56 protein-coding genes and 1 pseudogene (2 of these 57 cut by a window edge) are annotated in these 55117 nt (G+C 60.5%); 23 read left to right on the plus strand and 34 right to left on the minus strand.

All coding sequences use genetic code 11. From position 1 onward, the window contains the following. Together trxA and LJX92_RS25840 are read right to left on the minus strand one after the other, a co-directional pair. Window positions 1-263, minus strand: the 5' portion of a protein-coding gene (gene trxA, locus LJX92_RS25835) for a thioredoxin TrxA (RefSeq protein ID WP_032881181.1). 67 nt of this gene lie to the left of the window's left edge; only the first 263 of its 330 coding nucleotides appear in the window; it begins with the start codon at window positions 261-263; its stop codon lies beyond the left edge, outside the window. Window positions 264-383: 120 nt separating this feature from the next. Further along, window positions 384-1079, minus strand: coding sequence for a FadR/GntR family transcriptional regulator (locus LJX92_RS25840; protein WP_032878811.1), 696 nt, complete (start codon window positions 1077-1079; stop codon window positions 384-386). 255 nt (window positions 1080-1334) lie between these two features. Here LJX92_RS25840 and LJX92_RS25845 point away from each other — a divergent pair, with 255 nt between their 5' ends. The 4 genes from LJX92_RS25845 to LJX92_RS25860 are packed head-to-tail and all read left to right on the plus strand — an operon-like array spanning window position 1335 to window position 4174. Further along, on the plus strand, window positions 1335-2120 hold the full coding sequence (locus tag LJX92_RS25845; protein WP_032878810.1) for a transporter substrate-binding domain-containing protein: 786 nt from the start codon (window positions 1335-1337) through the stop codon (window positions 2118-2120). A 14-nt stretch (window positions 2121-2134) separates the two neighbouring features. Beyond that, the gene (locus LJX92_RS25850; protein WP_005792409.1) at window positions 2135-2803 is read left to right on the plus strand and encodes an amino acid ABC transporter permease; all 669 of its coding nucleotides are present in this window, start codon (window positions 2135-2137) and stop codon (window positions 2801-2803) included. Next, window positions 2800-3450 (plus strand): amino acid ABC transporter permease, encoded by a 651-nt coding sequence (locus LJX92_RS25855; RefSeq protein ID WP_228309109.1) that lies wholly within the window; start codon window positions 2800-2802, stop codon window positions 3448-3450. The genes LJX92_RS25850 and LJX92_RS25855 overlap by 4 nt, the downstream gene beginning before the upstream one ends. Continuing rightward, window positions 3437-4174, plus strand: a complete 738-nt coding sequence (locus LJX92_RS25860; protein WP_032878805.1) for an amino acid ABC transporter ATP-binding protein — start codon at window positions 3437-3439, stop codon at window positions 4172-4174. The genes LJX92_RS25855 and LJX92_RS25860 overlap by 14 nt, the downstream gene beginning before the upstream one ends. Here LJX92_RS25860 and LJX92_RS25865 read toward each other — a convergent pair. The 4 genes from LJX92_RS25865 to LJX92_RS25880 form a co-directional block, all read right to left on the minus strand. Continuing rightward, a complete protein-coding gene (locus LJX92_RS25865) occupies window positions 4146-4724 on the minus strand; it encodes a hypothetical protein (protein ID WP_228309110.1) in 579 nt (192 codons plus the stop codon). The genes LJX92_RS25860 and LJX92_RS25865 overlap by 29 nt on opposite strands. Further along, window positions 4690-7191, minus strand: coding sequence for a fimbria/pilus outer membrane usher protein (locus tag LJX92_RS25870; RefSeq protein WP_416309126.1), 2502 nt, complete (start codon window positions 7189-7191; stop codon window positions 4690-4692). The genes LJX92_RS25865 and LJX92_RS25870 overlap by 35 nt, the downstream gene beginning before the upstream one ends. Before the next feature lie 7 nt (window positions 7192-7198). Further along, window positions 7199-7828: a fimbria/pilus chaperone family protein gene (locus LJX92_RS25875; RefSeq protein WP_416309127.1), complete on the minus strand. Its 630-nt coding sequence runs from the start codon at window positions 7826-7828 to the stop codon at window positions 7199-7201. Window positions 7829-8006: 178 nt separating this feature from the next. Continuing rightward, window positions 8007-8654: a DUF1120 domain-containing protein gene (locus tag LJX92_RS25880; RefSeq protein ID WP_228309113.1), complete on the minus strand. Its 648-nt coding sequence runs from the start codon at window positions 8652-8654 to the stop codon at window positions 8007-8009. Window positions 8655-9133: 479 nt separating this feature from the next. Here LJX92_RS25880 and ppx point away from each other — a divergent pair, with 479 nt between their 5' ends. Next, window positions 9134-10636 carry an exopolyphosphatase gene (gene ppx, locus LJX92_RS25885; protein WP_005792416.1) on the plus strand — a complete coding sequence of 501 codons (1503 nt, stop codon included), beginning with the start codon at window positions 9134-9136 and terminating at the stop codon, window positions 10634-10636. A gap of 72 nt (window positions 10637-10708) precedes the next feature. Here the strand turns inward: ppx and ppk1 are convergent, their stop codons facing one another. Further along, window positions 10709-12931, minus strand: coding sequence for a polyphosphate kinase 1 (gene ppk1 / locus LJX92_RS25890; protein ID WP_005792418.1), 2223 nt, complete (start codon window positions 12929-12931; stop codon window positions 10709-10711). Between the two features lie 18 nt (window positions 12932-12949). Beyond that, the gene (gene hemB, locus LJX92_RS25895) at window positions 12950-13963 is read right to left on the minus strand and encodes a porphobilinogen synthase (protein WP_228309114.1); all 1014 of its coding nucleotides are present in this window, start codon (window positions 13961-13963) and stop codon (window positions 12950-12952) included. A gap of 208 nt (window positions 13964-14171) precedes the next feature. Between hemB and LJX92_RS25900 the strand changes: the two genes are divergently transcribed. After that, a complete protein-coding gene (locus LJX92_RS25900) occupies window positions 14172-14807 on the plus strand; it encodes a DedA family protein (RefSeq protein WP_032881179.1) in 636 nt (211 codons plus the stop codon). On the opposite strand, the gene LJX92_RS25905 is transcribed toward LJX92_RS25900, so the two are convergent. Further along, the gene (locus LJX92_RS25905) at window positions 14788-16023 is read right to left on the minus strand and encodes a sterol desaturase family protein (protein WP_228309115.1); all 1236 of its coding nucleotides are present in this window, start codon (window positions 16021-16023) and stop codon (window positions 14788-14790) included. The two genes, LJX92_RS25900 and LJX92_RS25905, sit on opposite strands and share 20 nt — an antisense overlap. Window positions 16024-16138: 115 nt before the next feature. Between LJX92_RS25905 and elbB the strand changes: the two genes are divergently transcribed. Further along, window positions 16139-16804, plus strand: a complete 666-nt coding sequence (gene elbB, locus LJX92_RS25910; protein ID WP_005792422.1) for an isoprenoid biosynthesis glyoxalase ElbB — start codon at window positions 16139-16141, stop codon at window positions 16802-16804. A 44-nt stretch (window positions 16805-16848) separates the two neighbouring features. Here elbB and LJX92_RS25915 read toward each other — a convergent pair whose 3' ends face one another. The 5 genes from LJX92_RS25915 to LJX92_RS25935 form a co-directional block, all read right to left on the minus strand. After that, window positions 16849-17304, minus strand: coding sequence for a YaiI/YqxD family protein (locus LJX92_RS25915; RefSeq protein ID WP_078822610.1), 456 nt, complete (start codon window positions 17302-17304; stop codon window positions 16849-16851). 1 nt (window position 17305) lies between these two features. Continuing rightward, entirely contained in the window at window positions 17306-19201 is a 1896-nt protein-coding gene (locus tag LJX92_RS25920; protein WP_223017770.1) for an FTR1 family protein, read from the minus strand. Between the two features lie 140 nt (window positions 19202-19341). Further along, on the minus strand, window positions 19342-19974 hold the full coding sequence (locus LJX92_RS25925) for a LysE family transporter (RefSeq protein ID WP_005792425.1): 633 nt from the start codon (window positions 19972-19974) through the stop codon (window positions 19342-19344). Window positions 19975-20063: 89 nt separating this feature from the next. Further along, entirely contained in the window at window positions 20064-20636 is a 573-nt protein-coding gene (locus LJX92_RS25930; protein WP_005792426.1) for a mechanosensitive ion channel family protein, read from the minus strand. After that, complete coding sequence (locus LJX92_RS25935; protein WP_078822612.1) at window positions 20636-22546, minus strand: ATP-binding cassette domain-containing protein; 1911 nt, start codon at window positions 22544-22546, stop codon at window positions 20636-20638. Before LJX92_RS25935 ends, LJX92_RS25930 begins: the two co-directional genes overlap by 1 nt. Window positions 22547-22596: 50 nt before the next feature. Here LJX92_RS25935 and LJX92_RS25940 point away from each other — a divergent pair, with 50 nt between their 5' ends. After that, a complete protein-coding gene (locus tag LJX92_RS25940) occupies window positions 22597-23061 on the plus strand; it encodes a TIGR02444 family protein (protein ID WP_032878795.1) in 465 nt (154 codons plus the stop codon). Here LJX92_RS25940 and LJX92_RS25945 read toward each other — a convergent pair. Then, the gene (locus LJX92_RS25945) at window positions 23058-24215 is read right to left on the minus strand and encodes an AlgP family protein (protein ID WP_228309116.1); all 1158 of its coding nucleotides are present in this window, start codon (window positions 24213-24215) and stop codon (window positions 23058-23060) included. The genes LJX92_RS25940 and LJX92_RS25945 overlap by 4 nt on opposite strands. Window positions 24216-24407: 192 nt before the next feature. On the opposite strand from LJX92_RS25945, the gene LJX92_RS25950 reads away from it, so the two are divergent. Then, the gene (locus LJX92_RS25950; protein WP_103734174.1) at window positions 24408-25085 is read left to right on the plus strand and encodes an FKBP-type peptidyl-prolyl cis-trans isomerase; all 678 of its coding nucleotides are present in this window, start codon (window positions 24408-24410) and stop codon (window positions 25083-25085) included. Window positions 25086-25137: 52 nt separating this feature from the next. Here LJX92_RS25950 and LJX92_RS25955 read toward each other — a convergent pair whose 3' ends face one another. The 7 genes from LJX92_RS25955 to LJX92_RS25985 form a co-directional block, all read right to left on the minus strand. Then, on the minus strand, window positions 25138-25596 hold the full coding sequence (locus LJX92_RS25955; protein WP_032878791.1) for an Rsd/AlgQ family anti-sigma factor: 459 nt from the start codon (window positions 25594-25596) through the stop codon (window positions 25138-25140). 208 nt (window positions 25597-25804) lie between these two features. Continuing rightward, complete coding sequence (locus LJX92_RS25960; RefSeq protein ID WP_078822616.1) at window positions 25805-26326, minus strand: disulfide bond formation protein B; 522 nt, start codon at window positions 26324-26326, stop codon at window positions 25805-25807. Between the two features lie 237 nt (window positions 26327-26563). Then, window positions 26564-27805 carry a heme biosynthesis protein HemY gene (locus tag LJX92_RS25965; protein ID WP_005792433.1) on the minus strand — a complete coding sequence of 414 codons (1242 nt, stop codon included), beginning with the start codon at window positions 27803-27805 and terminating at the stop codon, window positions 26564-26566. 5 nt (window positions 27806-27810) lie between these two features. After that, the gene (locus tag LJX92_RS25970; protein WP_032878787.1) at window positions 27811-28926 is read right to left on the minus strand and encodes a uroporphyrinogen-III C-methyltransferase; all 1116 of its coding nucleotides are present in this window, start codon (window positions 28924-28926) and stop codon (window positions 27811-27813) included. Between the two features lie 18 nt (window positions 28927-28944). Then, window positions 28945-29703: a uroporphyrinogen-III synthase gene (locus LJX92_RS25975; protein ID WP_032878785.1), complete on the minus strand. Its 759-nt coding sequence runs from the start codon at window positions 29701-29703 to the stop codon at window positions 28945-28947. Continuing rightward, window positions 29700-30641: a hydroxymethylbilane synthase gene (gene hemC / locus LJX92_RS25980; protein ID WP_228309117.1), complete on the minus strand. Its 942-nt coding sequence runs from the start codon at window positions 30639-30641 to the stop codon at window positions 29700-29702. The genes LJX92_RS25975 and hemC overlap by 4 nt, the downstream gene beginning before the upstream one ends. Before the next feature lie 138 nt (window positions 30642-30779). Next, the gene (locus tag LJX92_RS25985; protein WP_005792437.1) at window positions 30780-31526 is read right to left on the minus strand and encodes a LytR/AlgR family response regulator transcription factor; all 747 of its coding nucleotides are present in this window, start codon (window positions 31524-31526) and stop codon (window positions 30780-30782) included. Window positions 31527-32027: 501 nt separating this feature from the next. Here LJX92_RS25985 and argH point away from each other — a divergent pair. Next, window positions 32028-33422, plus strand: a complete 1395-nt coding sequence (argH, locus tag LJX92_RS25990) for an argininosuccinate lyase (RefSeq protein ID WP_003195396.1) — start codon at window positions 32028-32030, stop codon at window positions 33420-33422. A 97-nt stretch (window positions 33423-33519) separates the two neighbouring features. On the opposite strand, the gene LJX92_RS25995 is transcribed toward argH, so the two are convergent. Continuing rightward, window positions 33520-34179 carry a glutathione S-transferase family protein gene (locus LJX92_RS25995; protein WP_228309118.1) on the minus strand — a complete coding sequence of 220 codons (660 nt, stop codon included), beginning with the start codon at window positions 34177-34179 and terminating at the stop codon, window positions 33520-33522. Between the two features lie 126 nt (window positions 34180-34305). Here LJX92_RS25995 and LJX92_RS26000 point away from each other — a divergent pair, with 126 nt between their 5' ends. The 3 genes from LJX92_RS26000 (at window position 34306) to LJX92_RS26010 (ending at window position 37946) form a co-directional block, all read left to right on the plus strand. Continuing rightward, a complete protein-coding gene (locus LJX92_RS26000) occupies window positions 34306-34590 on the plus strand; it encodes a hypothetical protein (protein ID WP_032878776.1) in 285 nt (94 codons plus the stop codon). A gap of 95 nt (window positions 34591-34685) precedes the next feature. Further along, a complete protein-coding gene (locus LJX92_RS26005) occupies window positions 34686-34937 on the plus strand; it encodes a TIGR02647 family protein (RefSeq protein ID WP_032878774.1) in 252 nt (83 codons plus the stop codon). A 168-nt stretch (window positions 34938-35105) separates the two neighbouring features. Next, window positions 35106-37946, plus strand: a complete 2841-nt coding sequence (locus tag LJX92_RS26010) for a class I adenylate cyclase (protein WP_228309119.1) — start codon at window positions 35106-35108, stop codon at window positions 37944-37946. On the opposite strand, the gene rnk is transcribed toward LJX92_RS26010, so the two are convergent. The 3 genes from rnk to cyaY form a co-directional block, all read right to left on the minus strand. After that, complete coding sequence (rnk, locus tag LJX92_RS26015) at window positions 37943-38353, minus strand: nucleoside diphosphate kinase regulator (protein ID WP_005792442.1); 411 nt, start codon at window positions 38351-38353, stop codon at window positions 37943-37945. The genes LJX92_RS26010 and rnk overlap by 4 nt on opposite strands. Window positions 38354-38484: 131 nt before the next feature. Further along, window positions 38485-38703 (minus strand): DUF1289 domain-containing protein, encoded by a 219-nt coding sequence (locus tag LJX92_RS26020; protein WP_078822619.1) that lies wholly within the window; start codon window positions 38701-38703, stop codon window positions 38485-38487. 2 nt (window positions 38704-38705) lie between these two features. After that, entirely contained in the window at window positions 38706-39038 is a 333-nt protein-coding gene (gene cyaY, locus LJX92_RS26025; RefSeq protein ID WP_032878767.1) for an iron donor protein CyaY, read from the minus strand. Between the two features lie 238 nt (window positions 39039-39276). Between cyaY and lptM the strand changes: the two genes are divergently transcribed. From lptM to LJX92_RS26055, 6 genes are read left to right on the plus strand one after another with little or no spacing between them, the layout of a single operon-like run. Further along, the gene (gene lptM, locus LJX92_RS26030) at window positions 39277-39444 is read left to right on the plus strand and encodes an LPS translocon maturation chaperone LptM (RefSeq protein WP_003195417.1); all 168 of its coding nucleotides are present in this window, start codon (window positions 39277-39279) and stop codon (window positions 39442-39444) included. 9 nt (window positions 39445-39453) lie between these two features. Then, window positions 39454-40701, plus strand: coding sequence for a diaminopimelate decarboxylase (lysA, locus tag LJX92_RS26035; protein ID WP_228309120.1), 1248 nt, complete (start codon window positions 39454-39456; stop codon window positions 40699-40701). 3 nt (window positions 40702-40704) lie between these two features. Further along, the gene (dapF, locus tag LJX92_RS26040) at window positions 40705-41535 is read left to right on the plus strand and encodes a diaminopimelate epimerase (protein WP_078822621.1); all 831 of its coding nucleotides are present in this window, start codon (window positions 40705-40707) and stop codon (window positions 41533-41535) included. A 13-nt stretch (window positions 41536-41548) separates the two neighbouring features. Continuing rightward, window positions 41549-42265, plus strand: coding sequence for a DUF484 family protein (locus LJX92_RS26045; protein ID WP_005792447.1), 717 nt, complete (start codon window positions 41549-41551; stop codon window positions 42263-42265). Window positions 42266-42267: 2 nt separating this feature from the next. Beyond that, a complete protein-coding gene (gene xerC, locus LJX92_RS26050; RefSeq protein WP_103734170.1) occupies window positions 42268-43167 on the plus strand; it encodes a tyrosine recombinase XerC in 900 nt (299 codons plus the stop codon). Then, window positions 43164-43859 carry an HAD family hydrolase gene (locus LJX92_RS26055; protein ID WP_228309121.1) on the plus strand — a complete coding sequence of 232 codons (696 nt, stop codon included), beginning with the start codon at window positions 43164-43166 and terminating at the stop codon, window positions 43857-43859. The genes xerC and LJX92_RS26055 overlap by 4 nt, the downstream gene beginning before the upstream one ends. Window positions 43860-44047: 188 nt before the next feature. On the opposite strand, the gene sutA is transcribed toward LJX92_RS26055, so the two are convergent. From sutA to glnK, 4 genes are all read right to left on the minus strand, one after another. Beyond that, on the minus strand, window positions 44048-44380 hold the full coding sequence (gene sutA / locus LJX92_RS26060) for a transcriptional regulator SutA (RefSeq protein WP_032878753.1): 333 nt from the start codon (window positions 44378-44380) through the stop codon (window positions 44048-44050). Between the two features lie 102 nt (window positions 44381-44482). Continuing rightward, window positions 44483-44908 carry a secondary thiamine-phosphate synthase enzyme YjbQ gene (locus LJX92_RS26065; RefSeq protein ID WP_005792453.1) on the minus strand — a complete coding sequence of 142 codons (426 nt, stop codon included), beginning with the start codon at window positions 44906-44908 and terminating at the stop codon, window positions 44483-44485. Window positions 44909-45117: 209 nt separating this feature from the next. Next, complete coding sequence (locus LJX92_RS26070; protein WP_032878752.1) at window positions 45118-46455, minus strand: ammonium transporter; 1338 nt, start codon at window positions 46453-46455, stop codon at window positions 45118-45120. Window positions 46456-46489: 34 nt separating this feature from the next. After that, window positions 46490-46828 (minus strand): P-II family nitrogen regulator, encoded by a 339-nt coding sequence (gene glnK / locus LJX92_RS26075; RefSeq protein ID WP_002555808.1) that lies wholly within the window; start codon window positions 46826-46828, stop codon window positions 46490-46492. A gap of 422 nt (window positions 46829-47250) precedes the next feature. Between glnK and LJX92_RS26080 the strand changes: the two genes are divergently transcribed. After that, entirely contained in the window at window positions 47251-47514 is a 264-nt protein-coding gene (locus LJX92_RS26080; protein WP_005792456.1) for an accessory factor UbiK family protein, read from the plus strand. Between the two features lie 215 nt (window positions 47515-47729). Then, window positions 47730-49226 (plus strand): YifB family Mg chelatase-like AAA ATPase, encoded by a 1497-nt coding sequence (locus LJX92_RS26085; protein WP_005792457.1) that lies wholly within the window; start codon window positions 47730-47732, stop codon window positions 49224-49226. Between the two features lie 6 nt (window positions 49227-49232). On the opposite strand, the gene LJX92_RS26090 is transcribed toward LJX92_RS26085, so the two are convergent. Then, entirely contained in the window at window positions 49233-49808 is a 576-nt protein-coding gene (locus tag LJX92_RS26090; protein ID WP_032878749.1) for a TetR/AcrR family transcriptional regulator, read from the minus strand. 112 nt (window positions 49809-49920) lie between these two features. Between LJX92_RS26090 and LJX92_RS26095 the strand changes: the two genes are divergently transcribed. Further along, the gene (locus tag LJX92_RS26095) at window positions 49921-50835 is read left to right on the plus strand and encodes an ABC transporter six-transmembrane domain-containing protein (RefSeq protein ID WP_228309122.1); all 915 of its coding nucleotides are present in this window, start codon (window positions 49921-49923) and stop codon (window positions 50833-50835) included. A gap of 3 nt (window positions 50836-50838) precedes the next feature. Here LJX92_RS26095 and LJX92_RS27180 read toward each other — a convergent pair whose 3' ends face one another. From LJX92_RS27180 to LJX92_RS26105, 3 genes and pseudogenes are all read right to left on the minus strand, one after another. Continuing rightward, window positions 50839-51699, minus strand: a complete 861-nt coding sequence (locus tag LJX92_RS27180; RefSeq protein WP_372804228.1) for a methyl-accepting chemotaxis protein — start codon at window positions 51697-51699, stop codon at window positions 50839-50841. A 42-nt stretch (window positions 51700-51741) separates the two neighbouring features. After that, window positions 51742-52815: pseudogene (locus tag LJX92_RS27185) on the minus strand (Cache 3/Cache 2 fusion domain-containing protein); the annotation flags it as partial. A gap of 177 nt (window positions 52816-52992) precedes the next feature. After that, entirely contained in the window at window positions 52993-53913 is a 921-nt protein-coding gene (locus LJX92_RS26105; protein WP_078822626.1) for a LysR substrate-binding domain-containing protein, read from the minus strand. A gap of 151 nt (window positions 53914-54064) precedes the next feature. Here LJX92_RS26105 and LJX92_RS26110 point away from each other — a divergent pair, with 151 nt between their 5' ends. Beyond that, window positions 54065-55117 carry the 5' portion of a NorM family multidrug efflux MATE transporter gene (locus LJX92_RS26110; protein WP_005792462.1) on the plus strand. 351 nt of this gene lie beyond the right edge of the window, so the window shows 1053 of its 1404 coding nt (coding positions 1-1053); the start codon lies at window positions 54065-54067; the stop codon falls past the right edge of the window.

A 55117-nucleotide genomic window follows, 5' to 3' on the forward strand; every position in this document is an offset into this window, starting at 1 on the left:
ACGTTGCCGTTCTTGAACAGCATCAGGGTCGGAATACCACGCACGCCGTGCTTGGCCGGGGTTTCCTGGTTTTCGTCGATGTTTAGTTTGGCAATGGTCAGTTTGCCTTCGTAGGTGGTTGCAATGTCGTCCAGAACCGGAGCGATCATTTTGCAAGGGCCGCACCATTCAGCCCAGTAGTCAACCAGCACCGGGCCAGCAGCCTTGAGTACTTCGGCCTCAAAGGTCGCGTCGGTGACGTGCTTGATAAGATCGTTGCTCATGGATGTCTCCGGATTGTAAGCAAAAAAAACGTTGCCCATCATAGCTGCCCTTCCCTCGTTCAGGAAGCCGCCTCTGATTGAGTCTTGCTATGGTGTTGCATGAGTGGGGATATAGCCAACTCATGGCGTCACGGCAGTCACAAACACGATGCCTGTTCGCAACGCCGCATTGCGAACGTGTTCCTGCATGGTTTTCTGCGCTGCCGCACTGCTGCGCCGGGCCAGGGCGCGCAGGATTTTGCGATGCTCCTGCCAGGTCTCCATGGCTCGCTCCGGCCGGATGAACGGTAGTTTCTGGCTCTCCAGAAACACCTCGGCGCTGGCACTGAGAATACTCACCATGGCCTGGTTGCCGCTGGCCAACAGGATGCGCTGGTGAAATTCAAAGTCCAGCCGGGCGGCGGCTTCGAAGTCACCCGCTTTGAGGACCTTGCGCATCGCCTCGACATTGTCTTCCAGGCTGTCGAGCTCGTTCGTGGTCAATGTGACTGCCGCCAAACCCGCAGCGAACCCTTCAAGCGCGTAACGCAGCTGGAAGATGTCCAGCGGTGTGGCCTGCGCCGCAAACGGCCAGGCGAGCTCGGATGGCGGGTCCGGCGCCAGCACGAACACGCCCTTGCCCGGCTGTACACTGACCACACCCAATGCGCTCAAGGACGATAAGGCCTCGCGCAACGACGCCCGGCTCACGCCCAACCGCATCGCCAAATCGCGTTGCGAAGGCAATGCCTCGCCCGGCCCAAAGCCTTGCTCCTTGATCAGTTTGCGGATGGCTTGCAAGGCCGCTTCCGGTACGGCTTGGGCAATGGAATTCATAAAAAACTCAAGGTTCCCGTCAGCTGAAGAGCTAGTTGTAAAGCTATTGAAGTCTGTCGGCAAGCCACGCCCCAAAGGGGCCCGTGCGTTTTTTACGGCGCTCGAAAAGGGTGCGAAAAATCTCGCAACTGTTCAGACCAGTAAGACCATGACACTTCAACGAATCCGTGCCTTACAGACCATTCCGAGAGAGCTGGCATGGGCTGTGCACTGAGCAAACTCAGAAAATTCCTTCGCCTTTTTCGGAGAGTTGCCATGACCAAGCGCTACAGCGCCCTGCTCACTGCCCTGTTTGCCAGCCTGATGCTGAGCCAGGCACCCGCCCAGGCTAATGGTCTGGACGATATCGTCGCCCGTGGCACCCTCAAGGTCGCCGTGCCCCAGGACTTCCCGCCGTTTGGTTCGGTCGGCCCCAACATGCAGCCACGTGGCCTGGACATCGACACCGCCAAGCTGCTGGCCGACCAGCTCAAGGTCAAGCTGGAACTGACCCCGGTCAACAGCACCAACCGCATTCCGTTCCTTACCACCGGCAAGGTGGACCTTGTGATCTCCAGCCTGGGCAAAAACCCCGAACGCGAAAAGGTCATTGATTTCTCCAAGGCTTACGCGCCGTTCTACCTCGCGGTGTTCGGCCCACCCGAGGCGGCAATCAGCACCACCGACGACCTCAAGGGCAAGACTATCAGCGTGACCCGCGGCGCCATCGAGGATATCGAGCTGACCGCCGTGGCGCCCAAGGAAGCCACGATCAAGCGCTTTGAGGACAACAACTCAACCATCGCCGCTTACCTGGCCGGCCAGGTCGACCTGATCGCCAGCGGCAACGTGGTCATGGTCGCAATCAGCGAACGCAACCCCAAACGCGTCCCCGCGCTGAAGGTGAAGCTCAAGGATTCGCCGGTGTACGTAGGCGTGAACAAGAACGAGCCGGCGCTGCTGGAGAAGGTCAACCAGATCCTGGTTGCGGCCAAGGCGGACGGCAGCCTGGAAAAAAACGCGCTGCAGTGGCTCAAAGAACCGCTGCCTGCTGACCTCTGAAGCGGAGTTGAACGATGGCCTATCAATTCGACTTTGTGCCGGTGCTGGCCAATACCGACCTGCTGCTGCGCGGCGCGTTGTTTACCCTTGAACTGACGGCCATCGGCGCCCTCCTTGGGGTTGCACTGGGCACCGTCGGTGCAGTGGTGCGGGCCTGGAAGATCCAGCCGTTTGCATGGATCTTTGGTGTGTATGTCGAATTGATCCGCAACACGCCGTTTCTGGTGCAGTTGTTCTTTATTTTCTTCGGCCTGCCGTCCCTGGGGTTGAAAATCACCGAGTGGCAAGCCGCTGTGCTGGCAATGGTGATCAACCTGGGGGCGTACTCCACCGAGATCATCCGCGCCGGGATCCAGGCCATCCCGCGCGGGCAATTGGAAGCCGCCGCCGCGCTGGCGATGACGCGCTTCGAAGCGTTCCGTCACGTGGTACTGCTACCGGCGCTGGGCAAGGTGTGGCCGGCCCTGAGCAGCCAGATCATCATTGTGATGCTCGGTTCGGCGGTGTGTTCGCAGATCGCCACCGAAGAATTGAGCTTTGCCGCCAACTTTATCCAGTCGCGTAATTTCCGTGCCTTTGAAACCTATGCCCTGACCACCCTGGTGTACCTGTGCATGGCGCTGATGATTCGCCAACTGCTCAACTGGATCGGCCGGCGGTTTGTGATGAGGAACAGTCGATGAGTGAGTTCACCCTCTGGGACATCGTGCGCAACCTGCTCACTGGCCTGCAGTGGACCCTGCTGCTGTCACTGGTAGCATTTGTGGGCGGTGGCCTGATCGGCCTGCTGGTGATGACGATGCGCATCAGCCGCAAAGCTTTCCCACGCAATATTGCCCGCACCTATATCGAACTGTTCCAGGGCACGCCCTTGCTGATGCAGTTGTTCCTGGTGTTTTTCGGCGTTGCCCTGCTTGGCGTGGACATATCGCCCTGGCTGGCAGCTGCAACCGCATTGACCCTGTTCACCAGCGCTTACCTGGCCGAAATCTGGCGCGGTTGCGTGGACTCCATCGCCCATGGCCAATGGGAAGCCTCGGCCAGTCTGGCCCTGAACCCTTTTGAGCAACTGCGTTTTGTGATCCTGCCCCAAGCGCTGCGCATTGCCGTCGCGCCAACGGTGGGTTTCTCGGTGCAGGTGGTCAAAGGCACCGCCGTGACCTCGATCATCGGCTTCACCGAACTGACCAAGACCGGCGGCATGCTCGCCAACGCCACCTTCGAGCCGTTTATGGTCTACGGCTTGGTGGCCCTCGGTTATTTCCTGCTCTGCTACCCCTTGTCCCTCAGTGCGCGCTACCTGGAAAGGAGACTGCATGCCTCTGCTTAGAATTTCCGCCCTGCATAAGTATTACGGCGATCATCACGTCCTCAAGGGCATCGACCTGACGGTGGAAGAAGGCCAGGTTGTGGCGATCATCGGCCGCAGCGGCTCGGGCAAGTCCACCTTGCTGCGTACCCTCAATGGCCTGGAGTCGATCAATGACGGTGTGATCGAAGTCGATGGCGAATACCTTGATGCCGCCCGCGCCGACCTGCGCAGCCTGAGGCAGAAAGTCGGCATGGTGTTCCAGCAGTTCAACCTGTTCCCGCACCTGAGCGTCGGCGAAAACGTGATGCTGGCACCGCAAGTGGTGCAAAAAGTGCCCAAGGCCAAAGCGGTACAGTTGGCCAGGCAAATGCTCGAACGCGTTGGGCTGGGCGAGAAGTTCGACGCCTTCCCCGATCGGCTGTCCGGTGGTCAGCAGCAACGGGTCGCCATTGCCCGCGCGCTGGCCATGTCACCCAAGGTGCTGTTGTGCGATGAGATTACCTCGGCCCTGGACCCGGAGTTGGTCAATGAGGTGCTCAGCGTGGTGCGTCAACTGGCCCAGGACGGCATGACGCTGATCATGGTCACCCATGAAATGCGCTTTGCCCGGGAAGTTGGCGACAAAGTGGTGTTCATGCACCAAGGCAAAGTGCATGAAACCGGCGACCCGAAGGTGTTGTTTGCCAACCCTGGTACCGTAGAGCTCGCCAACTTCATTGGCTCGGTTGAACAGCCGGGCTGACCAGTTCAAAAATGCCCCGTGCCTCCAGGTGCGTCTCCCTGCGCACCGACAAGGCATCGAAGGGCAATTGGGTATCGATATCGACCTGGGCGGTGAGTCGCCGCCCTACCACCGGCATCCCTGCTGCTCGAGCCACCAAAACCTGGCCGGGCAACAACTGGCCTCCGTCCGCCTCACCTGGCACGTGGGCGGCCGACCACCCGACGGTACGCCCATCTACCTGGGCATGCTTGATACTCAGCCGCAAATGCCCCTCGCGACCGAACCGAAATCCCTGCCCATCGGCTGCCGCGCCAACAAAACGCAACGCCATGGCCGCAGGCTCGGCGCAGAGTACATTGACACTCAACGAGCGGGTTGCCAGTACCACGGAAGTGGTTTCAACCAGGCCATCCCTGCGTATCTGGCCATAGTCGATACGCGGCTGGCCCAGCGACAGGTGGCAGTTTTCAGCCATCGCATCAAGCGGCGCCAGCAGTGTGCAAAACAGCGCCAAGGGCGGGCTCAGGGCCTTTTTAATCACCTCGGCATACCGCCGACGCGGCTTCATAAAATTTGTCATTGTCAGGCTTGGCCTCAGAGTCAATGTGCAGTAGGCAAGTGGAAGAGTCCGGCAATGAAACCCGCAAGCTTTGCGACTCCGTAACGTCGTTGAGGAAAATCATGCCCTCACCTACTACGCTGGTGAGAAAGCGGTTGCCCTTGCCCAATACCGAAGCGCCCTGAGGTAACGGTCGGCCGTGCTGATCGCTCGCAGTCACCAGCATTCGGCGTACTTTCACTACGTCAAAATCCACGGTATTGAACGAACCTCGGCCCGCCGTAAGCACTTGGGTGCCGTTTTTCAGGTCCACTCGTTTGGGCAAGGATTGAGTCTGCACTTCGACTCGGCTGTTGGTGTAGGCCGGCAAGCCCGCGATCACCGCTTGGCCTTTGAAGTCGGTCCAGACAGGGCCTTGCGGCGTCTGGATTTTTGCGGAGCCGATATCGCCGACCGAGACGATGCCGAACGTGTCTTGCACGCTATAAGGCGACAAGGTCACCCCGCCTTCATGCGCCACTGCACCGCCCCGCAACTGCCCGGTATAGCTGGTGCCCAGGGAATCGCGGCTGACGCCCAGGCCCACTTGGGTATAGCGCGGCAACAGGTCCACCCGCCCGCGCACTGACTGCTCCCGGGCCCGCATGTCACGCTCGATGCCGACTTCGTAATTCACATACTCGTTGACCCTTTCGCTGAGCGCGGTACCCGCAGTGAAGTGGTCCCCACGGCGGCTCGTGAAGCTGCTCACACGCCGATCCCCGCCCAGCGGCACGCTGACCTGCAACCGCAAGGACAAGTCGTGATCCAAGGCACTGTCACGCCGGCTGCCATCCAGTGGGGCGTCTCGGCGGGCCCGCGTACCGCCCACTTGCGAGTCCGCGATAAATGCGACATCGACGCGACCGAACGACTTATTCCAGGAGGCGAATACGTGCTCGCTCGTCTGCCCGCCAAATTGAGCACTGCGAGTGTAGTTCAGCGAAAATATGCCCAGTGTGGGGTCGGCCCAGCTCATGCCCGCGGTGTATTGGTTCTTGAAGTGCGAGTTCAGCTCATCGCCCCTGAGCGACCGACCTGCCTCAGTGACCTCGCGATAACCGCGCGTCTGGGTGGTTGCACTTAAGTTGACATCTAGATCGGCAACCAGTGGGCTACTCACGGAGACGCTGCTGCGTGACCCGGACACCGCGTTGTGGCTGTCTCGGGACAGGTTATGTCGTGCGCTCACAGAGACCCGCTGGAAAAATACACTGCTCAGAGTGCCACCTGCGGCCCAATAGTCATCGGTACTCAACAACCCAAAACCCGCAGACGCATCGCGCCCCAGCCCCCAGGTGCCACTGCCCATGGCGACCACCGGTGATGGCCCCTCTTCACCTGCAGTTTTGCGCAGCTGGCCAATCGAAAAGTAATAGCCCGGCGCCGATGGGGCAGCACCCGCGAACGAAGCCGCCGGCACGACAAAACTGCGCCTGGCGCCACGCACGTCAATCACACTGACATCAAGGTCACTGGTGCCATTGAGCAGCGGTACCCCCGTCAACCGAAACGGCCCTTCGGGCACCAATGTACTGTGGATCAACACCCCGGACTGGCGCACTTCAACTCGCGACTGGCTTTGGGCCAAGCCTTCGACCACCGCATTATTGCCGCCCGCCGGGGCCCTGGACTGCCCATCAGGGGAGAACTGCAAGCCGGACAGCTGGATCCCGCCAAACAGCGGGTTATTACTGGAGAGCTGGCCCACCTGGAAGGTCGACTGCAACGCGGCGATATCCCGTTGGGCATAGGCATGCAGGTGCTCGGTACGGGTATGGCCGTTGTCGGACACATAGAACTGGCGACTGCGAACAATCCAGTCATCCAGGTTGAAGCCCGCTTCGGTATAGGCCGACACGAACCGGGTCGGGCCGCTACGCGAGTGGCTGTCATAACCCAGTACGTCATAGTTGAACAACGCGGCCGCGCCGCCCCGGGAAGAACGCCCGCTCTCCCATTCGGGTTCACGCAAAGCCTGGGTCGGCACCACCAGCGCCACTTCGTCAGTACCGGGGCGCAAGCGCACCATGGTCGCCGGGAACGCACCGAGGAAGTCATGACACGCCTGATCGGGCGTGGCGCCTTCTCGAATGATCTCCCGAGGCTTTACCAACCCCGCCTTCTCCAGCAACCCGGGAGTGAAACACAGCCCTCCCTGCGAATCGAACAGAGCATCGACCAGCCCAAGGGGGTTGCCATTGACGCGCAATCCCACCATTTGAATACCTTCACGAAAGCGCGCCGCACTGCGAAAGTAATCGGAGACCTGGGGGTCTATGCCGTGGGTCGTCAGCGCAGCCAGGTCAAATCCCTCACCAAGCTCCAGCGCAGCCGTCATGCCAGGCAAACCCCATAGCGCCGTGAGCCCAATGAACAATCTGGATTTGCAGGGCCGGAACGGGCCAGCAATACCGCGCGCCGAAGAAACGATCATGAACCGATCAACGCGCATCTGTGTTGACCGGTGCACGGTAGCTATCTACCGAAAATCCATAGACCGTGGCGGGTTGAATCTCAACCTGCGCCACATCGCTCAAAGCACCGTCAATCTTCAACGCCAATGCCTCACCCGGCAAGACATAGGTGCGCGGCAGTGTGGCTTGAACGCCTTGTGGAAGCAGCTGCACATCCGGCGCCAGGCGTACGACGTAAGCGCTGTCGTTGTGGACGGTGAGTCGCCCTGCGACCCGTTCCCACCTCAGCAGCTCCCACGGCGTTTGGTGGCGTGGCAAGTCTTTGGGATGCAGGATCAACGGCAGATTCTGCCGAAGAGTGATACCGATGGTCGCACCGTCCGCGGCACGCGCCTGGGGAATGCCCTCAAAAGATACGCGCTTGAGCCGTTGGGTCTTGAGCGGCTGCTTCAACGTGCTGATGAAACGCACCAGTTGCGTATCCCCCGCTTCCACACGGGTAATGGGAGGCGTGACAATCAGTAGCGGCTCCAGATCTTCAGGCACGTTTTCAATAACAGAATGAAGCAACGCCGGCCCTGCATCGGTGTTCTTGATATTGATCGAGGCTTCGCCAACTTCTTCGTAAAGCACGACCACAGTTGTTTCCGGCAACATCCCGTCCGCCGTAGCAACCACACTGAAAAACACACTCCATAGCCACGTAAGACTTATTAAAAAAACACGCACTCAATATTCCCCACAACTTATGAAGTTGACGTTTGGCCATCCAACGCCCAAAGAAAAACAGCCAACAAGAAAGGGTTGGCTTTCTTGATCGGCTGCTTTCGGTTGTTTAGATGTAACTCAATACAAGCGTGGCGCGCCCATCTATGGAGATGTCGCGGCTCAGGTCCAAGTCCTGGGCCTTGTTGATCACTGCTTTCACCGCCACCGTGGCGGTCAGCTGGCTAATAGCGGCAGGGGTGACGGTCACGCTATTACGCCAGAAGTACTGGCTGGGCGATTGGGCAACCCTGCCGTCGCTGTTCTGCCAGGCACCGAGCCCGGTGCGCATGATCGGAAACAACGTTGTTCCGGTAGAGCGGAGGTCCCTGAGGGTGACCGAATAGCCACCAGTGCGCCGGGACGCTGCCATCCCCAGACCGAAATTCTGCGCTTCGGAAAAGCCCGCCCCCAAGATGCCTGCCACCTTGCTCCCCGCTTGCAGATCGGTAAAGGTGAGCCCGAACCTGGCAGGCGTAGTGCCGCAGTTGATAACCAGAGACGTGGTCCTCTCTTCACGGGGGTTGAATGCCGTGCGAGACAATTCGCCGGAGCGAATAGTGCCGTAGTCGATGATGCCACTGCCCGCCAGGCTGAGGTTGCACGCCGCAGGCGTGATCGTCCCCCTGACGACTAACTGGGCGCTCGTGTTTGCCTGAACCTGCAGGGTCGCAGCCAGACATGCGATGCCGAAAGTCAATCCAATAATTTTTTTCATGTTCGTCCTGTCACTTGAAGTTAGCAGGCGCTCTTTATTTTGGTTTTGGCGACTCCGTCGCCCAACAGCTTATTGTCCCTGATACAAAAACTATAAATAAATAACACCCCGGCAGAATTGCCGAGTGACAGTCTGGCGCGTAGATGCCCGGATAAAAAATCAGACAGCACGGTATTTATTGTAGGCTCCAGCCAGCATAAAAATTACTTTAACCTATCGACCTTGTAGTCTTGAGCAAGATATAGAACAACATCTAGCCCCACTCACTGTAGGAGAAATTATCTAAATACTTACAACTGCATCCGGTTAAAACGTCTTACATCGTCGAAAAGTTTGTTTGCTGGAAACTTGCGAAGCAGCCCTGAACTTTCCAAAATTTTCCTACAGACCACATCGGGAAAATTACCGAAGCACAACGCGTTGGCTCCAGCGGTCGATCGTGGCACGATGGCAAGGTTATCGACCGAGATCCCCAAACCATGCCGCAATCCCAAGCCAAGAATCTGTCCTTGATCGCCGCCATCGACCTGGGCTCCAACAGCTTTCACATGGTCGTGGCCAAGGCCCAGAACGGTGAGATCCGCATCCTTGAGCGGCTCGGCGAAAAAGTGCAACTGGCCGCCGGGATCGACGACGAGCGCAAGCTCAATGAAGAATCCATGCAGCGCGGGCTCGACTGCCTCAAGCGATTTGCGCAATTGATCAATGGCATGCCGCCTGGCGCCGTACGCATCGTCGGCACCAACGCGTTGCGCGAAGCCCGAAACCGCAATGAGTTTATCCATCGTGCCGAGGAAATCCTCGGGCACCCGGTGGAAGTTATCTCTGGCCGTGAAGAGGCGCGCCTGATCTACCTCGGCGTTTCCCACACACTGGCCGACACGCCCGGCAAACGCCTGGTGGCGGACATTGGTGGCGGCAGTACCGAGTTCATCATCGGCCAGCGTTTCGAGCCACTGCTGCGTGAAAGCCTGCAAATGGGATGCGTGAGCTTCACTCAACGTTACTTCAAGGATGGCAAGATCACGCCGGCGCGCTATGCCCAGGCTTACACGGCGGCGCGGCTCGAGATCATGAGCATTGAACATGCCCTGCACCGCCTGACCTGGGATGAAGCCATCGGCTCGTCCGGCACCATCCGCGCCATCGGTCTGGCCTTGAAGGCTGGCGGCCATGGCACTGGCGAGGTGAATGCCGAAGGTCTGGCGTGGCTCAAGCGCAAGCTGTTCAAGCTGGGGGATGCGGAGAAAATCGACTTCGACGGCATCAAACCTGATCGACGCGCCATTTTCCCTGCGGGCCTGGCGATTCTCGAAGCCATCTTCGACGCCCTCGAACTGCAACGCATGGACCACTGTGACGGCGCCCTGCGCGAAGGCGTGCTCTATGACCTGCTGGGCCGTCATCACCACGAAGACGTGCGCGAGCGCACCCTCAGCTCGCTGATGGAGCGCTACCACGTCGATCTGGAACAAGCCGCCCGCGTGGAGCGTAAAGCCTTGCACGCTTTCGACCAGGTGGCCGCCGATTGGGACCTGGAAGACGGCGTCTGGCGCGAGCTGCTGGGCTGGGCTGCCAAGGTGCATGAAGTGGGCCTGGACATCGCCCACTACCATTACCACAAGCACGGTGCCTACCTGATCGAGCACTCGGACCTGGCTGGGTTCTCCCGCGAAGACCAACAGATGCTCGCGCTGCTGGTGCGCGGCCATCGCCGCAATATTCCCAAGGACAAATTTGCCGAATTCGGCAAAGACGGCATCAAGCTGATTCGCCTGTGCGCGCTGTTGCGCTTTGCAATCCTGTTCCACCACATTCGTGGCACCCAGGAAATGCCCCAAGTAAAACTGCGCGCTGCTGATGACAGCCTGGAAGTGATCTTCCCCAAGGGCTGGCTGGATGAAAACCAGCTGACCCAGGCGGACTTCGCCCAGGAAGCGGAATGGCTGACGCGGGTGGGGTTCAGCCTGAACCTGCGCTAAAGCACACTGCAAAACAAATGTGGGAGGGAGCAAGCCCCCTCCCACATTTTTAGACCTTGCTGGTGCTGGGTTTTAGTTCACCGCAAGAATCGGGCTACCCAACTTCTCCAGCAACGTCGCCTGCGCGCTGCGCGGGTTCTGGTTGCCGGTCGGGGTGTTGCGTACATAACGCCCGTCCGACTGCAGGCTCCAGCTGTGGGTGTTGTCGGTAAGGTAGCTTTCCAGCTCCTTCTTGACCCGCATGATCAGCTTCTTGCCTTCCACCGGGAAGCAGGTCTCCACACGCTTATCGAGGTTGCGTTCCATCCAGTCAGCGCTGGAGAGGAACATCTGCTCTTCACCACCGTTGAGGAAGTAGAACACACGGGTGTGCTCCAGGAAGCGGCCGATGATCGAGCGCACGTGGATGTTATGCGACACGCCGACAATACCCGGACGCAGGCAGCACATGCCACGCACCACCAGATCGATGCGCACGCCCGACTGGCTGGCCTTGTACAGCGCGCGGATGATCTTCGGATCGGTCAGCGAGTTGAACTTGGCGATGATGTGCGCCGGTTTGCCGTCGAGGGCAAACTGGGTCTCGCGGGCAATCATGTCGAGCATGCCCTTCTTGAGCGTGAATGGCGCGTGCAGCAGTTTCTTCATGCGCAGGGTCTTGCCCATGCCGATCAACTGGCTGAACAACTTACCGACGTCTTCGCACAGTGCGTCGTCGGATGTCAGCAGGCTGTAGTCGGTGTAGAGCTTGGCGTTGCCGGCGTGGTAGTTGCCGGTGCCCAAGTGGGCGTAGCGCACGATCTCCCCGGCCTCGCGGCGCAGGATCAACATCATCTTGGCATGGGTCTTGAAGCCGACCACGCCGTAGATCACCACCGCACCGGCGGCTTGCAGACGGCTGGCCAGTTGCAAGTTGGACTCTTCGTCAAAGCGCGCACGCAACTCGATCACCGCGGTGACTTCCTTGCCGTTACGCGCAGCATCCACCAACGCATCGACGATTTCCGAGTTGGCGCCACTGCGGTAGAGGGTCTGGCGCACGGCCAGAACATGCGGGTCCTTGGCCGCCTGGCGCAGCAGGTCGACCACTGGGGTGAACGACTCGAAGGGGTGCAGCAATAGAATGTCCTGCTTGCTCACAACACTGAAGATGTTCTCGCTGTTTTGCAGCAGTTTCGGGATCTGTGGCGTGAACGGCTTGTATTGCAGCTCCGGATGGCTGTCCAGGCCGGTAATGCTGAACAGGCGCGTCAGGTTCACCGGGCCGTTGACCTGATACAACTCGGATTCGGCGAGGTTGAACTGCTTGAGCAGGTAGTCCGACAGGTGTTTAGGGCAGGTATCCGCCACTTCCAGACGCACCGCATCGCCATAACGCCGCGAGAACAGCTCGCCACGCAGGGCGCGAGCCAAGTCTTCGACGTCTTCGGAATCCAGTGCCAGGTCGGCGTTACGGGTCAGGCGGAACTGGTAGCAGCCCTTGACCTTCATGCCCTGGAACAGGTCATCGGCGTGGGCGTGGATCATCGACGACAGGAATACATAGTTGTCGCCAGCGCCCCCTACCTCTTCCGGTACCTTGATGATGCGTGGCAACAGACGCGGGGCCGGGATAATCGCCAGACCCGAATCGCGACCGAAGGCATCGATACCTTCAAGCTCGACGATGAAGTTGAGGCTCTTGTTCACCAGCAGTGGGAACGGGTGCGTAGGGTCCAGGCCGATGGGGGTAATGATCGGCGAAATCTCGTCCCGGAAGTAACGGCGCACCCAGGTCTTGATCTTGGCGGTCCAGTGACGACGACGAATGAAGCGGACCTGATGCTTTTCCAGTTCCGGCAGCAGGATGTCGTTGAGGATTGCGTACTGGCGGTCCACATGACCATGTACCAGCTCACTGATGCGCGCCAACGCCTGGTGCGGTTGCAGGCCGTCGGCCCCGGCTTGTTCACGGGCGAAGGTGATCTGCTTCTTGAGGCCGGCAACGCGAATCTCGAAGAACTCATCCAGGTTGCTGGAGAAGATCAGCAGGAATTTCAGCCGCTCCAGCAACGGGTAGGACTCATCCAGCGCCTGCTCCAGCACGCGGATGTTGAATTGCAGTTGTGACAACTCGCGATGGATGTACAGGCTGCTGTCATCCAGGTTGGTGACCACGGCCACCGGTGCCGGCGCAGGTGCTTCGGCAACCACCGCTGGCGGGGCAGGCTCCAGCTCCGGCGGGGTCTGGGAAACTTGTTCAACCACCGGGTGAGCGTCTTTTACGGCAACTTCGGAGAGTCCTTCGGTATTCATCGAGTGTTCCTGTGAGGGCTATTGTTGCTCTCTAAGCAATTGGGCAGCGCGGGCGGCGAAGTAGGTCAGAATGCCATCAGCGCCGGCACGTTTAAAGGCAGTCAGGGATTCGAGGATCACCCCTTCACTCAACCAACCATTCTGGATCGCCGCCATATGCATGGCGTATTCACCGCTGACCTGATAGACAAAGGTCGGCACTTTGAATTCCTCTTTGACCCGATAAAGGATGTCCAGGTACGGCATCCCGGGCTTGACCATCACCATATCTGCGCCTTCGGCCAGGTCGGCCGCCACTTCGTGCAGCGCTTCCTGGCTATTGGCCGGGTCCATCTGGTACGAAGCCTTGTTGGCCTTGCCCAGGTTCAGCGCCGACCCCACCGCATCGCGAAAGGGGCCGTAATAGGCGCTGGCGTATTTGGCCGAGTAGGCCATGATTCGTACATTGACGTGACCGGCCAGCTCAAGGGCTTCGCGAATCGCCTGGATACGCCCGTCCATCATGTCCGACGGCGCAACCACCTGGGCGCCCGCCGCTGCGTGCGACAAAGCCTGCTTGACCAGTGCATCGACGGTGATGTCGTTCTGAACATAACCCTCTTCGTCAAGAATGCCATCCTGGCCGTGCGTGGTGAACGGGTCCAACGCCACGTCAGTGATCACCCCAAGCTCCGGGAAGCGCTCGCGCAGGGCACGGGTGGCGCGCTGCGCGATCCCTTGCGGGTTCCAGGCTTCGGCGGCGTCCAGAGACTTGAGCTGCGGTGGGGTCACCGGAAACAGCGCCAGTGCCGGGATCCCCAGTTCGACCCAACCGGCCGCCTCGATCAGCAACTGATCAATGCTCAAACGCTCCACACCCGGCATCGAGGCGACTGCTTCCCGACGATTTTCACCGTCGAGCACAAAGACCGGCAGGATGAGATCGTTCGTCGTCAGTACATTTTCACGTACCAGGCGGCGAGAAAAATCATCACGACGATTGCGACGCAGACGAGTGGCGGGGAACAGGCGATTGGCAGGGGTAAAGCTCACGACAGACTCCTGAGCCCGCGTTTACGGGCGAGCGTTGCAGTTATAAGCGGCCATTATGACGAAGGAATGACAGTTGTGCTTATCGATGCGACCTGTAGTCGCATTCGTCATTTATGTAGGAATTGTTCACTTCGTGACACATCTCGATACTTTCATGAATCTTCGTGAAGGCGTAGGCTGCGCGTTCATTTCGCCAGCACCCCAGACCATGCTTCAACAATTTCTGCATGACTTCGGCTACTTTGCCCTCTTTCTCGGCACGTTTTTCGAAGGCGAGACCATCCTCGTACTCGCAGGCTTCCTGGCGTTTCGTGGCTACATGGATATCAACCTGGTGGTGGTCGTTGCCTTTTTTGGCAGCTATGCCGGCGACCAGCTTTGGTACTACATGGGGCGCAAGCACGGCCGCAAGCTGCTGGCACGCAAGCCGCGGTGGCAGTTGATGGGCGACAAGGCACTGGAGCATATCCGCAAGCACCCGGATATCTGGGTACTGAGCTTTCGCTTTGTCTACGGGTTGCGCACGGTGATGCCCGTGGCGATAGGCCTGTCCGGTTACCCGCCGATGCGCTACCTGATCCTCAACGGTATTGGTGCGGCGATCTGGGCCGCTGCACTGGGGGCTGCGGCCTATCATTTCGGTGCGGTGCTGGAAGGTATGCTCGGCAGCGTCAAGAAGTACGAGCTATGGGTACTGGGCGCCTTGCTGGTGCTGGGTTTTGGCCTGTGGCTGCGACGTCGCTTCAAGAATGCTCGCATCGCCCGCCAAGCGTGTGCCGAGGCCAAGGCGCGACAGGCTGTCGAGCAAGCCTCGGTCGAAACGCCTAAGACGCCAACCGAGTAAAACGGCCTCTGCAACAGTAGAGACCAATCACGCTGAGCAGGCTGTAGCTCGCCAGGCCCAGCCAGGCGAGAGGGCTGGCAGGCCACAAGCCGACCAGCGGCGCCAGCCATACCAACGGCAGGTTCAGCGCCAGGCGCGCCAGCTCGGCCTTCAACGCCCATGGGCGATTCTCCAGTGCCACCCCCAACGTAAACAGGCCCAGGGCCATCGCGCCCCAGCCGAGCACCAACGCCGCCGCAGGCAAGCCCTCACCGAAATTCATCAGATAACTGCCAAAGCCCACATAAGCAGCAAATTGCAAGGCGATGTAGACCTGCTGCCGCGCATCCAAAGGCACTTCGAACTTGCGAAACTGGCTCAGGTCCGGCTTGGCTATCGGGTATTTGGCTTTGACGTCCGCCGGGCGCCAGCCGGTGCGCATGAACCAGATGCGCAACTTGTCCCACCAGCTCTCGGTGCGCCGGGCGTCACTCCATAACTGCGCATAAAACTGCAGGTTGGCCCACAGCGGGTTCCAACTGGCCAGGGGTGTGGTTACCCCAAAGATCACCGGCTCGTTGTCGTCTTCCTCTTGAAAAGTACCGAACAGCCGGTCCCAAATAATGAACACCCCGCCGTAGTTACGATCCATGTAGAGAGCATTCTGTGCGTGGTGGGCCCGATGATTGGACGGCGTCACGAAGAACCACTCAAACCAGCCCAGCTTGGGAACGTGGCGGGTATGGACCCAGAATTGATACAACAGGTTGAGCGAAGCCACGCTGATAAACACCACCAGCGGCACGCCGACCACAGCCAGAGGCAGGTAGAAGATCCAGCTCAGCAGAAAACCGGTGCTGGTCTGGCGCAAGGCGGTGGTGAGGTTGTAGTCCTCGCTCTGGTGATGCACCGAATGCGCGGCCCACAGGATATTGCGCTCATGGCCCATGCGATGCAGCCAGTAATAGCAGAAGTCATAGAACACAAAGGCGAACACCCAGGTCCAGGCACTCTGGGTCGACAGCTCGATGAGCGCCAGGTGCTTGAGGGCGAACGCGTAGGTCAACAGGCCCACGCCCTTGGTCAGCAAACCGGTCGTGGTGGACAGCACACCGGTGCTGAGGCTGTTGATGGCGTCCGCTACTCGGTAGTTGCGTGCACCGCGCCAACGGTCGGCCAGCAGCTCCACAACGATCAGGGCGATAAAAAACGGTACTGCGTAAGGCACAAAGTCCATGGGCTAGTCCGGTCTATTTTTGTTACATCAAGATTAGGTGCAGCGACGTGAGATCCCATTGGCAACAGGTTACAAATTAGTAGACATTTAACGCCATGAATCAGGAGAAATGCCCATGAGCAAAAAGATTGCAGTGATCCTTTCCGGCTGTGGCGTATACGACGGCGCAGAGATTCACGAGAGCGTGATCACGTTGCTGCGCCTGGACCAGCGCGGCGCTCAAGTGGAATGCTTTGCACCCGATATTGCGCAATTGCACGTGATCAACCATCTCACCGGCGAAGAAATGCCCGAGTCGCGCAATGTGCTGGTGGAGTCTGCGCGTATCGCCCGGGGCGCAGTGAAGGATATTGGCCAAGCCAATGCCGCCGACTTCGACGCCCTGATCGTGCCGGGCGGGTTTGGCGCAGCGAAGAACCTGTCGAACTTCGCCGTGGAGGGCGCCGGCTGCAGCGTCAACCCGCAGGTGCTGGAACTGGCTGAAGCGTTTGCCGAAGCAGGCAAGCCGGTGGGGTTGATCTGCATCTCTCCGGCCCTGGCCGCGAAGATCTACGGCCCTGGCGTGACCTGCACCATCGGTAACGATGCCGACACAGCGGCTGCCCTGGACAAGATGGGCGCCACGCACCACGAATGCACGGTGGAAGATATCGTCGAGGACAAGGCGCGCAAGCTGGTCAGTACGCCGGCGTATATGCTCGGCAAGAACATCAGTGAAGTGGCGTCAGGGATCAACAAGTTGGTGGATCGGGTGCTGGAGTTGACCCACGAGAACGACTGACGGGTAGGCGCCTGTGGCGAGGGAGCTTGCTCCCTCGCCACAGGTCAGGCTGGGCGCATAAGACGTGTAAGGATTCGGTCCAGGGCATTGGCAAACGCCTGCTTATCCTTCTCGCCATGGGGCGGTGGTCCGCCGCCCATCTGACCTTGCTCACGCAGGTCGGTGAACAGGTTGCGCACCGCCAGGCGCTCACTCATGTTCGCAGGGCTGAACTCCTTGCCTCGCGGATCGAGGGCCGTGACGCCCTTCTTCACCAGCCGATCGGCCAAGGGCACGTCACTGCAAATCACCAGTTCGCCGGGTACGGCGTGCTCAACCAGGTAATCATCGGCCGCGTCGGGGCCACTGGGCACCACGATCAGCTTCACACAGGAAAAGCTCGGCTTGATCTGGCTCTGCCCGGCCACCAGCACCACCTCGAACTGGCGCTTGAGGGCAAACTTCACTACCTGGTCCTTGGCCGCCCGAGGGCAGGCGTCGGCGTCGATCCATACCCGCATGCTACGCCGCCGCCCGGCGCTTCTCGGTCAGCCGGCTGCGGCCATACAGCACCACAATCGCCAGGATCGCCACAGCCTGCGCGCCCAACGAATACGCATCGGCATGGATGCCCAGCCAGTCGAAGTCAAAAAACGCCACCGGCCGCGTGCCGAAGATGCCCGCCTCCTGCAAGGCCTTGACACCGTGCCCGGCGAACACCACCGACAGTGCGCACAGCAACGCAGCGTTGATGCCGAAGAACAGCGCCAACGGCAACTTCGCCGAGCCACGCAGGATCACCCAGGCCAGGCCCACCAGCAGCACCAGCGCAGTGGCACCACCGGCCAGCACCGCGTTGTGCCCGGCAGGGCCGGCCTGCAGCCACAGGGTTTCGTAGAACAGGATCACTTCGAACAGCTCGCGATAAACCGAGAAGAACGCCAGCACGGCAAAACCGAAACGGCCGCCGCCGCCCACCAGGCTGCTCTTGATGTAATCCTGCCAGGCCGCCGCGTGACGCCGGTCGTGCATCCACACGCCGAGCCATAGCACCATCACGCTGGCGAACAGCGCCGTGCAGCCTTCGAGCAGTTCTCGCTGGGCCCCGCTGACGTCAATCACATACGCCGCCAAGGCCCACGTAGCCAAGCCTGCCAACAGCGCCAGGCCCCAACCGACGTTGACGCTGCGAACCGCCGACTGCTGGCCGGTGTTACGCAGGAAGGCGAGGATCGCCGCTAGCACCAGAATCGCTTCCAGGCCTTCGCGCAACAGGATCAGCAGGCCAGAGATATAGCTCAATGACCAGCTCAGGCCATCGCCGCCCAGCAAGCCGGCGGATTCAGTGAGTTTGCCTTTGGCAACGTCCAGACGCTGCTGCACCTGCTCCATAGGCAAACCATCCTGCAACGATTGCCGATAGGCCATCAGGGCCTTCTCGGTGTCTTTGCGCACATTGGCGTCGACGTTATCCAGGGAGCTTTCCACCAGCTCGAAGCCTTCCAGGTAGGCAGCGACGGACAAATCATAGGCCTGCTCGTGGTCGCCGTTGCGGAAGGCCGCAAGGCTCTTGTCCAGCGTGGCGGCCGTGTAGTCGAGCAACTGCGCGGGACCACGTTGAACCTGTGGCGGCTGAGCACGCTGGGCGCGGAACGTCGCCGCAGCGCCAGGGCCGTCAGCGGCGAGCACTTCATTGGGGGTCTGGCGCGCCAGGTCGGCGAGGTTGAACGCCTGCTCGCTTTTGGCGGCAGCCGGGTCGGCGGTGAAACCGGCGATATAGGTCGCCAGGTCCCAGCGCTGGCGATCGTCCAGTTGGTCAGCGAACGACGGCATATCAGTGCCTTCGACACCCAGACCGAGGGTGTTGTAGATCGCATACAGGCTCAAGCGATCCAGGCGCGTGGCGTCACGCAGGTTAGCGGGGGGCGGCGTCATGCCCATGCCAGCCGGACCATCACCGGCGCCGACAGTGCCGTGGCACACCGAACAATGCTGGGCATAAAGCGGCGCGCCGCGTGTCGGGTCCGGCGTGATGGCCGGTGCTTGGCTGACTTCATACGCCACGGCCAGCTTGGCGCCCAACTGACGAGCCTGGCGGGCCACGCTCGCGCCGTCCTGATGGGCGGTGACCGCCGCCAGCAATTCATTAACGCCGCTTATCAACTCAGCGCGCTCGGGTTTGTCGGGCAGATCAGCCACCAAACCCTGCAGCACTCCGAGAAACTCCACCTGCTCGCGGTATTCCGAGTCGTCTACCACCTTGCCTGCCTCTACCGTAGGCGGGTAGTCGGCGCCGATGTAATCCAGCAAATGCAGGGCCTGTGGCGCGCCTTCGGCGGTCGCGGCCAAGAGATTGAAGCTGCACGACATCAGCGCCGGCAACAGCAGCCACGCAAGAAAGCGGAAAGGGGCAGTCATGAATGAATCTCAAGTGGAAATACGAAGTAACACTATTGTTGAGCTTTAATGAATTCGACTCAAGGTGTTATTTCATATCACCCCTAAATCCAATATGGGAGGGAGCTTGCCCCTCCCACATTTCGATTCGGTTTCGGCAATTACGCCGTAGCGCGATGCAGGCTCGCAAGGAAACCCGCAGCGCCGACAAACAAACCTGCGAATGTGCGGTTTACGCGTTTCTGTTGTTTAGGCGTACGCAACAGACGCAAGACTTTCGACGCCAACCCCGTGTAACCCGCCATCACGATCATATCGACGCTGATCATGGTCGCACCGAGGATCAGGTACTGAATCAACAGCGGCGCCTGCGGGTTCACGAATTGCGGCAACACCGCCAACATGAACACCAGGGCCTTGGGGTTGCTGGCGTTGACCAAAAAGCCGCGGAACATCATCGCCATCGGCTTCCCGATCGGGCGCACGGCGGCGTCATCGGTCATGTCCATGGGCAGGGCGCGCCATTGCTTGATGGCCAGGTACACCAGGTAGGCCACGCCAAACCATTTGATCGCATAGAACGCGGTAGACGACGCCGCCAGAATGGCCCCCAGGCCACCCGCGACCACGGCAATCTGCATCGCCAGGCCCAGTTGCAGGCCAATGGCGTTCCAGTAGCCACGGACAAAACCGTATTGCAGGCCGCTGGACATCGAGGCGATGGCACCGGCGCCAGGAGAAAGGGAGATGATCCAACTGGCCAGGAAAAAGGCCAGCCATGTGTCGAGAGCCATTGCGCACCTCAGAAGGGAGTCAGCGATTGTGCCATTAAGCTAACTCTACCGACCGAAGGCTGGCTATAGATTTTTACAAGATGTAAACGCTAGCGGTCGCCCGGAAATACATGGGTGCCAGGCCAACGGCGCACCGAGCGCTGAAAGAACAAGCTGTTAGGCACTTGCACCATCGCGCTGCTGGTCCCGGCTTCTTCTACTTCGATCAATGTGGTGTAAAGCAGGTTGATCGCCACGACCCTGCCCTTCACGCCGGGTTTGTCGACGGTGTCCACCAGCTCGACAATATCCCCAAGGCGGAACGGCCCGACGGTGAAGATCAGAATTGCGCACAACAGGTTGGACAGCACCGACCACATGGCGAAGAACGCCACTGCCGCTACCGCGACAAACCCTGACAGCGCCGTCCACAACACCGTGGCAGACACCCCAAGGCGCCCCAGCACAAAGATCAGCGCACTGCCCATGATCAGCCAGCGCAAGCCGCCGCGCAGGGGCATCAGCAGTTGCGGCGGGAACGGGTAACGCTCACCCAGGCGCGTCAGGCCCTTGGCGACGAAGCGCTGGGCCAGGTAGCCGGCCAGCAGGATCAGCAGGATTTGCACGCCGATCCATACGGGCTCGACCCATTGCGCCGGTACCGGCAGTTGCAACGCTTCCATCAGGACAGCGCCTCCAGCTCCGCTTGCAAGGTTTCGAGCAGTTCGAGGGCCTCCATCCAGGTTTCCTCCAATTGCCCTTCGCGCACCTTGAGCTTGGCCTGTTCGGCCAGCAGGTCACGCAGCTCATCCTTGCGCGCCGCCTCGTACACGGAGCTATCACCCAGGCTGGTTTCGATCTTGGCCAGGCGCTCGTGCACCTTGCCCAGCTCGGCTTCCAGCTTGTCGGCCTCACGCTTGTGCGGCGCCAGCTGCTGGCGCAGCGCGGCGGCGGCCTGGCGCTGGGCTTTCTTGTCGGTCTTGTCCGGGTTGACCGGGGTGTTGCTGGCCGGCGCATTGCGCAGGCGGTAATCGGTCAGCCAGCGTGCGTAGTCGTCCAGGTCGCCGTCGAATTCTTCGACCTTGCCGTCGGCCACCAGCAGGAAGTTGTCGGTGGTGCTCTTGAGCAGGTGGCGATCGTGAGACACCACCAGTACCGCACCGCTGAACTCCTGCAGGGCCATGGTCAGTGCCAGGCGCATCTCCAGGTCCAGGTGGTTGGTCGGCTCATCGAGCAGCAACAGGTTCGGGCGGTCCCAGGCGATCAGGGCCAGGGCCAGGCGGGCTTTTTCACCCCCGGAGAAGTTCAGCACTGGCTCGTCGATACGCGCCCCCCGGAAGTCGAAACCGCCGAGGAAGTCGCGCAGGGTTTGCTCGCGCTCGGTGGGCGCCAGGCGTTGCAGGTGCAACAGCGGGCTGGCCTTGGCATCAAGCGAGTCCAGTTGATGCTGGGCGAAGTAGCCCACCACCGTGTTCTCGCCACGGGTCAGGCGGCCAGCCAGTGGCTCAAGCTCACCCGACAGGTTCTTGATCAGCGTCGACTTGCCCGCGCCGTTGGGGCCGAGCAAACCAATGCGTGCGCCCGGCGTGAGCTGCAGCTTGACCTTCTCCAGGATGGTCTTGTCGCCGTAGCCCAAGCGAGCGTCCGACAGATCGAGCAGGGGGCTTGAGATCTTCACCGACTCACGGAACACAAAATCGAACGGCGAATCGACGTGGGCCGCCGACAGTTCTTCCATGCGCTCCAGCGCCTTGATGCGGCTCTGGGCCTGACGGGCCTTGGTGGCCTGGGCCTTGAAGCGGGCAATGTAGCTTTCCATGTGCGCACGTTGCGCCTGTTGCTTTTCAAAGGCCTGTTGCTGCTGGGCCAGGCGCTCGGCACGGGCACGTTCGAACGCGGTATAGCCGCCACGGTAGAGGGTGATTTTCTTCTGTTCGACGTGGGCGATGTTGTCGACCACGGCGTCGAGGAAATCCCGATCGTGGGAAATCAGCAGCAAGGTGCCCTGGTAGCTCTTGAGGAAATCTTCCAGCCACAGGATCGCATCGAGGTCCAGGTGGTTGGTCGGTTCGTCGAGCAGTAACAGGTCGGAGGGGCACATCAGTGCCTGGGCCAGATTCAGGCGCATGCGCCAGCCGCCGGAGAAGTCGGCGACCGGGCGGTCCATCTGTTCGTTGGTAAAGCCAAGGCCAGCGAGCATTTTGCGGGCACGGGCGTCGGCGGTGTAGCCGTCGGCACTGTCCAGCTCGGCGTGCAGACGGGCCTGGGCGGCACCGTCCTGGGCTTTTTCGGCTTCGGCGAGGTCGTGTTGCACCTGGCGCAGGCGCAGGTCGCCATCGAGCACGTAGTCGATCGCGATGCGGTCCAGGGTGTCGATCTCCTGGCGCATATGGGCGATGCGCCAGTCGGCCGGCAGCAGGCAGTCCCCGGAATCCGGGGTCAGCTCACCGAGCAGCAAGGCGAACAACGTGGATTTGCCGGCGCCATTGGCACCGATCAGGCCGGCTTTGTGACCGGCGTGCAGGGTCAGCTCGGCGTCTTCGAGAAGACGTTGCGGGCCACGCTGTAATGTTAGGCTTTGAAGTCGGATCATAATGGCGGCGGAGTCTACCAGCTTCGTTGGCCGCTGGCTTGGGTGTGAATATGTGCGCTGACCTGTGGAGCTTTGCCCTTTCTACCTACGCTCGCCCGGGTGTAGAGGCCGCTTGCCTGCGTTTGCAGGAACAAGGCGCGGATGTATGCCTGCTGCTGTGTGGTGCCTGGCTGGAGCGGCGCGGTGTGGCACATACACCTGAGCGGGTGCAGGCGCTGCAACAGCTTGCCCGTCCGTGGCGGGTGCAGGTTGTCGAACCGTTGCGATACCTGCGCGTGCAATGGCGAGCCCTGGCGCAGCAGGATACGCAGCTGGCATCGTTGCGCGAGCGGGTCAAAGCCCTGGAGCTGGAGGCTGAACGAACACTGCTGGCGCGCCTGGAAACCTTGGCGCAGGCATGGCCGATCAATGAGGTGGTGGGTCAGTACGAATGGCTTGAAGGCCTGGCGACCGAAGCCGCCAACCTTGACCACGACGCGCTGCAGGCGCTGCGCGTCGCGGCCACCGACGCTTAGGAAGCGCTGGCTGGGGTGGTGCTTGGCGCTACCGGTGCAGGCGTGGTGCTGGCCGATGCGGTTGGAGCGGTGGATGCTGCCGGTGCCGCTGGAGTGGCTGGCTTGGCGACTGCTGGCTTGGCGACTGCTGGTTTGGCAGCAGCAGGTTTAGCGGCTGGCTTGGCTGCTGGTTTCGCGGCAGCAGGTTTGGCGGCTGGCTTGGCTGCTGGTTTCGCGGCTGCAGGTTTGGCGGCTGGCTTGGCTGCTGGTTTCGCGGCTGCAGGTTTAGCGGCTGGCTTGGCTGCTGGTTTCGCGGCTGCAGGTTTAGCGGCTGGCTTGGCTGCTGGTTTGGCAGCTGCAGTTTTAGCGGCTGGCTTGGCTGCTGGTTTCGCGGCTGCAGGTTTAGCGGCTGGCTTGGCTGCTGGTTTCGCGGCTGCAGGTTTAGCGGCTGGCTTGGCTGCTGGTTTGGCAGCTGCAGTTTTAGCGGCTGGCTTGGCTGCTGGTTTGGCAGCTGCAGTTTTAGCGGCTGGCTTGGCTGCTGGTTTGGCGGCAGCGGTTCTAGCAGCTGGCTTGGCTGCTGGTTTGGCAGCTGCAGTTTTAGCGGCTGGCTTGGCTGCTGGTTTGGCAGCTGCAGTTTTAGCGGCTGGCTTGGCTGCTGGTTTGGCAGCTGCAGTTTTAGCGGCTGGCTTGGCTGCTGGTTTGGCAGCTGCAGTTTTAGCAACTGGCTTGGCAGCAGCGGTTTTGGCAGCGGGCTTGGCTGCAACTTTTGCGGGTGTACGAGCCCCCAGCGCTTTAGCTACGGCTTCCTTCACACGACCAACGCCTTGGGCCAGCTTCAGGCTTTCTTGAGCGTCTTTTTTGAGTTGGGAAATGTAGCTGCGGGTTTCAGCTTGACGATCCTTGAGGGCATCCAGCAGGTCCTCAAGTTCTTTGACTGCGCCCTTGGCTTTGGCTTGCGCCTTGGACTTGCCGGCAGTAGCGGCGTCTTGCAGTTTGGTACGGGACTTGTGCAGCTTTTCTTGCGCTTTACCGCGTTGTTTTTCCAGTTTGGCGAGCAGTTTTTCTGCATCGGCCAACGCCTGGGAACATGCGCTTTCCAGATGTTCGAGCAAGCTGCCCGAAAGTTGTTGGAGCAAGTGCAACGGGGTATTTACAGGCTTCTGTTTGGCCGACATGGTTTACCTCCTGGCTGACGTGGGTGCGGCTCATACTAGCCCTCTGCTCTTACCGCCGCTAGCGCATGTTGACAGTATCGTTGGGCTTGCGTTGCACGGTACGAAAATTCTTATCGATATAACGCAAATGCTCACCAGTTTTTACGCACTCACACTGGCATAATCCGTCGCACTTTCGCCGGGAGAATGTCCATGTCGCGTTATCTTTTTCTAGTGCTTGGCTTGGCGATCTTCGTGGCCGATGCGAGCGAGCAATCGCCGTCAAAAAACACTGCCACAGAGGCGCATGATCTAGCCTATAGCTTGGGCGCAAGCCTCGGCGAACGGTTGCGCCAGGAAGTCCCCGACCTGCAGATCCAGGCCCTGATCGACGGCCTCAAGCAAGCCTATCAAGGCAAGCCGCTGGCGCTCGACAACGCGCGCATCGAACAGATTCTCACCGAGCACGAAGCGCAAAACGCCGCCAACGCCCAGCTACCTCAAAGCGAAAAAGCACTCGCCGCCGAACAGCAATTTCTAACTCGGGAAAACGCCGCCAGTGGTGTTCGTGAATTGGCAAATGGGATTCTGCTCACCGAGCTGGCACCGGGCACTGGCAACAAGCCGTTAGCCAGCGATGAAGTGCAGGTGAAATACGTGGGCCGACTGCCTGACGGAACTGTCTTTGACAAAAGTACGCAACCACAATGGTTTCGCCTGAACAGCGTGATCAGCGGTTGGAACAGTGCATTGCAACAGATGCCGGTGGGTGCGAAATGGCGTCTGGTGATTCCTTCAGCCCAGGCCTATGGCGCAGACGGCGCAGGTGAGTTGATCCCGCCCTATACACCGCTGGTGTTCGAGATAGAACTGCTCGGCACTCGCCACTGACCCATAAAAAACGGTGCGACATGCGCACCGTTTTTTATCTCCCTACCAAGCTTCAGACTTGGGTGGCAGCCTCTTCCTTATGGGCGTTGTGCAGTACTTCGATCAAGCAGTCTTCCAGCTCGAAACGTTCATGCAGCAGCGCGCCCAGTTCTTTGAATTTTTCCGCTACGCATTTCCCTGCGTCACACAGGTCGGTGAACGCCAGCAGTTTTTCCGTGATCACATCGATGCGCGGGTAAATAGTCTCTGCCAGGTCGAGGCCACGCTGGTCGTCGAAGGCTTCCGCCTCTTTGGTCAGTTGCTCGTAGACGCCGAAATGGCCTGCCGATACGTAGTCAACCAGTACCCCACAGAAATCCTGCAATGGCTCGCGATTCTCACCCAATGCTTCGGGCTTGGCACCGAGAGCATCAAAGGCCCGAACCAGTTCGTGGCGTGCCTTCAGCCAGCTGTCGATCAGCTTGTGCACCCCACCCCAACGTTCCTGAGCATTCTGACAACTTTCCAGCATGATGATCTCTCTTCCCTATAGGGGCGCTGCTGCTCTGTACCTGCGCAACACTTGAAGGATTAAGCAGCAGTCGAACAAAGCCGCGTCTGACAAATGGTTTGGATACGCGTGCGGGCCAGATTATGCCCGCAGGACTATGGCTTCAAGGTACGCAGGAGAGAATGTTCATACAAGTGTTTAATCCCCTCCTACAACGCGCGTCCCGTTTTCATGACGTTGTGATGCGCAAATGCTTACTGAACAACAGCCGCGAGCATTGCATGACACCCAGGATCAACATCGCCACAAAGAACAACAGGCTCCACTCCGGCAGGCTCAGGTCAAATAGCGTCCAGTTGATTTCAACGCAATCGACAGTCCCGTTGAACACTGACCGCGCCGCCTGCCAGAACGACAGGTTTTCGATCATGTAGTGCAGGCTGGGCCAGCAATCCCGGCCCGCACCTGACGGAATATTCTGCAATAGCACTTGGCGCCCGGCAGTGATGGCACCCAATAATGCACACACGGTGCTCGCCAGCCCATACAGGCAAAGGCCGGAGCGCCCGGGATTATGAAGGGCGGCCATCAGGTTGATCAGCGCAAAAGTGGCCAGAAGCAGACGTTGTACCTGGCACAGAAAGCAAGGCTGTAGCAACGCGCCGTATTCCAGATAGAAGGACGCGCCCAACGTCAGCGCACCCGCCATGAACGCCAGCAAAAACAAGGAGCGTAAAGGGGCCAAAGACATTGTTTATCCGCACTGCAAGAGATAGGTCGCTACGGTAGAGGAAAGGCCCGACCCCTTTCAAGACGCCCCGGAGCAGACAATTCCGCGAAGAAGCAAGGACATTCCGCCAAGGCATGGCGGAAATCCAGTTACAACAAGTAGGAATTAGTCATCACGTCAGTTATACCGAGTGTTTATTGGGGTTTTAAGGATCGGGTGTCGGATAGATCCGAGCCAATCCATTCACCCTTTCCTACTTCAAATACGCGCGGGTACTGGCAGAGGCGAGGACAACAGACGATTGTCGAGCAGCCCCAGACCTTCCTGAAACAGCTGGTTGCTGCGCTCGGTGTCGCCCAGTTGGGCCAGCAGGCGGGCCAATTCGGCACAGGCTTCGGGGTTGCGCTGAACTTGCAGGCTGCTTTCCAGATAGTCCCGCGCCTTGCCCCACAGGCTGTTTTGCAGGCACAGACGGCCAAGCGTCAGCAGCAAGCTGGCATCGCCCGGATGGTCCTTGAGCCAGCCTTCGGCAAACTTCAACTGGCGCGCCGGGTCACTGCCACGCAACAGGCCATACAGCCGAATCAGATGGCTGTCATAGTCGCGCTTGAGGGCACCACGCAGCACTTCCTCGGCCTTTGCATCCGCGCCTAGCCGACGCAACTGGTCGGCATAGGCCAGCACCAATTGTGGCTGCTGGCGCTGGGCCGAAGTCAGTTGCTCCCAGGCACGCTCCAGAGACTGCAAGCCCGCCTCGCCCTGCTCCTCACGCTGGGCAGCCAGGCTCAGGTTTTCGCCCCAGGCACGACGTTCCAGCTCGGCCAGCTCACTGGCGGGCAAGACTTTGTCCTTGCGCAGCTCAGGCAGCAGGCGAATCACCGACGACCAATCGCCACGCTGCTGATGCAGGCGCTGTAGCTGCCTGAGTACCTGCGCGTTATGCGGGTGACGCTCGTGCATCGCCTGAAGCGTAACCAGGGCGCCTTCAGTATCGCCGCGGTCCATCTGCAGTTGCGCATGGCTCAGGGCTACGGCCAATTCCGCCTGGGGCTGGCGCTCCAGGGCGCGCTCCAGCAAGCCGTCGGATTCCTCATAGCGGCCCTGCTCATTGGCCGCACGGGCAGCACCGATGTAATAGAGCAGCGGCTGACGCTCTGCTTCGGCAGCGCGGTGCAAGTGGCGCTCGGCACTGGCCCAGCGGCCCTCGGCAAGGTCCATCTGGCCTTGCTCGATCGCGATCTGCACACGGCGGCTGCGGTTGCGTCGCGACCATGGATTGACCACGCCACCGGAGGTGGTGATCAGGCTCAGCAACACACGAACCAGGTAGATCGCCAGGCCGATGGCAAACACCGCCACCAGGGTAGCCCACAGGCTTGACTCGTAATGCAGCAAATGCGGATAGGTAATCAGCACGTAGCCGGTGTGTTTCGAAATACCCACGGCCAGTGCGAGGGCGACTGCAATCGCCAGCACCAGGATCACATAGAAACGCTTCATCAGCTCTACTCCTGGGTCGCCGGTTTGCCGGCCGCGGCCTTGGCTTCGTCGGCAGACAGATGACGACGTTCAAGGTAAGCCTGCACGGCGGCCAGGCTCGCAGCCAGGTCCGGCGTCACCACCGACACGGCCTTGGGCTCAAGTTCAGCGATACGCGCCAGCATCGCCTTGCTCTGCGGGTTGTCCTGATTGAAGTTGTCTTGCAATACGCTGCGCGCTTCGCCCAGCGAGCGGCTGTATACCGCCGACTCGCCGTTGAGCGCGGCCCACTGCGCCTGCTCCAGCGCCAGGCTCAAGGCCAGGCGCACTTGGTTCAAACCCTGGCCTGCCAACAATGGCCGGATATTGTCATCCGGGTTGAAGTCGATGCGGAAATAGCGGGAAATCTGTTCCCACCACTGGCTCAACTGGTTCTGCGTATCGCTGGTGGGGCGCCCTTGGGAAGCAGGTTCCGTAAGCTGATACTCCGGGGCAATCGCCGCCAGTTGCACGACCTGGTCACGCAAGGCCGCCAGTTGCAGGTACAGGCCGGTGCGGTCTGGTTGCTCAGTGCTGCGCAATGCGGCAAGGCTCTTGGCCAGTTGCTCACGGGCGGTGAAAGCCCCTGGGTCGCTCTGCTCGCGAAGAATCTCGTCGGCGCCCTGGACCAGCGACTGCGCACTGTTGATGTCTTGCAAGGCAGACAAACGCAAACTGGCCAGACGGATCAGATGCTCCGCCTCGGCCAGGCGCCAATCCTTGCGGCTGGCGCCCAACACCGTTTCGAGGCGCTGGCTCAGGCGTTGCTGATCGCCCTGCAACTGGGCAACCAGGCGGCGGCGCTCTTCCAGCTCGTCCGCACCCGGCAATTGCGCCAGACGGGCGGCCAACTGTTGCTGGCTTTGCTTGAGGCTCTGGGATTGGTCATCCAGGGTCTGCACTTGGCTCAATTGATGTTGGCTGCTGGCTTGAAGGGCGCGGACCTGCCAGATCCCCCAGCCGCCAGCAGCTACGCCAGCAGCCCCTAGCAGCAAGGCGACGACCGCCAGGCCATTGCCACGGCGCGGCGCGGTGACCGGTGTCTCGACCGGCGCATCAAGCGCGGGCTGAGCTTCATCTTTAGGCAAGGCTGTTTCGCTCACGTATCCGTCCTTTGCGTATCAGAGAGTGGGAACGGGATAGCTCCCCAACGCCACTAACAAAGCCGCGGCACTCGCGCCGCGACAATCCACAACTTTTTTTGCGCCAGCGGCCCGCGCCATCTCATAGACGCGCGGGCTGGGCACGAACAACGGCAGCTGTGCCACCTGTGGCCAATCGGTGCCCGCCAGGGCTTGCAGGTGTAAAAAACCCTGCCCACTGCTGACCACCAGGCCGTTCAAGCGTTCCAACCGGATGCGTTGCATCAGCGCACCCGTCTCGTAGACCGGGAGAAAACGCCGATACAATTCCAGATAGTCGACACTAGCACCTTGCTCGCGCAAACGCTCTGCCAGCAACTCGCGGCCGCCCTCGCCACGCAGGATCAGCACCTTGGCGCCCGGCTGTGCGATAGCCTCGCGCAATGCAGGCAATTGAAGCAAGGCCTCGCTGTCATCGCCAGTGGCGGGATAATGAACGTCGAGGCCATGACCGGCGAGGATCTGCGCCGTCGCCGCACCGACGCTGAACCACGGCATTGGCGGCACGGCATTCCCCAACCGTTGCAGCGCCAGGCGCGCGGCCGGCTTGCTCACAACAATGACCGCGCAATAACGCTGCAACGCGTCAAACACCGCTTGTTGCTCAGCCGTGACCGCTAACGCTTGCGTCTCCAGCAACGGCAGACGGCTGCTGTATATACCGGCCTGGGACAATAAAGCCGCCAGGGCTGTCGACTCCTCGGCAGGCCGCGTCAGCAGCACTCGCCAGTCGGTCACTGCGAACCGGCCTCGCCATAGACTTTTTGCAAAATGGCACCGGCGCCTTTGTCCAGCAACTCCTCGGCAACCTGAATCCCCAAGGCCGTGGCATCTCGTTGCGGCCCACGCACCTGGGCGGTCAGCAGGGTACCGCCATCCGGATCCCCCACCAGGCCACGCAGCCACAGGCTATCACCTTCGAGTACGGCATAGCAGGCGATGGGGACTTGGCAGCCGCCATTGAGGTGTTTGTTCAGGGCGCGCTCGGCGGTCACACGAACTTCGGTATCGGCGTGATCGAGGGGCTTGAGCAGTGCGTGGATTTCGCTGTCGACGGTCCGACATTCGATGCCGACTGCGCCCTGCCCGCCGGCGGGCAGGCTGTCTTCGACGCTGATGGCCGATGTGATGCGATCTTCGAAGCCCAAGCGGATCAAGCCGGCGGCGGCAAGAATGATCGCGTCATATTCGCCGGCATCCAGCTTGGCCAGGCGCGTATTGACGTTGCCGCGCAAAAAGCGAATCTGCAAGTCGGGCCGACGTGTCAACAACTGAGCCTGGCGACGCAGGCTGGAGGTGCCGACGATGCTGCCCAGCGGCAAGTCATCCAGGGAAGCGTAGGTATTGGAAACAAAGGCATCACGCGGATCTTCGCGCTCGCAGATGCAAAAAAGGCCCAGGCCTTCAGGGAAGTCCATGGGCACGTCTTTCATCGAATGCACAGCGATGTCGGCTTCGTTTTCCAGCAGCGCAGTTTCCAGCTCCTTGACGAAAAGACCCTTGCCGCCGATTTTCGACAGGGGTGAGTCCAGCAGCTTGTCGCCGCGACTGACCATGGGCACCAGGGATACCTTGAGGCCCGGATGAGCCTGCTCAAGGCGTGCTTTGACGTATTCGGCCTGCCACAAGGCCAAGGCGCTTTTACGGGTGGCGATGCGGATTTCGCGAGAGGACATGGATCAATCCGTACTGAATAGATACGGCGGATAATAACAGCTCAGGCAAATACGCTTTGATTTGAATCAGCAAGTGCGGGGCCTCCCTGGCCACATCGCACCGGGATAAGGAAGGCAGACCGCGCCCCAGCCCTTGGGCTAAAGCTGCTGCATCATCTTGCGCACGCCGGCGACATGGCGTCGGCTGACGATCAACGCATCGCCATTGAGCCCCTTCAGGAAGAGCTGAAAGTGCCCCAGGGGTGTGCGCTGCAAGCGCTCGATACGTTCGCGGGCTACCAGCGCGTTGCGATGGATACGCACAAAACGGTCGCCGAATTCATCCTCAAGAGCCTTGAGCGGCTCATCCAGCAGCACTTCGCCAGCTTCGTGGCGCAGGGTCACGTACTTGTGATCGGCAATAAAGTAGACCACCTGGTTGAGCGGGATCAGCTCGATGCCTTTGCGGGTGCGCGCACTGATGTGGCTGCGTGGCCCGTTACCACTTTGGGCCGCAGGCTGGGTCAGTGCGGCAAGTTGGGCACGGCTGGGACGCTCGGCTTTTTTCAAGGCTTTGAGCAAGGCCTCGGCGGTGACCGGCTTGACGAGAAAACTGACACCGCTGTCTTCCAGCGTCTGTGCAGAGAACTCTTCCTGGGCCGCGCACAACACCACGGCAGGTGGCGATTCGCGCTCGCTCAGGCGGGCAGCGACTTGCAGGCCATCAAAGCCCGGCATACGGATATCGAGCAGCACCACATCCGGCTTGAGGCTGTCGATCAGCGTCAACGCCTCCTCACCGCTGGTGGCACTCGGTTCAAGGACTGTATAACCCTCGAGTTCACTGACAAGACGGCTCAGTCGCTCGCGGGCTTGGGGTTCGTCATCAACGATCAGGACATTCATATTGCGCTGGATTCCTGCGTGAGTCTCGCACAAGGATAGCGTAGACAGGTGCGGTGACTTGCGTCACAGCGATCCACGCTAAGACTAGCGCGAGCGGCAAAAAGTGCCCTGAGAGCGGCACCCAAATTTACCCGGACCTGTTCAATAGCGCCCAAGACCTGCTGCCTTCGGGCATCGTCGTAGGGTTCACTGATACACAATCCGAATACCCCCCTGTTTAATGGATAGTCTGGTTATGACCGCATCACCAGACTTTGGTGCATTCACACACTAGCAGTCCAACTGTAGACGCTCACTGAGACGATATTGCTCAATCGTCAAATATCGTTTCAATAAGTACGTATCTCCAGTCTCGTCCCGGATGCGTTCGGCGGCAAGGCACTTAGCCATCTACGACACAAATAAAATTGCCGATCACCCGCGGCACCGCCTTCACGGGCAACCCTGTTATTATCGCCGGTACACCTTCATGCCTCTTTCAAGCAGATCACGAGCGAATCCATGAGCACCGACAAGACCAACCAGTCCTGGGGCGGCCGCTTCAGTGAACCCGTCGACGCCTTCGTCGCGCGCTTCACCGCCTCCGTCACCTTCGACCAGCGCCTGTACCGCCACGACATCATGGGCTCCATCGCCCATGCCACGATGCTGGCCAAGGTCGGCGTGCTGACCGACGCCGAGCGTGACAGCATCATCGACGGCCTGACCACCATCCGCGGTGAAATCGAGGCAGGCACGTTCGACTGGCGCGTCGATCTGGAAGACGTGCACATGAACATCGAGGCACGCCTGACCGATCGCATCGGCGTGACCGGCAAGAAACTGCACACCGGCCGCAGCCGTAACGATCAGGTAGCCACCGATATTCGCCTGTGGCTGCGCGATGAAATCGACCTGATCCTGGGCGAAATCACCCGCCTGCAAAAAGGTTTGCTGGAGCAGGCCGAGCGTGAATCGGACACCATCATGCCCGGCTTCACTCACTTGCAGACCGCACAGCCAGTGACCTTCGGCCACCATCTGCTGGCCTGGTTCGAAATGCTCAGTCGCGATTACGAGCGCCTGGTCGATTGCCGCAAGCGCGCCAACCGTATGCCGTTGGGCAGCGCTGCGCTGGCCGGCACCACCTACCCGATCGACCGCGAGTACACCGCGCAACTGCTGGGTTTTGACGCCGTGGGCGGCAACTCCCTGGACGGCGTTTCGGACCGCGACTTCGCCATCGAATTCTGTGCCGCCGCCAGTATCGCGATGATGCACCTGTCGCGCTTCTCCGAAGAACTGGTGCTATGGACCAGTGCCCAATTCCAGTTCATCGACCTGCCGGACCGCTTCTGCACCGGCAGCTCGATCATGCCGCAAAAGAAAAACCCTGACGTGCCTGAGTTGGTGCGCGGCAAGAGCGGCCGTGTATTCGGCGCGCTGATGGGCCTGTTGACCCTGATGAAAGGCCAACCATTGGCCTACAACAAGGACAACCAGGAAGACAAGGAACCGCTGTTCGACGCCGCGGACACCCTGCGTGATTCGCTGCGCGCCTTTGCCGACATGATCCCCGCGATCAAGCCCAAACACGCGATCATGCGTGAAGCAGCCCTGCGGGGTTTCTCCACGGCAACCGACCTGGCGGACTACCTGGTGCGCCGTGGCCTGCCGTTCCGTGACTGCCACGAAATCGTCGGCCACGCGGTGAAATACGGGGTGGACACCGGCAAGGACCTGGCGGAAATGAGCCTGGAAGAACTGCGCCAGTTCAGCGACCAGATCGAACAGGATGTGTTTGCCGTGCTGACCCTGGAAGGCTCGGTAAATGCCCGCAACCATGTGGGCGGCACTGCGCCGGCACAGGTCAAGGCAGCGGTCGTGCGCGGCAAAGAATTGCTCGCCAGCCGCTAAAACTGTGGGAGGGGGCTTGCTCCCGATGGCGGTGGGTCAGCTACGATTTTCTTACCTGATACACCACCATCGGGAGCAAGCCCCCTCCCACATTTGCTCACCTTTTGGCCGCAATCATCGCCATGAATGCAGGCATCGCCGCCTGCCTGTCCGCCTCTACCTTCTGCGCGTTGGGCATTTCATTCAGGCGCCCCAGCAATGCCTTCGCCTGCGGCAACTGCGCCAGCAGGTCCAACCCGAACAGCTTCTCGCCCACACCGCACGCCAGGTTCAGGCTGTACATGAAATACAAATCCGCAATCGTGAAACTCTCCCCTGCCACATAAGGCGCGAACTTACCGTGCCGACCTAACGTACCGATCCCAAGCAGCAGCTCGGCCCTGGATTTCTCCTTGATCGCCTCCGGCACCGTCAGGCCGAAAAAAGCCTCGGCGAAACACGCTCGCGCAGGCAGTTCGATGTAGAGCTCGATTTCACGGCACAGCGCCAGCACCTGAGCCCGTTGAAAAGGGTCGGCCGGCAGCAATGAAGGGCCTTCCTGAGTGTGTTCGATGTACTCCAGAATCACGCTGGTTTCATTGATAAACCCTTGCTTGACGCCCAGCACCGGCACTTTGCCTCGCGGGCTCACCGCCAAGGCTTCGGGGGTCTGGCCTGCATAGAAAGGCACCTCCTCGAAAGCCAGCCCTTTCTCCAGAAGTGCAAGCTTGACCATGTTGTAGTAGTTACTGACTGAAAATCCGTAGAGCTTGAGCATTGCAGATGCCTCCAGGCCGGGTGTGGGGTTGGCTGCAAGAGTTATAGTTCCAGGCGCCCGGCCTGACCAGCAGCATCACCTGCCTGAATGGCGGTAGACTGGCACCCTTTCCTTGAGGAGCCTGCCATGAGCGAGCCGACCGATATCGACAATGACGAAGAAGAATTCACCGAAACCACGCTGATCGAAGCCATCGAAAACCAGATCGAAAGCGACAACCCGCCAGCGGCCAAGGCAACGTTCAACAAACTGACCCTGGTGGGCTACGAGCGCGACGACATCCTGAATCTGATGGCTCACGTGCTGGCCTTCGAGATTGATGCCATGCTGGACGAAGACCGCGCATTCGATACCCAATGGTATGAAACAGCGCTGCGAGCATTGCCGGAGTTGCCGCCTGAAAAGGAATAATCCCAGTACGCAGCAACACGCTGGACAGTTCGGCAAAGTGCGTTCACCTTATGGCCTGCTAGCCTCTAATAAATTTTAGAAAGTCTGGAGTCCTTATGTCGTATACCCCCGAGTTGGTTGCCGAACTGGAAATCCTTGCACTCTTCAACCTGGACAGCTCCCAGGAGGGTCTGAAAGTCCACCAGACCGCCGCTTCCGCTGCCATCGCAGCTGCCAAGCGCCTTTTTGACAAAGATCTGATTACCCAACCCGATGGCGGCTACCTGACCAGCCTGGGTCGGGATGCAGCTCAACACACCCAAAGCCTGCTGACGATTTTGAACACAACGAAAAAAGAAGCTGCCTGACACCTGATCCCGCCCATGGGGTCCGCCCGTTGCGGACTCCGAGGGCGCTGTTGTGTGGCGCAAAAATTCTGACGCCAAAAAGCCACTTCCCTCTAAAACTCCTACGCTACTGTCTGTAGACTCCTGCATGGCTGCCCACGTCGGGCCCAGCGAGCCACCGAGTTCGACATGACCCGCACCCACGAAATCCGCCCCGATCTGGACGAAGGCATCGACCGCAAGGTGCTGACCCAGTTGCGCGCGCGTTTCATGGCCCTCAATGAGGGCCGCATGGCCCGGGCTGTCGAGGGGCTGACACCACGCCAACAAGGCGTATTGACCTTGTTGCCGCTGTTTTTCCACGTCAATCACCCACTGTTGCCGGGCTATGTCTCCAGCAGCACCCCGGCGGGGCTGTCGAATTTCGAACCTGACGCCCAGGCGCTGGCCGAAGCCCAACGCCTGACCCGCTCGTTCTCCTATAAACCGCGCCATGGCAACCCGCCCCGCCCCATCCACGGCCTGTTCCTGATGGGCAGCCTCGGCACGCTGGCCCAGGCCGATCAAAGCGATATGGACGTGTGGGTGTGCCACGCTCCCGACCTGGACGAAAGCGAACTGGCAGAGCTGCGCAAGAAGTGCCAACTGCTGGAAGCCTGGGCCTTGAGCATGGGCGCCGAGGCGCATTTTTTCCTGATCGAACCTACACGCTTTGTCCTGGGTGAACGCGATACGCAACTAAGCTCCGACGATTGCGGTACTACCCAGCACTACCTGCTGCTGGACGAGTTCTACCGCACAGCCATCTGGCTGGCCGGGCGCACGCCGATCTGGTGGCTGGTGCCGGTCTACGAAGAAAAGCGCTACGCCGAATTTACCCACGCCCTGATTTCCAAGCGGTTTATCCGCGCCGATGAAACCCTCGACCTGGGTCACTTGGCCCATATCCCGCCGGGCGAGTTCATAGGTGCCGGGCTGTGGCAATTGTTCAAGGGCATCGAGTCACCGTACAAATCGGTGCTCAAGCTGCTGCTGACCGAGGTCTACGCCAGCGAACATCCGAACGTGTACTGCCTGAGCCTGCGTTTCAAGCGAGCGGTGTTCGCCAACCAAGTGGACCTGGATGAGCTGGACCCTTACATCGTGGTGTATCGCCGCATCGAGGAATACCTCAAGGCCCGCAACGAGCCGGATCGCCTGGAACTGGTACGACGCAGCCTGTACCTGAAGATCAACCGCAAGCTCAGCGCCGGCCAGCGCACCCCCACTTGGCAGCGACTGCTGCTGGAACGCCTGGCCCAGGAATGGGGTTGGGACCAGCGCCAACTGGCCCTGCTGGACAGTCGCAGCCAGTGGAAAGTGCGTCAGGTTGCTTCCGAGCGCCGCGCTCTGGTCAATGAACTGAACTACAGCTACCGTTTCCTCACCCAGTTCGCCCGCAGCGAACAGACTGCCAGCCTGATCAACAAACGCGACCTCAATGTACTGGGCCGGCGCTTGTATGCGGCGTTCGAACGCAAGGCCGGCAAGGTTGAGTTCATTAACCCAGGCATCGCCCCGGACCTGGCCGAAGACACCCTGACCCTGGTGCAGTCGCCCAACCGCAAGGAGCCGGGCCAGCACCATTGGGGTTTGTATAACGGCAACCTGACGGCCCTGGAATGGGAGCACTTCGCGCCGATCAAACGCAGCCGGGACCTGCTGGAAATGCTCACCTGGTGCCATCGCAACGGCGTGATCGACAGCAGTACCCGCCTGGCGCTGCACCCCGGTGTCAGCGACATGACCGAGTTCGAGTTGTTCAACCTGCTGGGCAGCCTGCAACAGACCATCGCCCTGCCCCTGGCCAGTGTCGATGAGAGCCGCTTGCTGCGCCCGGCAGTGCCCGAAGACGTGCTGTTGCTGATCAACGTCGGGGTTGACCCGCTCAAGCATCATCGCGACCTGAATATCCTGATGACAACAGAGCGCACCGACTCCCTGAGCTACGCCGGTGTACGCGAAAACCTGGTGCTGACCCTGGACCAGGTCATGCTTAACAGCTGGAACGAGGTGATGGTCAGCCGCTATGACGGCCCCCACGCCCTGCTCGACTGCCTGCGCGATTACCTCAACCAACTACCGCTGGGTCATCTGCCACGGCTGCAAGTGCGTTGTTTTTGCCACAACCGTGCGCAGTTCATTGCCCAGCGTGTAGAAGAGGTGTTCGACACCGCACAACACCTGCTGCTTGGCCAAGGCAATCATCGTTACCTGTTGCAGGTGCAACAGCACTATCACGTCATGGAACTGACACCGGGCCAGGCCAATCATGTGTCACTGCCAACCCAGGACGCGCTGATTGCCTACCTCAGTGAGGAACTGGCCAGCTACAGCCCTTGGCACCTTGACGCCATGGCCCTGGAAGACCATGACCTGGCGCTGCTCCTGCCTATGGGCCAGGCCGATTGCGTGCAAGTGTTCTATCGAGTCAATGAAGGCTTCGCCCAGCTGTACGTACTCGACGAATTCAACGCGCTTTGGCAGCAGCGCTTGCCGTTTCATGATGAACAAAGTCTGCTGGCTCCGCTGCAACGCTTCCTGCAATCGATCCTCTATCGCCGCGAAGCGCTGTCGTCCCTGGATTCCCGACAGCCCCTGGGTGAAGTGCACACCTTGTACTATCAGTTATTGCCATCGGGCAGCAGCCGCGCCCGCGGCGTGGAACCACGACCGGCGCCGCAGAACCCTGCCAACAAGCCGTTTTATGACGTGCAGGCAATTATCGGCAAAGGCGCGCCTGGCCAGGTGGGGATCACCCTTTACTGCAATCAGCGGGAATTTTGCGAACTGGAATTTGGCGACCAACTGTTTGCCGTGGTCGCCCGGGAGATCGTCGGGCAACGCCGGGAAACCGAACGTTACCGTTGCTACATCACTGATCTGGACTTGTCAGGACTGCTCGGTGATGTGCAAAGCCCGAGCAATTTGTACCTGCGCTACAAAGCCGAACTGGAACAGTCCCTCAATGCCGCACTGGGCCAGATTTAGAGCGAGAAAGCCCCGCCATCCTTGGGCTGGCCTTCGACACTGAGCAATTCCAGCTTGAGCGTCTTGCCACCCGGTGCAGGCCAGTCGATATGCTGGCCCACTTGCAGCCCCAGCAAAGCACTGCCTACCGGAGCCAGGATCGAGATCTTGCCTTCGTCGGCGTTCGCGTCCTTGGGGTAGACCAGCGTCAGGTGATAGTCCTTGCCGCTGCTTTGCTCACGGCAATGCACGCTGGAGTTCATGGTCACGACACCCGCAGTCACTTCATCGTGACCGACCACGTCTTCGGCGCGGTCGAGTTCGGCTTGCAACGCTTCGACGCCGGGAAACTCGTCGCCCAAGCGGTCGATCAGTTGCTCAAGACGCTGCACGTCAAGACGGGTAAGAATGATGGAAGGTGCGGTCATGATTCAGGCAGACTCCTTTTTTCTGCACAAAAAAGCAAAACCCCGCCAGAAAAAGGCGGGGTTCTCACGGACCTCGATGAGTTGAGGTGTACCCGGACACTACCACAGCGTCACAAATAAACAAGATGCTGTCAGGCTTGGGCCTTGCGCTGCTCAGCTTGCGCGCAGATCACCCGGCGCCGCGCATCGTCGGCGGAGCGCCATTCACGGATGTCTTCCACGTGGCGGAAGCAGCCGAGGCAGACTTTCTGCTCGTCCAGGCGACACAAACTGATACAAGGTGACGGCACCGCCGGGCTGACATTGCTGAACAGCGGCTTGGGCGGGCGTACAGGTACAGGCTGGGTCACGGTCAGATCTCTTCGAAATCCAGCTCGGCGCCGGTATATTCCTCGACGAGGCGCGCGAGCATTTCGCCCAGCAACTCTTCACTTTTGTCGCACTGCCATTTGCCGCTTTCTTCGTCGTAGTCGAAGTGAACGCCACCGGAGCGCGCAGCCAGCCACAGCTGACGCAGCGGCTCCTGGCGACTGAAGATCAGTTGCGGGCCGCTCTCGAACTTGACGGTCAGCACACCAGCCGAGTTTTCCAGATCCACATCCAGGTCGCTGTCGTCGAAAATATCTTCCAGCTTCTCCTGGGTGGCATCCACCAGGTCGTGAAAACGGGCTTCGGTCAAACTCATTGTGGCAACCTCAAAAGTGTCTGGTTTTGCTCAAGCGGGGCACAATACGGACGCGCTTCGCCGATTGCAAAGGATACCGATTTCATGACAGATGGCAGTACGAAATATCATCAAGTAGCGTAGCCCGCTTCTTGTGCTCCTCGGCAAAGCCCCGCCGGACGGGTAGTGCGGCGCATAGGCAAGCTGCCGGGTGGTCGGTATACTCGGGCGCAATTAATGCATATTCAAGGATTTCGCCATGAAGCGCCTGATCTCTTCCCTTGCTGCGCTCGTCGCGGTCGCTTGCCTCGTTAGTGCCTGTGGCCAGAAAGGCCCGTTGTACCTGCCGGATGACAGCAAAGATCCGAATGAACAGGCGCAATCGTCGCAAAAGCCGTCAAAAGCGCATAAGCACGACACCTACTAAGGGAAACTTATGGACGCTTTTAACTACCGGGACGGCGAGCTGTTCGCGGAAGGCGTGGCGCTGTCCGCGATTGCCCAGCGCTTTGGTACCCCGACCTACGTGTACTCACGTACGCATATCGAAGCCCAATACCGCTCGTTCACTGACGCCCTCGATGGCGTGCCGCATCTGGTGTGCTACGCGGTCAAGGCCAACTCCAACCTGGGTGTGCTGAATGTCCTGGCGCGCATGGGCGCCGGTTTCGACATCGTCTCCCGTGGCGAGCTCGAACGCGTATTGGCCGCCGGCGGCCAGGCTGAGAAAATCGTGTTCTCCGGCGTCGGCAAGACCCGCGAAGACATGCGCCGCGCCCTGGAAGTCGGCGTGCATTGCTTCAACGTCGAATCCACCGACGAGCTGGAGCGCCTGCAAGTCGTTGCCGCCGAGATGGGCGTTCGTGCGCCGATCTCCCTGCGCGTCAACCCGGATGTCGACGCCGGCACCCACCCGTACATTTCCACCGGTCTCAAAGAGAACAAGTTCGGCATCGCCATCGCCGACGCCGAAGAGGTGTACATCCGCGCCGCGCAACTGCCGAACCTGGAAGTGCTGGGTGTCGACTGCCATATCGGCTCGCAACTGACCACACTGCCACCCTTTCTGGATGCCCTTGACCGTCTGCTGGCCTTGATCGATCGTTTGGGCGAGTGCGGCATCTACCTGCAGCACATCGACCTGGGCGGCGGCGTCGGCGTACGTTATCGAGACGAAGAGCCACCGTTGATTAGCGACTATATCCAGGCCGTGCGCGAACGCATCGAAGGCCGCGACCTGACGCTGATGTTCGAGCCGGGCCGCTATATCGTCGCCAACGCCGGCGTGCTGTTGACCCAGGTCGAGTACCTCAAGCACACCGAAAACAAGGACTTCGCCATCGTCGATGCGGCGATGAACGACCTGATCCGCCCGGCGCTGTACCAGGCCTGGATGGATGTCACCGCCGTGACGCCTCGCGCAAGCGAAGCACGCACCTATGACATCGTCGGCCCGATCTGCGAGACCGGCGACTTCCTGGCCAAGGATCGTCAGCTGGCCCTGGAAGAAGGTGATCTGCTGGCCGTGCATTCGGCGGGTGCCTATGGGTTTGTCATGAGTTCCAACTACAACACTCGCGGCCGTGCCGCCGAGGTGCTGGTGGACGGTGATCAAGCATTTGAAGTGCGTCGCCGCGAGACGGTAGCCCAGTTGTATGCTGGCGAAAGCCTGCTGCCGGAGTAAGCCATGCTGCTGCGTTTTACCAAGATGCACGGGCTGGGCAATGATTTCATGGTTCTGGACCTGGTCAGCCAGCACGCGCACATCCTGCCCAAACACGCCAAACAGTGGGGCGATCGTCACACCGGCATCGGTTTCGACCAGTTGCTGCTGGTGGAGGCGCCGAGCAACCCGGAGGTGGACTTCCGCTACCGGATCTTCAATTCCGACGGTTCCGAAGTGGAACAGTGCGGCAACGGTGCGCGCTGCTTTGCACGCTTTGTGCTGGACAAGCGCCTGACGGCCAAGCGCCAGATTCGCGTCGAAACCAAGGGCGGTGTGATCGAACTGGATATTCGCAGTGACGGCCAGATCAGCGTCAACATGGGCGCGCCACGCCTGGTGCCGGCGGATATTCCGTTCCAGGCCACCGAGCAGGCCCTCAGTTACCCGCTGGACGTGGATGGCAAAACCGTGGATATCGCCGCCGTGTCCATGGGCAACCCCCATGCGGTACTGCGGGTCAACGACATCAATAACGCCCCGGTGCACGAACTGGGGCCGAAGATCGAACATCACCCGCGCTTTCCAGCGCGGGTCAATGTGGGCTTCCTGCAGGTGATCGACCGTACCCGCGCGCAATTGCGCGTTTGGGAACGCGGCGCCGGCGAAACCCAGGCTTGCGGTACCGGCGCTTGTGCCGCTGCCGTAGCCGCGATCAGCCAGGGGTGGATGGACTCGCCGCTGCTGATCGACCTGCCCGGTGGACGCTTGTCCATCGAATGGGCAGGCCCTGGCCACCCGGTGATGATGACCGGGCCGGCCTCGCGTGTATACGAAGGACAGGTCCGTCTATGAGTGAGCCAAGCCAATGACCGATAAGCCTCAAGTACCCGCACACGCTACCCCGAGTGAAAGCCTGGAGGCCGCTGCTGTCGCGGCGTACCTTGAGGCTAATCCGGACTTCTTCGTCGAGCATGAAGAACTGCTGCCGGCCTTGCGCATTCCCCACCAGCGCGGCGATACCGTGTCGCTGGTGGAACGACAGATGAAGATCCTGCGCGAGCGCAATATTGAAATGCGCCATCGGCTTTCCCACCTGATGGACGTGGCCCGCGACAACGACCGCTTGTTCGACAAGACCCGCCGCCTGATCCTGACCCTGATGGACGCCGCCAGCCTGGAAGAAACGGTGATCGCCGTGGAAGACAGCCTGCGCGAGGACTTCCAGGTGCCCTTTGTCAGCCTGATCCTGTTCAGCGACAACCCGATGCCGGTGGGTCGCTGGGTCACAGGTGGTGAAGCACAGACAGCCATCGGCGGCTTGCTGTCCGAAGGCAAGACTGTCAGCGGCACCTTGCGTGAACATGAACTGGACTTCCTGTTTGGTGCCGAGCAGCGCAAGCAGATCGGCTCTACCGCCGTCATCGCCGTCAGCCATCAAGGCTTGCACGGCGTGCTGGCCATCGCCAGCCGTGACCCTGCGCACTACAAAAGCTCGGTGGGCACGCTGTTCCTGACCTACATCGCCGAAGTGCTGGGCCGCGTCCTGCCGCGCCACACCACCACACTGCGCGCGGTGCGCTGACCATGGAGCGGCAACTGGACGCCTATTGCGCTCACCTGCGCAATGAGCGCCAGGTGTCGCCCCACACCCTTGAAGCCTATCGGCGGGACTTGAACAAGGTCCTGGCCTATTGTGAGAAACAGCACGTCAGTAGCTGGAAAGCCCTGGATATCCAGACCCTGCGCAGCCTGATCGCCCGGTTGCACCAGCAAGGCCAGTCCTCGCGTAGCCTGTCTCGCCTGCTGTCGGCAGTGCGCGGCCTCTATCACTACCTCAATCGCGAAGGCCTGTGCGATCACGACCCGGCCAATGGCCTGTCCCCGCCCAAAGGCGAGCGGCGCCTGCCCAAGACCCTGGATACCGATCGTGCCTTGCAGCTGCTCGATGGTGCGGTAGAGGATGACTTCCTGGCCCATCGCGACCAGGCAATCCTTGAGCTGTTCTATTCTTCGGGCCTGCGCCTGTCGGAGCTGACAAGCCTGAACCTCGATCAGTTGGACCTCGCCGATGGCCTGATACAAGTGCTCGGCAAAGGCAGCAAGACCCGCGTACTGCCGGTGGGCAGAAAAGCCCGCGAAGCCTTGCAGCTATGGCTGCCACTGCGCCTTTTGACCAACCCGGCGGACGATGCGGTGTTCGTCAGCCAGCAAGGCCGACGCCTGGGGCCCCGAGCGATCCAGCTTCGGGTCAAGGCCGCCGGCGAGCGGGAGCTGGGGCAGAATCTGCACCCGCACATGCTGCGCCATTCCTTCGCCAGCCACCTGCTGGAGTCCTCCCAGGATCTGCGCGCCGTACAGGAACTGCTCGGCCACGCCGATATCAAGACCACCCAGATCTATACACACCTGGACTTCCAGCACCTGGCAACGGTGTACGACAGCGCCCATCCCCGGGCCAAACGCATCAAAGGCAGCGACTCATGAGTATCAAGCTGATCACCTTCGACCTGGACGACACCCTCTGGGACAACGTACCCGTCATCATCAGCGCCGAAGCGTCGATGCGCGAATGGCTGGCGCTCAACGCCTCCAAGGTCGGGGACCTACCCCTGGAGCATTTCGCCAGCCTGCGCCAGCAAGTATTGCAGCGTCATCCCGAGCTCAAGCACCGCATCAGCATCCTGCGCCATCGGGTGTTGATGCTGGCATTCGAAGAGGCCGGCTATCCCCAGCCTGAAGCGGCGCAAATGGCGGATGTGTGCTTCGAAGCGTTCATACATGCACGTCACCAGCTCACCGTGTTCCCGGAAGCCGAGCCGATGCTCAAGGCGCTGCGCCAGCACTTCCTGCTGGGGGTGATCACCAATGGCAATGCCGATGTGCAGCGCGTTGGCCTGGCGGAGTACTTCCATTTTGCCTTGCGCGCTGAAGATATCGGCATTGCCAAGCCGGACGGGCGCTTGTTTGAAGAGGCGTTGCAGCGCGGTGGCGTGGAAGCCGGAGCGGCGGTGCACGTGGGCGATCACCCTGGGGATGACATAGCCGGTGCTCAGCAGGCGGGGCTGCGGGCGGTGTGGTTTAACCCCGCGGGCAAGGCCTGGGAGGGTGACAAGCACCCGGATGCGCAGATTCGCAGCCTGACGGAGTTGCCGCCACTGCTGAGTCGCTGGGGTTAACACTGCCCCCCAATGTGGGAGCTGGCTTGCCTGCGATAGCGGTGGGCCAATCAACACAGGGCTCGCAGATACACCGCTATCGCAGGCAAGCCAGCTCCCACAAGGTATTGCAGCGAACTGATAATGGCTCCAGGCATGAAAAAGCCCGCAGCGACGGCGGGCTTTTTCTTACAAGCAGGAGGCAGACCTTAGATAGGTCGGCTGCCGTACTTGTTATCCGGCTTCTTCGGTGGGTCTGCAACCACGTTAGCCTCGACTTCGACCACTTTGCCGCCTTTAGCGAGGAACTCTTCCATCGCACGGGCCAGGGCATCGCGCTCTTTGTTCTTGGCTTCAACGCTTGGCAGCTCGTCTACCGAAACAGCAGCCTTGGCTTTGCCTTTGGCTTTGGGAGCCGCGTCATCGGCACCGCCATCCTCGGCATCGTCAGCAACGTCTTCCGCCGCTACTTCAAGACCTTCTTCGGTGTCGTCTTCATCACCTACTTCGAGGTCGTCTTGTTCCAGATCATCGTCGCTCATGTTCTACCTCATGACTTGCGAAAAGCAGATTAGTTATAGCCCAGCTTCACCCTCTGTCGAGGTCGCCGGAAAAAAATCAACATCCACCGGATTTCCAGTGGCTTATGCCTCTTCACCGTGCAAGGTGGCGAGGACTTTACGAGCACCGCCATGATCACGGTGCTCGCCCAGATAAACACCTTGCCAGGTCCCCATCGCCAAGCGGCCGGCCTTGACCGGCAAACTCAGCTGGCAGCCCAGCAGACTGGCCTTGAAGTGCGCCGGCAGATCATCCGGACCTTCGTCGTTGTGTTCAAACCCTGCGCGGCCCTGTGGCACCAGCAGGTTGAAAAAACGCTCGAAGTCACGGCGAACCGCCGGGTCGGCATTCTCGTTGACGGTCAACGAGGCCGAGGTGTGCTGCAGCCACAAATGCAACAGGCCCACACGGCAAGCCTTCAATTCAGGCAAGCCGGCAAGCAACTCGTCCGTTACCAGATGAAAGCCCCGGGGCTTGGCCCGCAGGGTAATCAGGGTCTGTTGCCACATACAGTTCTCCGCCCATCGGCGCGCATTCTAGCGCGCTCTGGGAAAAAACAAAGTGCCGAATACGCCTTCATGCCTGTAAGACATTTGCACTCTGAAAAGTGCCGTGTGGATCCCATCACAAAGTTGATAAAAAACCCATACACCTTTAGCCAAAGACAAACACCAGACAAAAAAATGCCCGGCAAGCCGGGCATGTTTTTTTCGCGTACTTACAAGTTGTAGCCGCGCTCGTTGTGTTGCGCCAGGTCGAGGCCCACAGCCTCTTCTTCCTCAGTGACACGCAGGCCCATGACCATGTCCAGCACCTTGAGGATGACGAAAGTCACGATGGCTGTATAGATCACAGTGAAGCCTACGCCTTTGCACTGGATCCAGACCTGGGCAGCGATATCGGTGACGGTGCCGAAACCGCCCAGTGCCGGGGCTGCAAACACACCGGTGAGGATCGCACCGACGATACCGCCGATACCGTGCACACCGAAGGCGTCCAGGGAGTCGTCGTAGCCCAGCTTGCGCTTGAGGCTGGTGGCGCAGAAGAAGCACACCACACCGGCAACCAGCCCGATCACCAGAGCACCCATCGGGCCCACGGTGCCAGCGGCTGGCGTCACGGCGACCAGGCCGGCCACCACACCTGAGGCAATGCCCAGTGCACTTGGCTTGCCGTGAGTGATCCACTCGGCGAACATCCAGCCCAGCGCCGCAGCAGCCGTGGCAATCTGGGTGACCAGCATCGCCATGCCCGCCGTGCCGTTGGCCGCCGCAGCGGAGCCGGCGTTGAAGCCAAACCAGCCGATCCACAGCATGGCCGCGCCGATCAAGGTATAACCCAGGTTGTGCGGTGCCATTGGTGTAGTCGGGAAGCCTTTACGCTTGCCCAGCACGATGCACGCCACCAGGCCCGCCACACCCGCGTTGATGTGCACGACGGTGCCGCCGGCGAAGTCCAGCACGCCCCAGTCCCACATCAGGCCACCGTTGCCGCTCCAGACCATGTGCGCGATCGGCGCGTAGACCAGGGTGAACCAGATAGCCATGAAGATCAGCATCGCGGAGAACTTCATGCGCTCTGCAAAGGCACCGACGATCAGCGCCGGGGTGATGATGGCGAAGGTCATCTGGAAGGTGATGAACACGGCTTCCGGAAACAGCGCCGCAGGCCCGGTGATGCTGGCCGGGGTGACACCCGCCAGGAACGCCTTGCCCAGGCCGCCGAAGAAGGAGTTGAAGTTGACCACACCCTGTTCCATACCGGTGGTATCAAACGCGATGCTGTAGCCGTAGACGACCCACAGGATGCTGATCAAGCCGGTGATGGCAAAGCACTGCATCATCACTGACAGAATATTCTTGGAGCGGACCATGCCGCCGTAGAACAGCGCCAGGCCAGGGATGGTCATGAACAGCACCAAAGCGGTGGCGGTCAGCATCCAGGCGGTGTCGCCGGAGTTGAGGACTGGAGCAGCCACTTCGTCTGCCGCCATGGCCAGGCTTGGCATTACGATGGACAGCAGGGCTCCGAGCCCTGCGAATTTACGCAGAGTCATAGTGTTTTCTCCTGGGGCGTTGGGGTTTGGCGGCTTAGATTGCGTCGGTATCGGTTTCGCCGGTACGGATGCGAATAGCCTGTTCCAGATTGACCACGAAGATCTTGCCGTCACCGATCTTGCCGGTGTTGGCCGCCTTGGTTATCGCCTCGATAACCCGGTCAAGATCCTTGTCGTCAATGGCGACATCAATCTTCACCTTCGGCAGGAAATCGACTACGTATTCCGCGCCACGATACAGCTCGGTATGACCCTTCTGCCGACCGAAGCCCTTGACCTCAGTAACGGTAATGCCCTGCACGCCGATCTCGGACAGTGACTCGCGTACATCGTCCAACTTGAACGGCTTGATGATGGCAGTGACTAGCTTCATGAAAACTCTCTCCCGAATTGGTGGACTTGCCCCAGGAAAACAAACCCGTCTCAAGTCTAAGCGCAGTGCCTGGCTTTGTAACGCATCGTCGCCTCGGCATTTGCCGTTGCGACGCCAGCGATCCACTGGTGACGAAACCTGTACCCCTGATCCGTCGGCGCACTGCATTCGTCACAGCGACTGCATCAGTGCATGGGTCATGATCGTCTAAGCAGAAACCTTGCCAGCTCCGTAAAAACCACTGAAATCAGTCCCTTGCTCACTTGTGCCCACCCACGGGGCGTGCGTGTGGCCGCAATGCGCATCAAAACGGTGCGCAGCCGCCCGCTTTGATGCGCGAAAACCGTGCGCAACGCGGCATGAAAAAGACTATAGACGCTGCGTGATACACTGCTGGCCAACTGTTTTCCGGAATGTTTCCCATGCTCGCGCCCAAAGACCTCCTCGACGCCCTGAGCGGCCACGCCTCTCGCCTGTTCAGCGGCGACACCCCGCTGCCCCGCAATGAAATCGAAAGCCAGTTCAAGGCATTGCTGCAAAGTGGTTTCAGCAAGCTCGACCTGGTCAGCCGGGAAGAGTTTGACAGCCAGATGGTGGTGCTGGCCCGCACGCGTGCGCGGTTGGAGAGCCTGGAGGCGAAGGTGGCTGAACTTGAAGCACGGTTGGCGCCATCCTCTGCTGAATAAACACGGTTAGTGTGGGAGCTGTCTTGCCTGCGATGGCGGTGCATCAGCGGATGATTCTTTGCTGACATACCGCTATCGCAGGCAAGACAGCTCCCACATTTGTTTTGCATTGCCGCCCGGATACGTTCTGTAAAATCTCCCTCGCCCCGCTCCGTCCCACCTCGTCTACCCTTGAAAAACCCGCAGGAAGCGGCCCACCCATTCAAGGAACGAGCATGTCCCTCGCTATCGTGCACAGCCGCGCCCAGGTCGGCGTTGAAGCCCCCGCCGTCACCGTTGAAGTGCATATGGCCAATGGCTTGCCATCGCTGACGCTGGTGGGCCTGCCGGAAACTGCAGTGAAGGAAAGCAAGGATCGCGTTCGCAGCGCCATTCTCAACTCGGCGCTGCAATACCCGGCCCGGCGCATCACCCTCAATCTCGCGCCCGCCGACCTGCCCAAGGACGGCGGGCGCTTTGATCTGGCGATTGCCCTGGGGATCCTGGCGGCCAGTGTGCAAGTGCCGGCCTTGATGCTTGATGACGTGGAGTGCCTTGGTGAGTTGGCGTTATCGGGCGAAGTACGGGCGGTGAAGGGTGTGTTGCCGGCCGCGCTTGCGGCGCGCAAGGCCGGGCGCACCGTGATAGTGCCCAGGGCCAATGCCGAGGAAGCCTGCCTGGCGTCGGGGCTCAAAGTGATTGCGGTGGACCACCTGCTGCAAGTGGTGGCGCACCTTAATGGGCATGTGCCGATTGAGCCCTACAGGTCCGACGGCTTGCTGTACTTGAACAAGCCTTACCCGGACCTGAGTGAAGTGCAGGGCCAACTGGCAGCCAAGCGGGCCTTGCTGATTGCGGCGGCCGGCGCACATAACCTGCTGTTCAGCGGGCCACCCGGTACCGGCAAAACCCTGTTGGCCAGCCGCCTGCCGGGCTTGCTGCCACCGCTGAGCGAGCAGGAGGCGCTGGAAGTGGCCGCGATCCAATCCGTGGTCAGCCTGGCCCCCCTGAGCCATTGGCCCAATCGCCCGTTCCGCCAGCCGCACCACTCGGCATCCGGCCCGGCGCTGGTGGGTGGCGGCTCGAAGCCGCAGCCGGGGGAAATCACCCTGGCCCATCACGGCGTGCTGTTTCTGGATGAGCTGCCGGAATTTGATCGCAAGGTACTGGAGGTGCTGCGCGAGCCATTGGAGTCGGGGCATATCGTGATCTCCCGAGCCAGGGACCGGGTGAGTTTCCCGGCACGCTTCCAATTGGTCGCGGCCATGAACCCCTGCCCGTGCGGCTACATGGGCGAACCCAGCGGGCGTTGTCGGTGCACGCCGGAACAGATACAACGCTATCGCAACAAGCTATCCGGGCCGCTGCTGGACCGGATTGATTTGCACCTGACAGTCGCGCGGGAGGTCACTGCGCTGAGCCCCTCCCAACAGGCCGGTGACACCACCGCGCAAGCGTCCGCCCAGGTGGCGCAAGCCCGTGAACGCCAGCACCAGCGCCAGGGTTGTGCCAATGCATTCCTCGATCTGCCACGGCTACGCGAACACTGCCAGTTGACCAAAGCCGATGAAAGCTGGCTGGAAAGCGCGTGCGAACGACTGACATTATCGCTGCGTGCAGCCCATCGGTTGCTCAAGGTGGCTCGCACCCTGGCGGACCTTGAGCAAGTGGAAGGCATCGCCCGCCATCATTTGGCGGAGGCGTTGCAGTACCGACCAGCCGCTCATGGCTAGCACTTGTCAGGCAAAATCCAGCAGCAGCCTCGCCACTTCCAGCACCTCTTCCAGCACCGCTTCTGCCGACTCTGCGGAAGGCTTGAGCATCAGGTCATCGGCATAGCCCATCGCCAGGGCGAAGATCTGCCGTGCAGCGCGCTGACACGACTCGCAGCGAAAGACGCCATCGGCAACGCCCCGCTCGATCACTTCGGCAAGCATGCCTTGCCACTGGGCGTTGATCACCAGGTAAGCCTGGGCCATTTGCGGGTCGTGCATGGCTTCGTCCCAGGCGTCGAGCCACAGCGCCCAAGCGGCGTCAGCGGTACTGGGCAGGCAGTCGCGCAAGAACCCCATAAGCGCTTCTAGCGGTGGAGCATCGGCCAACGGCTCGCGCACTTCATCCAATTGCTCATTGGCAAAGCGCACAAAAGCTTCGCGACGCAGTTCATTCCAGTCACTGAAATAGTGATAGACGTGACTGCGTGACAGCCCGGCATGTTCGGCCAAGTCACGGGTGGACACCGCGGCAAAGCCCTTGCTGCGAAACAGCTCAAGAGCGGCGGCGATGATCTGGTCTTTACGGTCGATACGCGACATGGGCAATTCCTTCGGGCGCCGGTAGATGAGCGGCGCTTGCTTTTTGAGCGATCGCTCAAGGATACTTGAGCAGTCGCTCAATAATAGCGTCTATCACTCCTTTGGTGCACCCATGACATCCGTCACCCCCCAAATTCTGATCGAAGAAAGCCAGAAAATCGGCCAGCAGTCCGCCAGCCAGACACTCAAGGCTATTGCCAAAGCCTATCCCGGCAAGCTGTCTTGCACCTTGTCGCTGGTGGCGCTGGAGAACGCACTGTTGTTGGCCTATCCGCTGTTTGCCGGGTTCGCGGTGGATTCGATTATCCGCGGCGATGCCACCAGTGCGTTGTTCTATGCCGCCGTGGTCATGGCGTTCTGGGTGGTCGGGGCGGCACGGCGAGCGCTGGATACACGCACGTTCACGCGCATTTACGCCGACCTTGCGGTGCCAGTCATCCTCAACCAGCGCCAACAGAACCACAGCACCTCGAAATCAGCGGCACGGGTGGTGCTGGCACGGGAATTTGTCGACTTCTTTGAAAAGCACGTGCCAATCATCGCCACGGCGTTGGTGTCGATTGTGGGCGCGGCGGTAATGTTGATCGTGATTGAGCCATGGGTAGGCATGGCCTGTCTGGCCGCGCTGCTGCTGTGCATGACCTTGTTGCCACGCTTTGCACAGCGCAATCAGGAACTACACGAGCGCCTGAATAACCGCCTGGAGAAAGAAATCGGCCTGGTCGAAAAGGTCGGCGCGCCGACCCTGCGACGTCACTACCAGGTGCTGTCGCGCCTGCGCATCTGGCTTTCAGACCGCGAGGCTGCGGCGTACCTGTTTCTCGGTACGCTCGCGGCTTTGCTGTTTGTGGTCGCGATCAGCCAGTTGGCCTTGTCCCCAGGGGTCAAGGCCGGCCACATCTACGCGGTGATGACTTACCTGTGGACCTTCGTGACCAGCCTGGATGAAGCGCCAGGTATGGTCGACCAACTGGCTCGGCTCAAGGACATCGGCAAGCGCGTAGACCCAGGGCTGGGCGACCACTAAGCCTCAACGAAACCGGTCTACCTCCTGACGCAAGCCTGCCGCCAAGGTTTCCAGTTCCTTGGCGGTGACTGCCAGGTTCGACACCACTTCGCGCTGCTCGCTGTTGGCCAGGGCAATGCTCTGCAAGTTACTGCTGAGCAGGGTTGCGGTGCTGCTCTGCTCCTGGGTGGCGGTGGTGATCGCAGCGAATTGCTGGCCGGCCGAGCGGCTTTGCTCATCGATACGCGCCAGGGCCGAGGCGACGTCGGCGTTGCGCGACAGGCCGTCCTGCATCAATACCTTGCCGTGTTCCATGGTGCTGATGGCGTTGCCGGTTTCCTGCTGGATGCTCTGGATCATCGCCGAAATTTCATCGGTGGCCTGGCGGGTGCGCGAGGCCAGGTTGCGCACTTCGTCGGCGACCACGGCAAAACCGCGGCCTTGTTCACCGGCGCGGGCGGCTTCGATGGCGGCGTTGAGCGCCAGCAGGTTGGTCTGTTCGGCGATGGAGGTAATCACACCGACGATCCCGCCGATCTCCTGGGAGCGCTGGCCCAGGGTGTTGATCACTGCGGCTGTGCTGTTCAGGGCAGTGGCAATATGCTCCAGCGACGATGACGCCTCTTGCATCGAGGTGCGGCCGATCCGGGTCTGCTGGGCATTCTCTTGCGCCAGGCGCTCGGTGTTGCCCATGTTGTCGGCGATGTTCAACGAGGTAGCGCTGAACTCTTCCACCGCGCCGGCCATACTGGTGATCTCGCCGGACTGTTGCTCCATGCCTTCGTAGGCACCACCGGATAGCCCCGACAGCGCCTGGGCGCGGCTGTTGACCTGTTCGGCAGCACTGCGGATATGCGAAACCATGGTCGACAGCGCCTCACCCATCTGATTGAAGCTGCGCGCCAACTGCCCGATTTCGTCATGGCTGGACACGTTAAGGCGTGCGCTCAAGTCGCCTGCGCCCAGAGCTTGCGCCTGGCGTACCAAATCACTCAATGGCGCCAGCTTGCTGCGCAACAGCCACACCGTGGCGCCCACTGCCAGCAACATCGCCAGCACGCTGCCGATCACCAGGCGAATCCCGACTTCCCACGTCACGGCGCGTATTTCCGCCTTGGGCATACTCGCCACCACCGCCCAGGGGCCGCCTTCGAACGGCACCGAAACGCTGTAGAAATCTTCGTTATTATCGCTCCAGAAACGCCCTCCCCCCGGCGTCTTTGCCAGGTCGAGCATCACGGCAATGGCCTGGTCCGGCGCCTGCACGCCGGCTGGCGGCACCAGCCAATGCTTCTGCTCATCCAGCAGCGCCAGGGAGCCGGTCTGGCCGAGACGGAAGCGCTTGAGATTTTCAAACTGGGCGTTCTGCGCATCGGTGTAATCGAAGCCGATAAACAGCACGGCGATGACCTTGCCGCTGCTGTCACGCACCGGGCTGTACTGGGTCATGTAGGAACGGTCGAACAATACCGCACGGCCGATATAGGTTTGCCCGTCGGCAACACGCTGGTAAGCCGCGCCCTGTCGGTCAAGCACGGTCCCGATGGCACGATTGCCATCCTGCTTGGTCAGGGAAGTGCTCACGCGGATAAAGTCGTCGCCGCTGCGCACGAATACGGTGGCCACACCGCCGGACATTTGCTTGAACTCATCCACTTCTTCGAAATTGTTGTTCAGCACCTCATTACCCAGGTACAGGCTCGGCGTCTGTACACCGGCCACGGCCACGGGTTGGTCGGCACGCACACTCAGGCCGGCGCCGAAGCGTTTTTCAAACAGCCCGCTCAAACGCTGGGTACTCTCGCGCAAGGTGCTGTGGAAGGTATTGAGTTGGTCGGCGAGCAAACGCGCCTCGCTGGCCAGGTGCTCCTCACGGGTGTCGAGGTTGGCGGAGTCGAGGGAACGCAGGGCAAACACAGTGCTGCCGCTGATAACGACAGCCAGAATCACGGCAAGGGCGAGACCTAACTGGGAGGCAATCCGGGCACGAGGTTGAGACATGACAGCTCCTGGCCGAGGCCAGGATCATCCTGATCTCATAGCGCTGCTCGGCAAATTATCTAGTGGGAAACGTTGGTGCACGATGGTTCCAACACACCTTCTTCGGCGGCACTTGGTAATACTTGAGCGAATCACAGGGGTATCCCGCAAACGATTGCATCAAACGCCGGCACCTACTCAATCGAGACGTTCAACCTGGGGCAACTCCATCGCTTTGACTTCACCTTGAAGAAACTCCGCCAGCCGTCGCAAGCGTTCCCCCCCGGGACGGGTTTTCGGCCACACCAGGTAGTAACTTTCTCCACTGGCGACCGCCCTGGGCCACGGCAGGCTCAGGCGTCCCTGGGCGACATCTTCGGCCACCATCAACAAATCGCCCATGGACACGCCATAGCCACGCGCCGCCGCGATCATGCCCAACTCAAGGGTATCGAACACCTGCCCGCCCTTGAGAGACACCCGGGACGACAACCCCATGCGCTCCAGCCAGTTGCGCCAGTCGCGACGATCAGGCGTGGGATGCAACAACTCGGCACTCGCCAGGCGGGCAGCGTCCCAAGGCCCATCATCCAGCAGGTTCGGCGCGCCCACGGGGATCAGCAATTCGGGGAACAGGTAACTGGCCTCCCAGTCCGCCGGAAAACGCCCATCGCTCAACAACACCGCACAGTCGAAGGGTTCCTGGTTGAAGTCCACTTCATCCACGCTCATCCACGCACTGGTCAGTTGCACCTCATTGCCTGGCTGCAAGGCGCGGAAGCGACTCAGGCGCGCCAATAGCCAGCGCATGGTCAAGGTGGACGGTGCCTTCATGCGCAGAATGTCATCTTCAGTATTCAAGGTATGACAGGCGCGCTCCAACGCAGCGAAGCCTTCGCGCACGCCGGGCAGCAACAGGCGTGCGGCTTCGGTGAGCTGCAGATTGCGACCGCTGCGCTGGAAAAGGCGGCAGGCGAAATGCTCCTCGAGGGTGCGGATATGCCGGCTGACCGCACTTTGGGTGATGGACAGTTCCTGCGCCGCACGGGTGAAGGAGTTGTGCCGGGAAGCGGCTTCAAATGCACGCAGGGCATACAGTGGAGGAAGACGACGAGACATTGGGAAAGCTCCGACGGCGCAATATCGGCACCCTATCAGAATCAACCAGGCATGAGTTTTAATCATGTGAACGATCGCTTTTATCCTTTTGTGCAAAGCGCCCAAAGCGCCGAGAATCAATCTCCCCCCATTTCCTGACTATTTGAGTGTGATGATCATGCAACATCCGGCACGTACCGAACTCTGGGCCATTCTGCGGCTGTCGGGGCCGTTGATTGCCTCACAGTTGGCGCACATGCTGATGGTGCTGACCGACACCCTGATGATGGCGCGCCTGAGCCCCGAAGCCCTGGCCGGCGGCGGCCTGGGCGCGGCGAGCTATTCGTTCGTGGCGATCTTCTGCATCGGCGTGATTGCCGCGGTGGGCACCCTGGTCGCCATTCGTCACGGCGCAGGCGATATCGACGGCGCCACGCGCCTCACCCAGGCCGGGCTGTGGCTGGCGTGGTTGATGGCCCTGGCAGCGGCGCTGCTGCTATGGAACTTGAAGCCGGTGCTGCTGATGTTCGGCCAGACCGAAACCAACGTACAAGCGGCGGGGCAATTCCTCACCATCCTGCCTTTCGCCCTGCCCGGCTATCTGACTTTCATGGCGCTGCGCGGCTTTACCAGCGCGATCGGCAAGGCGACGCCGGTGATGGTGATCAGCCTGTGCGGCACCGTGGTCAACTACCTGCTCAATCACGCCTTGATCGAAGGCATGTTCGGCCTGCCGAAACTGGGCCTGATGGGCATTGGCCTGGTGACCGCCATCGTCGCCAACGGCATGGCGCTGGCATTGATGTGGTACATCCGCAGCAACCGCGCCTACGCCGCCTACCCGCTGGGTACTGGACTGCTGCGCTTGAATACCCACTACCTGCGCGAGCTGTGGCGCCTGGGCCTGCCGATCGGCGGCACCTATGCAGTAGAGGTCGGGCTGTTTGCCTTTGCGGCGTTGTGCATGGGCACCATGGGCAGTACCCAGTTGGCCGCGCATCAGATTGCCCTGCAAATTGTCTCGGTGGCGTTCATGGTACCGGCGGGGATGTCCTACGCGGTGACCATGCGCATCGGCCAGCATTACGGCGCCGGGCAGTTGTTGCAGGCACGCATGGCCGGTCGGGTCGGCATAGGCTTTGGTGCCATGGTAATGCTGGGATTTGCCGTAGTGTTGTGGCTGTTTTCCGACCCGTTGATCGGGCTGTTCCTCGACCATGACGAC

The organism is Pseudomonas sp. HN8-3 (assembly GCF_020790195.1).
GTDB lineage: Bacteria > Pseudomonadota > Gammaproteobacteria > Pseudomonadales > Pseudomonadaceae > Aquipseudomonas > Aquipseudomonas synxantha_A.

Excerpts from the sequence above, each read along its gene's own strand:
- LJX92_RS25960 (WP_078822616.1), bottom strand. The coding sequence starts at position 26,326 with ATGTCTTTGGCCCCTTTACGCTCCTTGTTTTTGCTGGCGTTCATGGCG.
- LJX92_RS25995 (WP_228309118.1), bottom strand. The coding sequence starts at position 34,179 with ATGCTCAAGCTCTACGGATTTTCAGTCAGTAACTACTACAACATGGTC.
- LJX92_RS25865 (WP_228309110.1), bottom strand. The coding sequence starts at position 4,724 with ATGAAGCCGCGTCGGCGGTATGCCGAGGTGATTAAAAAGGCCCTGAGC.
- LJX92_RS25870 (WP_416309126.1), bottom strand. The coding sequence starts at position 7,191 with ATGATCGTTTCTTCGGCGCGCGGTATTGCTGGCCCGTTCCGGCCCTGC.
- LJX92_RS25850 (WP_005792409.1), top strand. The coding sequence starts at position 2,135 with ATGGCCTATCAATTCGACTTTGTGCCGGTGCTGGCCAATACCGACCTG.
- LJX92_RS26055 (WP_228309121.1), top strand. The coding sequence starts at position 43,164 with ATGAGTATCAAGCTGATCACCTTCGACCTGGACGACACCCTCTGGGAC.
- lptM (WP_003195417.1), top strand. The coding sequence starts at position 39,277 with ATGAAGCGCCTGATCTCTTCCCTTGCTGCGCTCGTCGCGGTCGCTTGC.
- cyaY (WP_032878767.1), bottom strand. The coding sequence starts at position 39,038 with ATGAGTTTGACCGAAGCCCGTTTTCACGACCTGGTGGATGCCACCCAG.
- LJX92_RS26080 (WP_005792456.1), top strand. The coding sequence starts at position 47,251 with ATGCTCGCGCCCAAAGACCTCCTCGACGCCCTGAGCGGCCACGCCTCT.
- LJX92_RS25985 (WP_005792437.1), bottom strand. The coding sequence starts at position 31,526 with ATGAATGTCCTGATCGTTGATGACGAACCCCAAGCCCGCGAGCGACTG.
- LJX92_RS26095 (WP_228309122.1), top strand. The coding sequence starts at position 49,921 with ATGACATCCGTCACCCCCCAAATTCTGATCGAAGAAAGCCAGAAAATC.
- LJX92_RS25880 (WP_228309113.1), bottom strand. The coding sequence starts at position 8,654 with ATGAAAAAAATTATTGGATTGACTTTCGGCATCGCATGTCTGGCTGCG.
- LJX92_RS25950 (WP_103734174.1), top strand. The coding sequence starts at position 24,408 with ATGTCGCGTTATCTTTTTCTAGTGCTTGGCTTGGCGATCTTCGTGGCC.
- LJX92_RS25915 (WP_078822610.1), bottom strand. The coding sequence starts at position 17,304 with ATGCGGGTATGGATCGACGCCGACGCCTGCCCTCGGGCGGCCAAGGAC.
- LJX92_RS25955 (WP_032878791.1), bottom strand. The coding sequence starts at position 25,596 with ATGCTGGAAAGTTGTCAGAATGCTCAGGAACGTTGGGGTGGGGTGCAC.
- LJX92_RS26065 (WP_005792453.1), bottom strand. The coding sequence starts at position 44,908 with ATGTGGCAACAGACCCTGATTACCCTGCGGGCCAAGCCCCGGGGCTTT.
- LJX92_RS25875 (WP_416309127.1), bottom strand. The coding sequence starts at position 7,828 with ATGTTGCCGGAAACAACTGTGGTCGTGCTTTACGAAGAAGTTGGCGAA.
- LJX92_RS25965 (WP_005792433.1), bottom strand. The coding sequence starts at position 27,805 with ATGAAGCGTTTCTATGTGATCCTGGTGCTGGCGATTGCAGTCGCCCTC.
- hemC (WP_228309117.1), bottom strand. The coding sequence starts at position 30,641 with ATGTCCTCTCGCGAAATCCGCATCGCCACCCGTAAAAGCGCCTTGGCC.
- LJX92_RS26105 (WP_078822626.1), bottom strand. The coding sequence starts at position 53,913 with ATGTCTCGTCGTCTTCCTCCACTGTATGCCCTGCGTGCATTTGAAGCC.
- LJX92_RS25845 (WP_032878810.1), top strand. The coding sequence starts at position 1,335 with ATGACCAAGCGCTACAGCGCCCTGCTCACTGCCCTGTTTGCCAGCCTG.
- sutA (WP_032878753.1), bottom strand. The coding sequence starts at position 44,380 with ATGAGCGACGATGATCTGGAACAAGACGACCTCGAAGTAGGTGATGAA.
- ppk1 (WP_005792418.1), bottom strand. The coding sequence starts at position 12,931 with ATGAATACCGAAGGACTCTCCGAAGTTGCCGTAAAAGACGCTCACCCG.
- LJX92_RS26085 (WP_005792457.1), top strand. The coding sequence starts at position 47,730 with ATGTCCCTCGCTATCGTGCACAGCCGCGCCCAGGTCGGCGTTGAAGCC.
- LJX92_RS25900 (WP_032881179.1), top strand. The coding sequence starts at position 14,172 with ATGCTTCAACAATTTCTGCATGACTTCGGCTACTTTGCCCTCTTTCTC.
- LJX92_RS25935 (WP_078822612.1), bottom strand. The coding sequence starts at position 22,546 with ATGATCCGACTTCAAAGCCTAACATTACAGCGTGGCCCGCAACGTCTT.
- rnk (WP_005792442.1), bottom strand. The coding sequence starts at position 38,353 with ATGACCGCACCTTCCATCATTCTTACCCGTCTTGACGTGCAGCGTCTT.
- ppx (WP_005792416.1), top strand. The coding sequence starts at position 9,134 with ATGCCGCAATCCCAAGCCAAGAATCTGTCCTTGATCGCCGCCATCGAC.
- LJX92_RS26000 (WP_032878776.1), top strand. The coding sequence starts at position 34,306 with ATGAGCGAGCCGACCGATATCGACAATGACGAAGAAGAATTCACCGAA.
- dapF (WP_078822621.1), top strand. The coding sequence starts at position 40,705 with ATGCTGCTGCGTTTTACCAAGATGCACGGGCTGGGCAATGATTTCATG.
- LJX92_RS26090 (WP_032878749.1), bottom strand. The coding sequence starts at position 49,808 with ATGTCGCGTATCGACCGTAAAGACCAGATCATCGCCGCCGCTCTTGAG.
- LJX92_RS26010 (WP_228309119.1), top strand. The coding sequence starts at position 35,106 with ATGACCCGCACCCACGAAATCCGCCCCGATCTGGACGAAGGCATCGAC.
- xerC (WP_103734170.1), top strand. The coding sequence starts at position 42,268 with ATGGAGCGGCAACTGGACGCCTATTGCGCTCACCTGCGCAATGAGCGC.
- LJX92_RS25945 (WP_228309116.1), bottom strand. The coding sequence starts at position 24,215 with ATGTCGGCCAAACAGAAGCCTGTAAATACCCCGTTGCACTTGCTCCAA.
- LJX92_RS25905 (WP_228309115.1), bottom strand. The coding sequence starts at position 16,023 with ATGGACTTTGTGCCTTACGCAGTACCGTTTTTTATCGCCCTGATCGTT.
- LJX92_RS25930 (WP_005792426.1), bottom strand. The coding sequence starts at position 20,636 with ATGGAAGCGTTGCAACTGCCGGTACCGGCGCAATGGGTCGAGCCCGTA.
- LJX92_RS25920 (WP_223017770.1), bottom strand. The coding sequence starts at position 19,201 with ATGACTGCCCCTTTCCGCTTTCTTGCGTGGCTGCTGTTGCCGGCGCTG.
- LJX92_RS25860 (WP_032878805.1), top strand. The coding sequence starts at position 3,437 with ATGCCTCTGCTTAGAATTTCCGCCCTGCATAAGTATTACGGCGATCAT.
- glnK (WP_002555808.1), bottom strand. The coding sequence starts at position 46,828 with ATGAAGCTAGTCACTGCCATCATCAAGCCGTTCAAGTTGGACGATGTA.
- LJX92_RS27180 (WP_372804228.1), bottom strand. The coding sequence starts at position 51,699 with ATGGGTGAGGCGCTGTCGACCATGGTTTCGCATATCCGCAGTGCTGCC.
- LJX92_RS25925 (WP_005792425.1), bottom strand. The coding sequence starts at position 19,974 with ATGGCTCTCGACACATGGCTGGCCTTTTTCCTGGCCAGTTGGATCATC.
- lysA (WP_228309120.1), top strand. The coding sequence starts at position 39,454 with ATGGACGCTTTTAACTACCGGGACGGCGAGCTGTTCGCGGAAGGCGTG.
- elbB (WP_005792422.1), top strand. The coding sequence starts at position 16,139 with ATGAGCAAAAAGATTGCAGTGATCCTTTCCGGCTGTGGCGTATACGAC.
- LJX92_RS25855 (WP_228309109.1), top strand. The coding sequence starts at position 2,800 with ATGAGTGAGTTCACCCTCTGGGACATCGTGCGCAACCTGCTCACTGGC.
- LJX92_RS25840 (WP_032878811.1), bottom strand. The coding sequence starts at position 1,079 with ATGAATTCCATTGCCCAAGCCGTACCGGAAGCGGCCTTGCAAGCCATC.
- LJX92_RS26045 (WP_005792447.1), top strand. The coding sequence starts at position 41,549 with ATGACCGATAAGCCTCAAGTACCCGCACACGCTACCCCGAGTGAAAGC.
- LJX92_RS26070 (WP_032878752.1), bottom strand. The coding sequence starts at position 46,455 with ATGACTCTGCGTAAATTCGCAGGGCTCGGAGCCCTGCTGTCCATCGTA.
- argH (WP_003195396.1), top strand. The coding sequence starts at position 32,028 with ATGAGCACCGACAAGACCAACCAGTCCTGGGGCGGCCGCTTCAGTGAA.
- LJX92_RS25940 (WP_032878795.1), top strand. The coding sequence starts at position 22,597 with ATGTGCGCTGACCTGTGGAGCTTTGCCCTTTCTACCTACGCTCGCCCG.
- LJX92_RS26005 (WP_032878774.1), top strand. The coding sequence starts at position 34,686 with ATGTCGTATACCCCCGAGTTGGTTGCCGAACTGGAAATCCTTGCACTC.